The organism is Thermodesulfovibrionales bacterium, assembly GCA_035686305.1.
In the GTDB taxonomy this organism is placed as follows: Bacteria; Nitrospirota; Thermodesulfovibrionia; order Thermodesulfovibrionales; family UBA9159; genus DASRZP01.
This window is the reverse complement of sequence record DASRZP010000052.1, coordinates 1-57,671: the sequence shown is the minus strand read 5'-3', so window position 1 is coordinate 57,671 and position 57,671 is coordinate 1. Positions and strand designations below refer to the sequence as shown.

Genomic DNA, 57,671 nt, shown 5'->3' with positions numbered 1-57,671 from the left:
CACCAAAGCGCTGGGTTATGGTCTCTGTCTGGAGGGCGCTGAGGATTATGTGGTCGCTGTCGGTGACGATGATCGAGCGCGTCCGTCTCCCTTCTGTCGCGTCGATTAGCTTGCCCCTCTTCTTCGCTTCATCCCGTAAGCGTTTCATTGGGGACGAGCCGGGGGTCACGATCGCGATTACCCTTGATGAAGATACAACGTTGCCGAAGCCGATATTCACGAGTACGGGGCTTAAGTCTCTTTTCATGGCAGGGTCCTTTCGTTTATTGCATTTCCTACTGTATATTTTGCGCCTGTTCCCTCATCTTTTCGAGTTCCGCCTTCATCTCCACCGATATCTTTGAGATGCGGTAGTCGCCTGCCTTGGAGGCTATGGTATTCGCCTCCCTGTTCAACTCCTGAAGGAGGAACTCTATCTTTCTTCCGACTGAATCGCCGCCCGAGAGGACCGTCTTCAGCTGTGACAGATGGGAATTGAACCGTGTGATCTCCTCACTGATGTCGGTCTTCTCGGCCATAATCGCCGCTTCCTGCAGGACCCGGTTCTCATCGTACGTCACCGCTCCAAAAAGCCCATGGAGACGTTCCGCAAACCTCTTCCTGGAATCCTCTACGGCATCGGGGCAGAGGAGCGCAACCTCTTCGTTCATCTTGCTGATCAGATCGAGGCGTGAGATCATGTCACGGCCGATCGCCTCTCCTTCCCTGAACCTCATCTCTTCAAGTCTTCCCAAGGCCTCCTGAAAGGCCTCATAGAGGGGTTCTGCATCAAAATCGATCTCCTCAGACAATATGAGGTCCCGGAATTCTGCGACCGTATCAATATCAATCGTGCCGGAAAGGGAGAGGTCTCTCTTAAGGGAAAAAAGGGCGTCATAAATCTCCCTGGCAAGGTCCTGGTTGACCTTCACCCTGACGTTCCCAGCGCGCTCCACGGCTAGGAGCACATCAAACCGTCCCCTCGAGAACCTCTCCTTTACGAGGTTCCTCAGAGGTATCTCGTGACGGCCCAGATTCTGGGGGATCTTCATGGAGATATCGATAAACCGGTGGTTCACGGAACGGATCTCGACCTTGAATGGCCCTCTCTCCGATGAACCGAAGCCGGTCATGCTCTGCATCATCATGAAGAAATCTCCCTTTATGCACAATTCCTGAAGAGCGTGCCTATTTTAGCACGGAGAGAACCTGTTTTTCATTATGCAAGAGAGCAACAAGTTTAAAGGTGAGACATTCCCAGAAGTTCATGACTAAGGCCACATTAGCATTCGTTTCTGTCACTCCGGCTTGCCCGGAGTCTTTCTTCAAAAAGATTCCCGACAAGCGGGAATGACGATTTGCGTGGTTCTCCGATGAACTCCTTACAAAAAAGGGCGGGTTTTTCGCCCGCCCCTTTTCAGACATTTTCAGACATTCGTCTTTAAGGATTGGAAACCGTCACTTTCGCCGTAGTAATATCAGGCGAGGGTGAAGCGTTATCCTCTACCGCGATACTTACATCTAAACTGTTCCCACTGGCGAGTCCAGCCGCCGTACAACCACCAGCATCAGGTACTGTAGCTGTAAACTGACCTGAGGTGACAGCGGATACTGTTACGATAGATGGATTAAGCGAGGTTGCCTTGTAGCCGGCCCCTGTGCCACCCGTCACAATGAACGTGACAGGTCCACCTCCACAAACTGCGCTTTGCGCTGCCGGCGTAACAGTCAGTGCGGGCGGGGCTACAACCGGCGCCTTTATTGTCACCGATGTTGAAGCCGATTTCCCCCCGACAGAAGCCGTTATCGTTGCAGCAGTATCAAACGTGACTGTCGGCGCCGTGAACGTTGCCTTGGCTGTACCTGAAATCTTGTTGTTCGGTGTCTGGGCAAAGGGATCGATGCTGCCGGCCGTCGTTGTAAAGTTTATGGTAGTCCCGTCAGGCACCGGTGTACCCGCCGTTGTCGTTGCGTTGGCGATATAATCACCTGTACCAGCGGAATCCACGGTTGTTGGCCCGGAAACAGTAATGGTATTGACCGTCACAGGCTGTAAGAAGAGGCTGACCATGTTGAATGCTCCGGTATCCGACTGTGCGGTGATGTTCAGGGTTGTTTGAATGGAGGTAAGACTCGTCGGAACCACCTGGACCGTTGTCTCAGCCTGCCCATTGCCGTCAGTCGTCTTGACGTTTCCGTTCGGGAAGATGACATCGCATACCGCGCTTTCATCACTGCACTTTGCAGCAGGGTCTGTCCCGACCTTATACGGCCTGTCTGATGCAAAGGTCACTGACGTCCCCGAAATAAGAAACGCGCCGTTCGAGACCGTTGCTCTTATCTCGCGCGTATTGTCGTTTGTCGTCTTGAACAGGATGAAATCACCTGTCTCATTGAAGACGCCGTCTCCATCGTCAACGTCGAGGGTCAGAGTCGGCGTCAGTTGAGCCACGCTGAAGGATGAGAAGACGACTGTCTTTTGGTCTCTCACGTTGCCCGAACCTGTGTTCACCTCAGCCTGGACAGTCGCAAAGCCCCCAGTCGTGGAATAGAGAGTAACCGTAGCGACACCGAAACTGTCGGTTGTTGCGCGGGTCGAGCTCAAAACACCGACGATGGAAAGGTTCGTATATGTGACTGGTATATTCGGCACGGCCCTTCCATCGCCATCAAGGACCATCGTCTGAAGAGTTATGGTTGAGTTTGTCTGAGCGACGAAATGGAGAGGGAGGAGTTTGACGACACTCGGCACCCCCGGATTATTCCCTGGCGGCGTGGCAAGACCGCCGGCCTCATTCCCTCCGCAGCCGAAAAGGGCCAGGGATATAGCGAGCAGTGTCAGCAAAAGTATACGTTTTTTCATCCTAATCCTCCGACGTTTACCATTATTTACAATTATTGAAATTACCTATCTGAAAATCAGCCTGCGCTTGAATGGTAAAACTTTGTCCAAAAGAGTTCTCGCCCTGGAACGTGTAAGTGGCGGTATAGTTGTTTAAGATCCTCGAAGTATATATGCCGCTTGTCACATTCACATCTTTCGCGTACTGATCTTTCCTCGTCAGATCGAGGAATTCTGCAGTGAATGTTGTCGTTATTGGGGCTAAACCACCAAAGGGCGGATTGATCGTAACAGTTACGAACCTTGTATCCGACTGTATCGGCGGCGCACCGATAGAATCCTTTGACGCCCGGTAGTCAATGGTATATTTCTGTATCGTGAGAACCCCGGCTGGGATCGGAGGATTCGGATTTATGAGCGTTGCATTTATCGCCACTGTTGCACTGTGGTCTGCAAAAAACTCGACGACAACTGGTGGCCCCGGGTCGCAGATGTCCTGGAATGCATCAACAGAGTTTGTATTTGCGCCGTTGTATGTTGGCGTTATAGTTGCGTCAAGGGTAACACCGGTGTCCTCGCTCCCCGAAGAACCCGGAGAACCCGAACCACTTCCGCAGCCGTTCATCAAGAAAAAGGCAAACGCTATACACAGAGTTATGAGGAGAAAGAAGTATTTTTTCATCGTACCTCCAAATATTTTTCGTATATCATATCATCGTACCTCTTATAGCTTCCCTACGATCCTGGGAGTAATGAATATCAGAAGTTCGGCGGTATCTTCTGAAGTAAGGTCAGTCCTGAAAAGACTCCCGATGATGGGGAGCTTCATCAACCCAGGAACCCCTGAGCTTGACTCCTTCGTCGTCTTCTTGTAGACCCCTCCGATAACGAGGGTCTCTCCGTTCTGTACGAGGACCTTCGTATTCCCCTCGATCTTGGAAGTCCTCGGCACGTCGGAACCTGCGATTTTGACGGTACCGAGAATATCTTCCTTCTTCACAAGGACAGACATGCTCACGGAGCCGCCAGGCGTTATATGGGGAGTCACCTCGGTACTGAGCACCACATCCTTAAAGGCGGTGCTTATGGTGCCCTCAGGAGTCAACTGTGGGTAAGGTTCGCTCGTACCCTGCATAATGGTGGCCTTTTCATTATCGATCGTAACTACCTTAGGATTCGAAATGATCTTTGTCCTGCCGGTGCTTTCGAGGGCCGAGAGCTGCAGGTCAAGCCCCAGGGTCTTTGAAGGGTTGAGGAGCCCGAAGGTAAAACCCGAGCCTGATCCGGCAGAAACACTGCCCGCAGGCAGGTCAACGACCAAGGGATTTCCGGTGAATGATCCTTTGTTCAGGCTTGACAACCCCGTGAGGGATGATAGGGTGTTGGACGCATTCAGCGTTAATCCCCATTGTATACCCAAATCACGTAAATCATTGATGCTCACCTCGACGATCCTTGCCTCAATCATCACCTGCGGTGTGGCCTGGTCAAGGGTCAAGAGGATATTTTCAATCTGACGCATGACCGAAGGAACGTCCTTGACGACAATGGAACTCGTTCGCTTGTCAGTGCTGATGCTCCCCCTCGCCGAAAGCACCTTTGAATCCTTAAGGTTCTTCTCGACCACGGTGAGATCAGCGAAGCTTATCAGAAAGATCTTCGTCTCGAGGGGCTCTGCCTTGACTTCAGCCTCTTTTGCCCTCGCCTTGTCTTCGCTCTCCTTCGCCAGAACAGAAAGCGGTGCTATCCTGATGATATTCCCTTCGACAGACTTGCCCAGGGAGAATGTCTTGAGGATAAGGTCCAGGGCCTGGTCCCAAGGCACATTGATCAGTTTCATCGTGAGTTTACCCTTCACCTCAGGGCTGACAACAATGTTGTATCCGCTGATGTCGGAAAGGAGCCTGAATATCGGCACGATATCGGCATCCTGAAAGTCGAGGGATATTTTTTTGCCGCTGTATTTTCCTTCGACGATGACCTCTGCCTCCTTTATCTCTGCAACCTCTCCAACAGTAGCGGCAGAAGGGACCCTTTGTTCGTCTTCCTTCTTCTCTTCAACTCCAGTCCGCTGGGGCCCATGGGAAGGGGCCTCTCTTTTAGCGGCAACGATGCCGGCTTCGGCCCCCTGAATTGCAATGATTACGGTGTCTTTTACCGACGAAACATCGAAGTTCTTCATCTCTCTGAGGTCTATAACAAGCCTCGTCTTTTCCCCGTGCTTACCCGCTCGTATCCCCTTGACGGGTGCGATGACGGCAGAGGGAAGCTTCGCCCTTAGGTTCACATTCGGGATATCAACAACAATCCGGCTCCTGAGAGTAAATACCGTAGGGGTCATCGACCCGTCACCCCTGATAATACAGTTCACGGTACCATCTGTCTGCTCCAAGCGTATCTCCCTTATTTCCGAGGCCTTCGACAGAAGAGCGGTCTCTTCCACCATCGGGGCCGTTTCACCCGCCGTTGTGACTGAGATGCTCTCCCCTTTCGTCTCCTTATCCTCTTCCTTCACCTCAGCAGCCGTTTTCTCCATTGACATCACCGCTGGTACAGGGAGTTCCCCGGTCGTCATCGGTTTTGCTTCTCCAGGTTCCTTGACCGTCACCGTCAGCACATTGTCATGGTACGAGGGTTCGACATGAGAGGGGCTTTGGAGGAGGACTTCGATCTTCGCTGTGGGCTTCTGAGAATCTGCCTGAGTAGGTATGACTTCAGTAATGCCTGCACTTCTCGACACGATCTTGTCTTTGTATGCCCCGGTACTAACGCCGGGCATCTCAAGGACAACTCGAAAAGGGTCCGACGGCTTATAGACGGTATATGCAAAAGGACCATTCGCTTTGATCTCGAGTTTATTGTCGGATATGATGATATCGGTTATGACGGCCTCCTCTTGCATCGGCTCCTGCCTGACCTTGCCGCTTGTGGCACAACCCCCGATAAAAGCCAGTATGGTCATGAACAAAATCATAGAAATCATTCTCTGTTCTTTCATTCTCCCTCCTCTTTCCGGAGCTTCAAGATTGTGTCCTTCGGCAGGGTCTCGCCTTTATAGTTCTTTATAAGCTCTCTCACCACGATGCTTTCCGGGGTGATTTTGACCACCTTGCCGCCATAGGCCCCAAGGGTCATCCCCTCTTTGACTGTGTAATACTTATTATCGGGGAACAGTACCATGGCATAACTATTCTTCCTGTCGGAGGCGATGGCGATGATCTTTATTTCGCTCACGTCAAAGGCCTCTGAAGGTCTCAGGCCTTTTTTCCTCTTCTCTGTGTCTCTCTCCTTCTTCGCCGATTCTATAATCGACAGGAAGGGGTCTCTCCTTCCCTTGGGATCATAGACATAGGTCTCGGTCTCTACCTTCCCTTCCTCGGGTTTCGCCTCAGGCGTCGCCTCTTTGGCCGCTGCTGCCTTCTGGGCCTGGACCTGTGGCTTCACCTCCTGCGCAGGCTTCTGAGCCTCCTTCCTGCAGGCAACAAGGAAAGCCACGATGACCATGATCGTTGCAAGAATTTTCGTCATCTCCGAGCCCCCGTCATTTCTTCTTGCTCTCCGGCGCCTTTGCAGAGATTTCGCTTTCGGGAATCGCCGAGAAGGTCGTTGCCTTAAACGTTATCTTATCTGTTGCCTCGTTGACCTGGGACTTGGGATCGCTTATCTTGATATCAGCGATATTCACGATCCTGCTCAGTTTCGTCAGGCTGCTGAAGAAGATGCCGAGATTGTGATAGGTCCCTGAGAGCTCAACGGAGACGGGGATCTCGTAAATGATCCCGCTCAGGTGATCCCTTTTCTGCTCGGGCTTCCACGAGACGATCTTGAGGCCCGACTTTATTCCGAGGTCCGACACCTGCTTCAGGAGGCCCGAGACCTCGCGCTCCTCGGGAAGCTGGAGCTTCAGTTCTTCCAGCCTCCTTTTCAGCTTCTCGTTCTCCAGCTTGAGCGTCGAGAGTTTTGCTGACTTTGCCTGATCCTTTGCGATCTCGTTCTCCTGTTGTGTGATCTCGCCCCTGAGCCGCTGGATCTCCTTGTATTTCGGCAGTATGAGGAAGACGGCGACCAGGACGGCGATAATGACGAAAAGCGCCGCTATGAGGCCGACCTTTACCCCGGCAGGCATCGTCTTCAGATCAATGTTCTTCAGATCCATCTAAGCAACTACCTTCAGCGTGAGTTTATAAGAATATACGGCAATCTTCTCTATTTCTGTTTGCTTTGTCTCCTGGAGGAAGATATCGGTAAACTTCTTGGTGTTTTTCAGATTCTCGACGTACGCGACGACATCGGAGTTTGAGAAGGCATATCCTTCGAGCGTTACCGCGTCACCCTGGACCGCCATGGAATTCAGCCAGACACCGTTCGGAAGGGCCTTACTTATGTCGTCGAGCATCCTTGCAGGGATGTTCTGATTCTTTCTGAGATGCTCAATGATCTTATTCCTCTCATCAAAGGTCTTGTTCAGGTTTTCATAGTCATCAACTTCTTTGATCCTTTTCTTCAACTCGGCGATCTTCCCCTTGTTCGTCTCGAACTGTGCCTCCGCCGATTTCATGTTGGAATCGAAATAGAAGTACAGATAGAGGAGCACGGCGGCCAGGAAGAGTCCGATGAAGGTGACCCCTATAACAAAGGTAGGGAGGGGCTTCGCCTTCTTCTTTCTCTTAACGGGCAGGAGGTTTATCCGTATCATCTGTCCTCGGGCCTCCTGATGGCAAGACCGATGGCAACGGCAGCAATCGGAGCAATCTCCTCAAGATAGGATCGGTCGAATTTCTTCGGGATCTGTATGTTCCTGAAAGGTTCCGCAATGACAACGTCCATGCCTATCCTCTCGGAAAGGAGTCTTGGAAAATCGCGTATGAGCGCGCACCCTCCGCTCAGTATCACCTCCCGGATCTCCGGCTGGTGTGTTGAGCTTCTGAAGTAGTCCAGGGAGCGCGCCACTTCTGTAACGATATCACCCGATGCGCTCACCATCATCGTATAGGCCTCTTCCCCTTTCACCTTCTCAAAGGGTTCCCCACGCTTCAAACGTTCCGCCTCTTCGTATGTCAGATTGAACTCCTTCTGGAGCGCTTCAGTAAGGATGTTGCCTCCCAAAGAACTGTCCCTTGTGAAGACCGAGACCCCGCCCCTGAGAATATTCATGTTCATGGTGCTTGCTCCGATATTGACAAGGGCGACGTTCGTTCCGGGTTCTATTTCATAATTTATTCCATACATGTTTTCGAGGGCAAAGGAGTCGACATCCACGATAACGGGATTGAGACCGGCATCTCTCACGGCCGAGACATAGTCGTTGACAACATCTTTCTTGACTGCGACCAGGATGACGTCCATCTGCCCGGCTTCCTCTCTTGGCCCGAGTATCTGGAAATCAAGGTTCACATCTTCGATATCAAAGGGAATGTACTGCTCTGCCTCGAACTTGATCGATTCGCTCAGTTCCTCTTCCGTCATCTCGGGCAAGGATATACGCTTGATAATGACCGAAGAATGGCCGGATATGGCGATGACGACGTTCTTGCTCTGTATCTTCGCTTTTCGCACGAGTTCCTTCAGCGATTCCGTCAGTCTGATGGCATCGATAATGGACCCTTCGACGATGAGTTCCGGCGAGATCGGAAACATGTCAAAGAATTCCAGTTCATAGCCTGAGCGGCTTTCCCTAAGCTGAACAGCTTTAATGTAGCTTGACCCGATATCGAGACCGACTATGCCTTTCTTCCCAAATAACATAGCTAATAAATAACAGAAAAAAACTTTCTTGTCAAGTATTTTTTATTAAAAATCATGAGGTTTACTTTAAACCTTCAAATAATGCTTTAATTTCAACCGCTAACATGCAGAATCCTTTCTATCTTTATCAAGTGACCAACTGTTTTCCCTATGGCAAAAAGGTTGCCAGAGGGATCTCTCATCCTTAAGAACCTCTCTCTGCCATTTTCGGGGATAGGAGAGATGAACGGCGCCCCGTTCCTGGCCTTGGCAAACTGCTCATCGGTCAATATGATTTCGCCGAGATGAGCCAGGGCAGCGTCGATACTTGCTATCGACACCAACACCCTCGCCTTCATGCCGGTCTTCAGGTCTTCCATTTCATGTGCAGGCAACTTCAAGCCATGCATCAAATCCCTCAACTCGCCAGGGGTCGCGGAATCCTCAACGCGAAAGTTGCCTATCCTCGTTCTTCTCAAAGCCGTGACATGAGCACCTACTCCGAGCGCATCTCCAAGATCATCGCACAACGTTCTGATATATGTTCCCTTGGAGCACAAAACCCTTATCTCGAGCCAGGGCAGGTCGAACCTCGTTATCTCTATCCTGCTGATCTCGACCGTCCGCTCAGGCCTCTCCAACTCCATGCCTTTTCGCGCAAAAGTGTAAAGGCGTTTGCCTCCAACCTTGATTGCCGAGTACATCGGCGGGATCTGAGCAACTCTCCCCACAAACCTCTCAATGGTCTTTTCCAGATCTTCCCTTTCGAGGCGAATGTTGTCGGTTCTTTTGACTATAACCCCCTCTGAGTCCAGGGTATCCGTCTTTTCACCGAGTTTCATAAGAGCGATGTACTCTTTATCGAGGTCTGCGAGGAATCGTGTGACTTTTGTGGCTTCGCCGGTACATACCAGCAAAACGCCAGTGGCGAGGGGATCGAGGGTCCCGGCGTGGCCAGCCTTCCTCGTTCCGACGATCTTCTTTACGGTGGTGACGGCTTGTTGTGAAGAAAGGTCTCCGGGTTTGTCTATGTTAATGACTGCGTCCATGCAAAATTCACCGAAAGCAGTTTTCGTGCCAGTGCCTCATTTCCCCCAAATGGCTGTTCTTAAACAATAAACAGGACTCTCCCCTTTTCTGTCCTCAAACGTATCAGTATTTTTGACAGTCCTCTGTTCTTAAAAATGACAGGGCTCTTGGGATTTTGTGAGATAGTGAATTCCGCGCCGAGGGTCAGTGAGTAGGTATTCGCGCCGTCATAGGGCCTTTGTTGCAAAGGTCTCATCCCTGAGCTTGCCAATCAGTATTTCATGTGCGGTCTTAAGGTCACCTTTTGTCCTGTAGCCTGCCGCGTTCTTGTGTCCGCCTCCTCTGAACTGTTCCGCTATCCTCGCAACATCGGCATCTCCCCTTGACCGGAGACTCACCTTCCATCCATCATCAGTCTGCCTGAAGAATGCCGATACCCGTATATCCTTCATCATCCTGGGGAAACTCGAGAAATGCTCAGTGTCCTCGGGGGAAGTACCCGTCTGGGAGAACATCTCCTTTGTTACGTACGTCATGGCGATATCGCCCACGACCTCAAGAGTGTTGAGGACACTGAGGAGAAGCCTGAATCTTCCGTAGGACCATGCCTCATAAAGCGCGGAGGAAATCGAACCAGGGTCGGCGCCGGAGTCGACCAGCTCAGCGCAGACCCTCAGGACCTCAGACGTCGTATTGCCGTATCTCATCGTCCCCGTGTCAACGGCAATCGCAGCGTAAAGATTGGTTGCCACATCTCCCGTTATCCGTACCCCTAACTCCTTCAGCAGGTAATAGACCATCATCCCTGTGGAGGCAGCATGGGGTTCGATCCATCTGATATCCCCGAAGTCCCTCACCGTCTCATGATGGTCTATCACTATGGAATAAGGAAACGACGCGTCGCCAAGCCCGGCCCTTTCGGGTTCATTACAATCAAGGAGGACAAGAAGACCCTTGTCGCGGGGCAGCAAACTGGCAACCCTCTCACGACCGGGAAGGAAACGATAGATTTCAGGGACCCCGTCACGGTTAAAGACCGCGGTAATCTTGCCCAATGACTCAAGGGCGGAAGAAAGCGCAAGACTCGAACCGAGTGCATCACCATCAGGACTTGTATGGGTTGCAAGGATAAAGTCTCTGTTCTTCCTGATGAGGGCTATAAGTTCTTCGGGGACTCTCAAAGCTTTTCCCTGATCTCCTTCAAGAGCTTGTCTATCCTTCCTCCGTATTCGACCGACTCGTCGATCCTGAACTCGAGGGACGGTATGGACTTCATTCTTACCCTCTTTGCAAGCTCGGAACGGACAAAACTCCTGGCAGAGTTCAGGATAGACAGGGCAGTCTCCCGCTCTTCTTCCTTGAGGATGCTCACAAAGACCTTTGCAATCTTCAGGTCATCGGTAATGTCCACGCCGGTCACCGTCACAAAACCGAGGCGCGGGTCCTTCACCTTCTTCATGATGATCTCGGCTATCTCCTCCCTGAGGAGGTCGCCGACTCTCTGCGAGCGCTTATAGGGTTGCATTTCAGCAGTTCGTAGCTACTTATGTATTTATGTATAAAGATGCCCCTTTCCCCAGTCCTCAAGAGCAAGGAATGGGGGAAGGATAATGCATCGTTGCCCTATCTCTGAAGTTAGAGTTTTCCCGCTATCTTTTCGATGACGTAATTTTCAAGGATGTCGCCTACCTTGAGGTCGTTATAGTTTTCGATCATGATCCCGCATTCGTATCCCGTCTGAACATCCCGTACGTCCTCTTTGAATCTCTTGAGGGATGAAATCTTTCCCCCATAGATGACGATATTGTCACGAATGATCCTTATGCCGTCACTGGCACGGCTTATGGTTCCGTCAAGGACATAGCACCCTGCGATTGTTCCGAGCCTCGAGACCTGAAAGGTCTCCCTGACTTCGGCCCTACCGAGTATCTTCTCTTTGAGCGTCGGCTCCAGGAGCCCTTCAAGGGCCTTTTTCACATCCTCAATCGCCACATAGATGATGTTATAGTGGCGCATGTCGACGCCCTCCCTTTCGGCGAGCTGATAGGCCTTCGGTTCAGGTCTCACATTAAAGCCCATGATGATGGCGTTTGATGCGGCGGCGAGCATAACATCCGATTCATTGATTGCGCCAACGGACGCGTGAATGACCCTCACCTTGACCTCGGCATGGACAATGTGCTCGAAGGCGTCCTTCAGCGCCTCAATAGAACCCTGCACGTCACCCTTGATGATGATGTTGAGGTCCTTGATCTCCCCTTCCTTGATCTTTGAATAGAGATCATCGAGGGTCAGTTTCTTTTGCTTCGCTATCTCAGCGAGCCTCTGTTTCTGGTGTCTCACCATCGCTATCTGTCTTGCCTTCTTCTCATCTTCCACGGCAAAGAACGTGTCCCCAGCAGTCGGAACATCAGAGAACCCGATCACTTCGACAGGGGTTGACGGATGCGCCTCGTGGATACGTTTTCCTGTATCGTCAATAAGAGCCCTAACCTTCCCAACGTTCGTCCCCGCCAGAAAGGCCTCGCCCACCTGCAGTGTGCCTGTCTGCACCAGGACTGTCGCAACGGGACCCCTTCCTCTGTCGAGGCGTGCCTCGATGATGGTACCCTTGGCCATCCGTTCAGGGTTCGCCTTAAGCTCCATGATCTCTGCCTGGAGGAGTATCATCTCGAGGAGATGTTCGATCCCTATGCGTTTCTTTGCAGAGACCTCGACAAAGATGTTCTGTCCCCCCCAGGCCTCGGAGACGATGCCGTGCTCAGCGAGTTCATTCCTGACGCGCTCAAGGTTCGCCTCGGGCTTGTCGATCTTGTTGATCGCGACGACGATCGGCACATTTGCGGCCTTCGCATGATCGATGGCCTCGACGGTCTGAGGCTTGACGCCGTCATCGGCAGCGACAACAAGGACAACGACATCGGTAACCTTGGCCCCCCTTGCCCTCAACGCCGTGAAAGCTTCATGGCCCGGCGTATCGAGGAAAACGATCTCCTTCCCTTTCAGCGTCACCTTATAAGCGCCGATATGCTGTGTGATCCCTCCCGCCTCTGTCTCGGTCACCTTCGTCTGCCGGATCGCATCGAGCAACGAGGTCTTACCATGGTCGACATGTCCCATGATTGTCACGACAGGCGGCCGGGGCCTGAGTAAAGCCTCGTCCTCGACCTCTTCTTCAAGGGGGACCTCTTCTGCCATACTCGCCACTTCGAGTTTGACGCCGAAACCCTCGGCCACGAGGAGCGCGGCATCGATGTCTACGGGCTGGTTTATCGTGGGCATGTATCCTAATTCCATAAACTTCTTGATGACTTCAGCGAGTTTCACGCTGATGAGCTCGGCGAACTCTTTTACCGTAGTTCCTTCCTGGATCTTTAACTGCTTCTTCCGGGGGGCCGTAATCTGAGGCTGAAATTTTTCCTGTACCTTGACCGGTCCCCTCTCCTTTCCCGTCTTCCTGAATCCCTTTACTTCATGCCACTTCTTAGGCTCTATCTTTCTGACCGTCTGAAATGCCCGCTGCATAGCAGGTTTCGCCTTGAACTTCTCCACCTTCTCGGTCTCTATCTCTTTCTTAAACCTGTCAGGGACCTCAATCTCCGTCTCTTCAACGACCGCCGCGGACTCTTTCCCCCCGGCCTCCTTTTCAGGAAAAGGCACCTGCTCTGTCTCAGGGGCCGGCGAAGGTTCTTCAGCGGGTTCTTCAGAAGGTTCCTCCGGCGAGACTTCTTTCCTCACTCCTTCAGACGGGACAGCCTTGGCCTCAGCCTCGAGAGGCGCTGCGGCAGGCTCCTCTGTCCCCTTGCAGATACGCGTAACTTTCCCGGCTGTCTCATCATCTATACTGGAAGAATGGGTCTTCCCCGTAATACCGAGTTGAGAGAGAGCGGTGATAACGTCCTTGTTATTGACGCCTAACTTCTTAGCGAGCTCGTAGATTCTTACCTTTGACATCTATAGAAGACCTCCATTCCAAAACCGCCGGAAAATAGAACGAGGAACGTTCTACTTGTAACCTCTGAACTAAAATGTTATCATAAACGCGTTCTTTAATGCAATTTGCGTCATCGACGACAGATCAGCGAGCACCATCCGGCGGCTAGCCATGACGGTCGGTCCGAGTGAGAGAATCGGACGAAGGATAAAGAGGAAGAGGAGGTTACTCAAATGGCAAAGTGTTTTGCCTGCGGCAAAGGGAAAATCGTGGGGAACAATGTGAGTCATGCAAACAACAGGACAAAGCGGGAGATATCTCCCAATCTCCAGAGGACCCGCATCGAGACCAATCACGGCACAAGACGTGAGTATGTGTGCACGAGGTGTCTCAGGTCAGGACTTGTCAAGAAAGCGGTGTGAAGAGAGTCGGCGCCGTCCTCTCCCCTTTTGTCAAGAGTCTCGGGATAGAAGGAGCGCTCAAGCTTGAAGAGTTGAAGAGAGCCTGGCCGACGCTCTTTGGAGAGCCTCTCTCCCTCCACATGTCTCCGTCGTCCCTCAAGGAAGGCGAACTTCTCATAACCGTGGACTCGCCGGTGTGGCTCCAGCAGATCAGTTTTTACAAACCTGATATCCTGAAAAAACTCGGTCCCTTTGATGTAAGGGATATCCGTTTCAGGCTTGGCACGATACGGATCGAGAAGAATATCAGGTCCCGGCCTCGGAAGGCGAAAAGAGAGAAGTCCCTAGACAGTGATACGCTCTCCTTTATTGAAGAGACCGTCTCGGAACTCGAAGACCCTGGGTTAAAGGAAAGCATCAGAAAGGCGATGGGGAAGGCCTTTTCTTCGAGGGTAAGCGATAAAGAAAGATCTCGCCCCTATGACATATAATCCGCAAAATTCGGGGCCGACGTCCGATTCGCAGGCAAGAAGTCCGGGTTGTTTGCCTGTCCGCTCATGCGGACCATAAGCGCCGCTGCAGGACAGATCGTCATTAGGATTATATGGTCGGAACAATCACAAAGAGCTATTCTCTTGACGAGAAGCGGATGCCGGCCCCGAAGAGAAGACGGATGAACGGTCGGAGCCATAATCCATAAAATTCCGGTCCCGGCCAGATAACCAATCAACAAGAATGGTCTGTCTTATGCCGATTCAGCCTGCTTCTCATAGACGAGGATAGGCCGTTCCTTCTTCTCGATCGTCTCTTCATTCACCAGGCATTCCTTGATGCCCATCTGCGAAGGCACCTCATACATCACATCGAGCATGACCTCTTCGAGGATTGCGCGCAGTCCCCTCGCGCCGGTCTTCCTCGTTATCGCCTTCTTCGCAATAGCCGCAAGGGCGCCCTCCGTGAACCTCAGCCTCACATTATCAAAGGAGAGAAGCTTCTGATACTGTTTGATAAGGGAATTCTTGGGCTCCGTGAGGATCTTGACGAGAGCGGCCTCATCGAGTTCTTCGAGCAGGGCCACAACAGGCATCCGTCCGACAAACTCAGGGATCAAGCCGTACTTGATGAGGTCCTCGGGTTCAATATGGCTGAGGACATTCCCGATCTTCTTCTCCTTTTTCCCGACAACCTCGGCGCCGAAACCGAGGGTCTTCTTTCCGATCCGCTGTCCCACGATGTCATCGAGCCCCACAAAGGCTCCGCCACAGATAAAGAGGATATTCGAGGTATCGACCTGGATAAACTCCTGCTGGGGATGCTTCCTCCCCCCCTGCGGCGGGATGCTCGCCGTCGTTCCCTCGATGATCTTCAGGAGCGCCTGCTGCACACCTTCGCCTGAGACGTCCCTCGTTATGGAGGGGTTCTCTGATTTTCTGCTGATCTTGTCTATTTCGTCGATGTAGACAATGCCCCTCTGCGCCCTCTCCACATCGAAATCGGATGCCTGGAGGAGCTTGAGAATGATGTTCTCGACATCTTCTCCCACATAACCCGCCTCGGTGAGGGTAGTTGCATCGGCTATGGTGAAGGGCACATCAAGAAGCCGCGCTAGGGTCTGGGCAAGGAGCGTCTTTCCCGTACCCGTCGGTCCTATGAGGAGGATGTTGCTCTTCTGGAGTTCGATATCGGAGGTATCAGGACAATAGATCCTCTTATAGTGGTTGTGAACGGCAACAGAGAGGATCTTCTTTGCACGGTCCTGTCCGATGACGTAATCGTTCAGGAACTGATGGATCTCCTTCGGCGTCGGGAGCTTCGGCAGAGCATGTGCGGCGGTCTCGGTGTAAAGTTCCTCGGCAATGATATCGTTGCAGAGCTCGACACATTCGTCACATATGTAAACGGTCGGGCCCGCAATGAGTTTCTTGACCTCATCCTGTCCCTTACCGCAGAATGAACACTTGAGTTTCGCGTCGTCTTTCTCTTTCTTGGCCATCATGCTCCTCCGTGAGATAAATTGGTAGCGCCAAGGAAGCAGCCGGAAAAGAGCCACCTCCTCCCTGACCGCTTGTCGCTCATCACTCCTGCCTACTTCCCTTTTTTCGTAACACTGCGGATCACCTCATCCACGATCCCGTATTCCTTCGCCTCTTGTCCTGACATGAAAAAATCGCGGTCGGTGTCAGCCTGTATCTTCTCGATAGGCTGCTCAGTGTGGGACGCAAGGATATTGTTCAATGTCTCCTTTATTCTCAATATCTCTCGCGCATGTATTTCGATGTCCGTCGCCTGGCCCTGAAAGCCCCCCATGGGCTGGTGGATCATGATCCTGGCATTCGGCAGTGCAAAGCGCTTTCCCTTCGTTCCCGCGGCAAGCAACAATGCTCCCATGCTCGCAGCCTGCCCGATACAATAGGTCGCAATGTCGGACTTCACATACTGCATGGTGTCGTAGATCGCCAGGCCTGAGGTCACGATTCCTCCCGGAGAATTAATGTAGAGGTGGATATCCTTGTCAGGGTCCTCCGTCTGGAGAAAGAGCAACTGCGCAATGACCGTGTTCGCCACGTTGTCGTCAATTGCCGTGCCCATAAAGATTATTCTGTCCTTTAAGAGCCTCGAATAGATATCATAGGCCCTTTCAGTGCGTCCTGTCTGCTCTATCACAATCGGAATCAAACTCACCTTATTCTCCTTTCTCCAGAGCCGCTTTCGAGAGGATCAGGTCGAGGACCTTGTCCTCGAAGAGGGAATTCTTCAGGCCTTCAAGGGAACCGTCCCTCGAAATATAGAACTTCATCAGACTTTCAGGAGGGACACCGAACCTCCTCGACATCGAGAGGATGGCGCTCTTCAGATCCTCATCACTCACCGACACCTTCTCCTTCTTCCCAATCGCCGCGAGAAGCAGTGAACCTCTCACATTCCTGAGGGCATCCGGTCTCAACTTCTCTTTTATCTCCTCATCGTCATCAGACTCCTGCTCCTTCTTCATGTGCCTGCTCGACGCGAGAAGATCGAGTTCGCTTTCGAGCAGGGATTCGGGGACATCAAACTCATGGGCCTCGAGGAGTTTCCTTATGATCTCAGCCTTCTGTATCTTCGCCACTTCGTTCTTCTTGGCCTTCAGTATCTCCTCTCGGACGTGGTCCTTCAGGGCTCCGAGATTGTCGAAACCCATATCCTTTGCGAATTCATCATCCATATCAGGAAGACGCACTTTCTTGACGTCATTGATAACGACCTCCAGGGTCACGTGCTTGCCGGCGAGCTTCTCGGACAGATGGTCATCGGGGAATGTCGTCTCTATCGTCAGGGTATCACCCTTCTTGTTTCCCAAGAGTTTCTGAAAGAAGTCCTCGGGGAAAAGACTGCCGCCCACCTTGTAGATCTGGTCCTTGACGTCAACCTCTCCGTCAAGGGTTGCGTAATCAAGAGAGAGAAGGTCATTCATGTCTATCGGCCCTTCCGAGGGATCGTAGGTAGCCTTCTCATCCTGAGATCTCTTGAGTACGCCATCGATATCACCGTTATCCACTGAGACCGGAATATCCTTTACGCTCATCTTCTCGTAGGCAAGGTCCCCGATCTTCGGCATAACATCCACGGTAAAGGTCATGGTGAGGGGCTGGTTCCTCTTGAAATCTATCCCTTCCTCCAGCACAGGGTCGGTGACCGGTGTAATGTCGGCCTCTTTCAAGGCATCCACATAGACCTTGGGGATCACCCTGTCGAGCACCTCTCCTTCAACCTTCTTGCCGAACCTTTTCTCGATGAGCGTCATCGGCGCCTTGCCGGTTCTGAAGCCCGGAAGAGTCGTTGTCTTCTTTACCTCTTCAAGGGAACCCTTGATCTCGCTTTCGAGGGCGTCGGCCGGAATCTCTATCTTCAGGCGTTTTCTCGTTGTGCTGATATCTTCGACGGCCTTGAGCATGGAACCTCCGGGAATTTTTATTTAATCTACCACAAACAGGTAAAACTTTGCCAAAGCGCGGGATACGCGACCGGCAGGAGCCAGCAGCCTTAAGGTTCACTCCTTCTCGTATTCTTCCATGAGATATCCGACGAGGAGCTCAACCCTTTGCTTTGCGCCGCAATCTTTCTGTTATCATAATGAAATGGTCGGCTACCTGAAGATATCCGCCGAAGAACTGAACGAGAAAATTCTTGATGCAGAAGAACTCCTGAAAGAATGTGTGCTCTGTCCGAGGAGATGCCATGTTGACAGGACCGCGGGTGAGAATGGTTTCTGCAGGGTCCTTAATAAACCTTTCGTAGCAAGCTGGGGCCCGCACTTCGGGGAAGAGAGACCCCTCGTCGGAAGATTCGGCTCGGGTACCATTTTTTTCAGTTTCTGTAACCTCGGCTGCATCTTTTGCCAGAACTGGACCATCAGCCATGAGGGGGAAGGTGCCGAGGTCTCCTTCGAAAGACTCGCTGCGATCATGGTCGGTCTTCAGGACATGGGATGTCACAACATCAATCTCGTGACGCCTACCCATCAGATGCCGATGATCCTCAGGTCTCTTGCGCTCGCCCGGGACCAGGGATTATCGCTGCCGGTCGTCTACAACTGCGGCGGGTATGAATCCCCGGAGGCGCTCTCAATCCTTGACGGCGTCATTGACATCTACATGCCTGATATCAAATATGCCGACGCAGCCACGGCGCTGAGGTATTCAAAGGCAAGGGATTATCCGGAAGCAGCGAAGGCGGCAATCAGAGAGATGCACAGGCAGGTGGGGGATCTGATCATCGATGAGAGGGGGATCGCGAAGAGAGGGCTCCTCGTCAGGCATCTCGTCCTGCCGGAGAACGGTGCCGGAACGGAAGAGATCGTGCGCTTCCTTTCAGAAGAGATCTCACGGAATACTTACCTTAATATTATGGACCAGTATCATCCCTGTTATAAGGCATATGAGAACCCTCCCCTCGACAGGAGGATAACGAACAAGGAGTATAAGGCCGCTATCGACCTGGCTCTCAAGGCCGGCATGAAGAGAATTGACGGGGTAACGGTATGAAGATAACTTTTCTCGGAGGGTGATCTCCGAGCCTCGAAAAGTGGTTAAACACAGAGACACAAAGATAAAGAGTTTGAAAATAGGGCCCCGTCAGAGATCCCTGTAGGCAAGTCCCTCTCTTTTGTCATTCCGGCTTGTCCGGAATCCCTCCTAAAATGTCTTCATACAAGTCCCTCATCGTGGGGTTCGCCTGTCTGATAAGCTCAATCTTGTCTTGTCGAGTCATATTCTTTATCTGCTTCTCTCTTATAATGGCATTCCGGATATCGCCGCAGAACTCATAGTAAACGAGCTTATGCAGATGATACTTGGCTGTAAAGCATCCCGGATCGAGATTGTGTTTATGCTCATAGACTCTTCGAATGAGGTCATTTGTCGCCCCTGTATACAAAGTCGGCCTTGCGTTAGCCATAATATAAGCAGCAAATATATTCTCCATCATTTAGCCGTTTAGCCGTTATATCAGAAAGATGCCGGACAAGCCGGCATGACAAACGAGAACGTATGTGTATGTTATGTTTTGCGTATATCTATTGGTGACGGCTTACCTGACATTTTAGGAATCTCCTCCCTCCTGGTACAACGAGACCTGAAGATGTCGCACATGTCATTTTCGTGTCACTTTGTTGGGACAATCTTGACAGTTTTTGTCAGGAGATATGATGCCTGAGCTTGGGACTCACCCGTTTTTTGCTCAATAATCAGGGTCTTCAGAAGTCATTTCCCTGGCATGGAACCTGCTTTTAGATGAAACGGATTGGCGGAAATCAGAGGAAAAGGAGGTGACAGAGAAGCACAGGGAAGCAGGCATCACCTGCAAAGGGATCAAGAACAGCAGGCCTCGGCCTGCGAAAAAGAATTAAGAAATAAGGAGGAGTAGAAAATGTTTAGGACAGTATCAAAAATGAAGAAAGGCGACGAGAGAGGTTTCACCCTCATTGAATTGCTCATCGTTGTTGCGATCATCGGAATTCTCGCAGCGATCGCAATTCCGGGCTATATCGGCATGCAGGAGAGGTCTAAGAAGGGTGCCGTGATCAGGGCGGCCTCGGCGGCGGAACCGGAACTCCAGGCATGGCTTAACTCAGCATTAAAGTCAGGAATGGGAGCCAACCTCACCGAAAACGACACAGACGGAGACGGGACAATAACAGTCGGTGCTGATCTGACAAACGTGGCATTAGCGGCCGCAGGTGTCTGCACAACGTATATCGCAGCACAAAACGGTGCCGCCCCTGCACACAACCTTAAATCACCGTGGAATCCCGCAAACGGCCTCTGGGCTGCCGCTCCTGCTCCAGGCCAGATTTCCTGTGTACAGAATCCAGCGTTGACGGGCGCTATCACGCTGACGGCAGAGGACAACAGTGGAGTTGTCATCCACACAAAGATAATAACCTCCGACTAGTGGAGATATTCATGAAAGCCGGGGATGATGACGAAATCTCTCCGGCTTTCATTCTCAACACTTCTCTCAATACAAAAGAGAAAAGAAAGATATCATGAATAGACTGAACCTGAATAAGACCGAAGGCTTCACCCTGATCGAACTTCTGATCGTTGTGGCGATCATCGGCATCCTGGCGGCGATCGCAATTCCAGGCTATATAGGCATGCAGGAGAGGTCGAAGAAGGGTTCAATCATAAGAGCCGCTTCCTCTGCCGAGCCGGAACTCCAGGCGTGGCTCCATTCGTCCCTGAAGTCAGGCGTTGCCGTAAGCTGGAGGGAGACCGATACAAATGGAGACACCGTAATAGATGTGAATGACATGATGAATTCCCAATTGGCGACGGCTGGAGTTTGCGCAACCTATGTCGCGGCACAGACTGGTCCGCCTCCTGCAAGGAATCTTAAGTCACCATGGAACCCAGCAATTGGCCTATGGTCTGTTGCCGCCGGAAATGGCCAGATAGCTTGCGTACAGGCAAACCCAACCGGCTCTATCACGCTCACGGTTCAGGACAATAGCGGGCTGGTGATACATCAAAAGGTCATAACTTCCGACTGAAGAGAGGATTGCATATGCGGCATACTAAGTACATCATGAGAATCATGGCTGGGGGGCATATGGACGAAAGAGGGTTTACACTGGTCGAGCTTATCATTGTTATAGCAATCATTGGTATTTTGGCCGTCATTGCTATTCCCGCTTACATAGGCCAGCAAAAGAGCGCTTCAAGAAACGAGGCATACGCGAATCTTCAGAACCTCAGACTTCTCGAAGAACAGTTTTTTGCCGAAAATGGAAATTATACCGCCTCCCAGGGAACCTGCGCCAAGGATAACACTGCCGCCAATAACACACTGATCCAGGCGGTGCTGCCGCGCTTTTTGCCGGGCAGCGGACAGATTTACAGCTACTGCATAGAACAGAACAAGGACGTCAACGGTAATGCGCAAACACCCTGCTTCAGGGCCTCGGCCTTCGGCAATTCGAGCACAAGAGTGAACAATGACGTATTCAGGATAGACTGCAATAACAACAGGACCTTCTGATCTCCTTTCTTCTCATCCCTCTCCCTCCCATGCCACAAAGCATTTAAAGACTTTGTGGCCTCTCTTTGAATTCAAAAACGCAAAAACCCCAAAGAGCCATCTCTCTGCCGGCGGATGATCCTCCTGACATAGAATGCTATAGATATTGCTACCCTTTCAGGCGCAATGAGCAGCTCATGTCCGTCATCTTCCTATATCCCCCAGGCTTTCATCGTAGTGCACGGCGGAACCGCCGGATATGGTAATGGAGCCACCGATTATGGAGCCGTAAATGCTGCTGCCTCCCGATATCGAGGTATTGGCCTTCGGTGTGTAGATTACGCCATAAAAGGCGCTGCCTCCCGAATAACTTGCGCTTGTGCAGGTCGAAGTCCCATAAATGGTAAGGGTGTGGGGGTTAAGATTCTTGTTCACTATCCCTCCGCCACTTACACTTATGCTGCCGCTGACATAAAGGGTCAACGAACTGCCCTGTGGAATTACTATCTGCGCACTTCCTGAAACCGTCATGTTGCCCGTCACGTACAGCGTCACATTGCCGTTAATGGCGCCCATGCCACTTCCGCTGAGATTGATCGCGCTCACCCGGTATGTTCCTGACGTCAGCGTTGCACCGTTTGTAAAACTCGTTGATGTTCCTCCTCCAGGGTCCGTCACCGGCGTCATACTCTTGGCAGAGTTCAGGGCGCCTTTGGAACCATAGATTATAGAGCCGCCGCTTGTGACTATGGCTTTCGTTTGATTCCCTCCTGGACCGACGAGCACATCTCCATAGACCAATGCCCCACCACTCAGATTGATCGCACCATTTGCGACCGAATTCGTCCCGACGGATCCGTTCAATCCGTGCACTCCGCTATAGGAGCCCTTCGAGGAATCATAACTGTCCACATATCCTGCGGAAATATTCACACCCGTGACGCCAAAAACACCAAAGTTCCTCGCAAAGGTTGCACTGATCGTATGGTTTGCCGTAACATTCGTGAATGTGTAGGAAGAGAGAGGTCCCTGTGAGACACCATCCACAGACACACTCACAACATGATAACCCGCATTCGCCGTAACTATGAATGATACAGTCTCATTGTAACTTACTGTTTGGGGAGTCCATGGGCTTATGGCTCCTCCGGTACCTGCTGACGGAGTGATAGTGAATGTGAGCATTGTCCCTGTAAAGTTCCGCCCCGTTACGTTTCCGCCGCTCATGTTCAGCGAACTGCTTGTCGGGGTGAAGGTATAATCCGTCTTGCTTGGCGTCACGGTGTAGCTGCCATTTACCAATCCGGTAAACGCATAATTGCCCGACAAGTCGGTGGTTGTTGTTGCAGATGTCCCTCCACTCAGGGTCATCGTCACTCCTGATAGCGGACTTCCTCCGGATGTGACACTACCTGAAATCGAAGCGGTAGCCGTCCCGCTCAGTGTCACAGAGACACTTGGCGTGGCGGGATCACCCGAAGGTATGGAGAGTGTCGCACTCTTCGATCCTGTCGATGTCGGTGAGAATACAACCTGAAGCGTGCAGGTTTTGGAAGGGATCAGGGTATGTCCCGAGCAGGAGTCCTTCTGTCTGATAAACTCAGAGGCATCCGTCCCCGAAATGGTGATTGCACCTATGGCAAGATCCTCCATCCCCCTATTCGAAATGGAGAGTGTCTGCGCCTGCGACGATCCTCCAACAGCCAACCCGCCGAAGTTCGCAGCATTGGGGCTGACTGATACATGTGGCGCATTGGTCGATGGTACCCAGAGCTCCTGCAATGCGTAGTAGAGAACCCTCGTTTCCGTGGTGTCCTGACCTGAAGAGCCCGCTTTGGTCCGCATGATCCCCCACCATTCCTCATTGTCATACCCGTCGGGGCTGGGGCTCATGGCATAGCCGCAAGAACTCTGGAGCGCAGAGTTATTATCAGGGCATCCGGGGTCGGTGGAATGCTTCCCTTTCCACCACTCATCAGAGTATTCCATGATCGAGCCGCCGATACAAACATCAGAATTTGCCTTTATCTCATTCCACAAGGCCTCAGCATACGTCGCCTGATAGGGAGTGCCGATATTTTCATACTCGTCACCGTTGGTATTATCAAAGGCATCTATCCCGTATTCGAGAATCGCCAGCGGTTTTGAGCTCGAAGCCTTGAAGTCTTTGAAGAGCGTGCCGAAAGTATTCCCCCGGTACACGTTTGCGCCCCACACGTCAATTGACGGAAGGGCAGCGTCATAAGCGGAAATGGTGGAAATGAGACTGCGGTCTGCGAGCGCTACGGTCACGGGATGGAACATACTTCCTTCCTCAGCATGCGCCTCCGCTGCCATCTCGTTGATAAGGCTGAAGAGGTTACTCAATTTTCCTCCATACATCAAGGCGGCATTCAGGTCGTTTCCTATTGCCCACATGAGAATGGCCGGGTGGTACTTATGTGCCGCCACCATTGCTCTGAAATTCGCCTTAAGCTGCTGTCTGACATTATTCGGTGATTGAGGGTCGATATCAAACCCGGGGTTAATCCAGTAACCGGCGATTATATAAATGGGAGTTACGCCACCGTTATATGCACTGTCCAGAAACTCATGGTGGTCGGCCGTTCGGTCCCATGTCCAGAGGCGCAGTGTATTGGCTCCCATCTGTCTCAGAAGCGGAAGATCTCTCGAATAGATGCTTTTCTTCGTGGACGTGAAATAATCTCCATAAGGCGGCGCCGCTTCAGGGTCATCTCCTATAGGCACTGGTGAGTAGACTACGCCTTTTATAGTAAATGGATCCCCATTGACCAGCAACTGTCTGCCGCTTGTCGCAACGCTTGTCGGCTCTCTCTTGTAAACCATGACCGTGATCCCCGTTCCTGGCACTTCCACGTTGCCCGCGCTATCGGTGGCCCGTGACATGATAGTGTAGATGCCGTCCGCAGGGACGGCCCATCCGTAACTCCATGCGGTTGCGCCTGTTGCGATGTTCCATGTCGCCCCGCCGTCTGTCGACACCTCCACTTTCTGGACCGAGATCCCTGCGTCGAAAGCGGTGCCCGTAACCGTGATCATTGCCCCCATCATTGTCGGTCCGCCTGATGGCGTTGTAATGGAAGAAGCGGGAGGCGTGGTATCAATCGTCCATGCATAGTTTGCAGGCGTCACTTCCTGATTGCCCGCTGCGTCCGTAGCCTTTACCGAGAAGGTGTGTGGACCATCAGTCAAACTCACGTAGTTCATCTGACTTGCGCAGGCTGAGTCGCTCCCGCCATCGAGCTGACACTGGAAAGTCGAGGCCGCCTCATTTGACGTGAAACTGAAGCTTGCCGAAGTATTGTCTGTCGGATTATTCGGCTTGCCGGTTATTGTCGTGACTGGAGGTGAAGTGTCAACAACTATGCATGCCGGTATATTACTGGAAGTGTTACCCGCGGCATCGGAAGCAGTGACTGTTATATTGTTGTCTCCTTCCGCCATATTCGCCACTGTAACAGACCACGCAGTCGGCGTAGGATAGTTAACCGCGCCGACACTTGCTGTTTGACACGCGACGTTCACGGTTGCCCCAGCCTCCACGGTCCCTGTCAATGTCTGGCTGGTCTTGTCTATCGGGCTCGTTACGGGATCGATCGTGACACTAGGTGGTCTAATATCATATATCACGTTCCTTTGCACTATGGTCTCATTGCCGGCTTCATCAACCCCTCTGACGTATATCTGGTAAGTCTTTTCCGTCGGGAAGGTGACGAACTCCTGGAATTGGCCGCTTGTTACGTCAGGCTTGTAAACATTTCCGTCCGTCGTTATGGTAACGGCAACTGTCGTGAGATCCGAAGTTTGTCCCTTTATCATGATCGTTGCTCTGTTCGTCACAATGTCCTGAGGGGGCTCCGTGACGGAAAGCGAGGGATTCTGGTCGTCAAAGGTGACTGTCCTCTTTTCCGTAGATCTGTTATCCGCTCGGTCCTTCGCCGTCACCTCGATTGTGTTGATGCCGTATGTCAGGGGTACGGAAAGAGTGAAGGCAATGCTGTCCATGACTGCCGGAACCGGATCTGAACCGTTTATGCTTACGACAACCGTTGACTGTTCATCCACAGCTCCGGTGATATCGACAGACGGTTGTTTTGTCTTCAGGTTGTCGGGAGGGGTCGCGATGATGATCATAGGCGCCGTGCGATCGAGATTGATCGTCCTCGTATCCTTTGTTTGGTTCCCTGCCAGGTCTGTGGCCGTCACGACGACTGTATTCAGCACATCCTGAAGGGTCAACGCATAGCTGAAGGTCCCGTCGGTGTCTATCGTTACAACTGTTCCATTGACGGTGAGTTGCTGAATGCCGTTGTCATCCGTTGCTTTGCCCGATACATTCAATAGCTGGTTCCTCGTCCAGCTGCCGTCTGCCAGGGTCGACACGGTCAATACGGGCGAAGTTGCATCGAGGATTATGGAGGCGCTGTGTGGCGTCGTGTTGGAAGCTCCTAAGCTGTCTTCATACCAGACATAGACTGTCTTATTGCCGTCTCCCGATGACAGCGTCCAGGCCTTTATCGGTGCATAATCCTCCCACGCCGTGCACGCACTCGTGTTGCTCAGGCACATCTTCGCCACCCCGCCGCCGGTGCCTGTGGCATTAAGGGAAAGCGTCACAGCCGTCGTTGTGGTGTAAGCAGCCCCATTATTTATGGTTACGCTCCCTGTGGGAGGAGCATTGTTCACGTCTATTGTTATCGTTATGGAGAATGGCTGACTGGTATTACCCGCCTCATCGGTCGCCCTGAAACCGATACTATGGGTTCCGTTATCTGCAGAGGTCGGCGCCCATGTCGTTTTGTATCTCCCTCCGGATGGATTTGACACAGGCAGGACACTCCATGCACCTTTGTCGATCTGGTATTCAACCCTGTCTACGCCGGATGCATCGTCCGTGGCGGTAACGGATATGTCGAACTTTGCATTGTAAGAGTTGCCCGCCCGAGGAGAGTTGATGCTCACGAGAGGCGGTGTTCCGTCTTTGACAGCAAAGGAAGTGGTTGCTACGGTCTTTGTGGTGCCCTGATGAATATACTGAAGCACAGCGCCATAAGTCTTCAGTGCATAGCCCTGTGTCGGGAATGTAGCCTTTCCGCTCTTCGCGCCATTCTTCAGGAGGTCAAAACTCTCGTGGTGAGACGCGAGGATCGTCTGCGTTTCAAGGTCTGTAATGAGAAGATTGATAGACATACCGCTGACATCGGCATTGCCGATATTCTGAACCGCATAATCGGCCTCGGCGGTATTGCCATAAATGACGACAGCGGGCGTGACCGCCACACTGCCGGTAATGACTGACGAGCCGCTTATCTTGAAGGATCCAGACGTGCTCAGGATTCGTTTGTCAGAAATATAAATATCTACAGAGGCGCTGTAATCGCCGGGCAGACTGAGACCGGTGTTCCAGGTGGAACTCAAGGTCGCTAAGGCCCCGGGCAGAAGATTGGCAATGCTCTTATCCTCAGCGAATAAGACATTGCCTGAGGCGTCGGAAACTTTCATTGTTGCCTTAAGGTCAGGGATAACATAATTCTTCCCGTTGTTCTTGATACTGACGCCTATCAAGACGTCCTCTTTTGAACCATATACCGTCTTGTTCGTTACAAGAGAGGAGTCGAGGTTTATGTCAGGAAGTATCGTAAAGGGAACGATGTTTTCGGCTATGACAGATGTTCCGTCCGTCAGGGACGTATGGACCCTATAGGGGCCTGCATAGGTCGGACCGCTGTTCCAGAGAAGGCTGTAAACCTGGGATGAAGCATAGGGCAGACGTAAGGTCCTCTTATCGAACAGTGTTACCTGATGCCCGCCTGCATCCTCGATCAATGTTGTAATGGTAGCGTCTTTATCAATGCCGCTGTTCTTGATGTCAACAAGGATCTTCACGTCCCGGCTGCTCGTGTACTGGTCGGAATCGAGGGTCGTACTCATGGCTATCCCCTCTTTTTCCGCAACGGAGAACTTCTTGATGGCCACGTTGTTCGTCTTGTCGCGCTCGATGATTGCATTTGTGGGGTCGGCTGCAACAACGATCTTGATCTCACCCGATCTGCCCGCCGTATCAAGGTTAAAACTTATAGATCGGGACGAGCCAGCAGGGATGGATGAGATGATATCCGACTTCAACAGGCTCACATTGCCCTGGGAGTCCCAGAGATAGCCGTTCACGGTGACATTGCTCCCGTCGCCCGTGGCCGCGTTTCTCACCGTCGCCGTTACAAGCCCTGTCTGTCCCACTACGGGGTACGGCGGATATATCGTAATGTCCTCCTCTGTTACCACAAGGTCGGGCAACAGACTTGTGTCATAAACCACGGACACAGCGTCGGAGGTCGGGCCTTGATTGCCCGACCGGTCTGTTGCCGAAGCAGTGAAGCTGTTTTCCCCGGGTTCGAGTTTCACTGAATCAAAGCTGAAATGGCCCCTGAGATAAGCCACGGTGACTGCCCCCTGATCCCCGATATAGGATATCGCCCCTTCCCTTGCCCAAGCCGGATTATCAAGCCTCAGCAGGCCCTGCTTGAGCAGCATTGCGTCGCCTGAGCTGTCAGCGGCGATGATCCAAAGGGATAGGCTGCCGTTTGTCTCATACCTTGTAAAGAGGATCAGAGCTCCGTCCGGTGACCAGAGAGGGGTAAGTTCGTCAACTGCCAGGCTTGTGAGTCGCGTCACTTTTTTGGTTTCCCTACCGACGAGGGCAACATCTGAATTGCCGTTTCCGGTCGTTACATACGCAAGCCTTTTGCTGTCCGGTGACCAGTCGAGGGAATATCCATCTGTCTGGCTATCGACAAGGACGGACTGTCCGGTCACACTATCAAAGAGGGAGAGCCCGCGGGAATCGAAGTATGCCACGCTCAAGCCGTCCCGGGAGATCTTCTGATTGCCGTAGGAGTCGCCAGCCGCCACTTCGATGATGCTGCCCAGAGCGAGGTCCTTGATCCTTACCGCTTGGGAGTTTGCGTCGCCCGTGATAAAGGAGATCATCGACCCGTCTTGAGACCATGACTGAGCGTATTCATACAGGCTTGCATCGCCCGTGAGCGGCGAGGACACGGCCGTATTGACATCATACAGGCGGATGTGGCTGCCGGAAGCGTCGTATCCTATGTAAGCAATCGTCTTTCCGTCTGGAGACCACACGGGGTTGTAGCCCTGACTGTCTATCTGAACGGGGCTGCCCGCTGCAAGGTTCTTTGTCCATACCGAGCTGTTCTGACAGTAGACGAGGGATTTCCCATCTGGAGAGAGGGAGACATCCGAGATATCGCCGCCCGGGAATTCCTGGAAGGCGTCGTTTTCGAGAGCGACTGCTTGTGCAACGGCAATGCCGTTTCTGAAAAGCTCCACAGTTGACGCGGGCTCAGAGCTCCCCGAAATCTCCGTGCTGCCGCCGGCAAGAGTGGCAGGGACTCCCTGCAAAGCCGGGAAAGAAAGGACGGGCTTTGACGGCGCATTTGTGTCGACGGGTGTCCCCCTTGCCTCTGAAGAATACGCACTTTCGTTGCCCACGCCGTCAACTGCGGTCGCGACAAACCAATAGGTGACGCCGTTCTTCAGACCTGTATCAAGATACGATGTGCTGCCCGAGGAAGAGGCGCCGACCTTTGCGTAGGGGCCTCCTTGCGTTGTGCCGCGGTAGACATTGAAGGACGAGGCGAGGCCTCCCGGGTACACCCATGACAGGCTGAGAGAGGCGCCTGCCGGCACTGTGCTCACCTTGAGATTCTGAGGAGGCTGAGGTGGGGCCATCTCCACCTGAGCCGATGCCTCATGAGAGGGCAGGCTCTCGTTGCCCGTCTTATCCTCCGCTGTCACCTGGTATGTGTAGGTGCCGTTGGTCAGGTTTGAGTCGGTGTACGTGGCGCTCAACAGCAGGGAAGAATTCATCTTCGTCCATCCCCGGGAAGTCATCCTGTAGACGTAATAGCCGGCGAGATCCTTCTCGGTGTTTGGGCTCCAGATAAGGCCGACACTCGAAGCAGTCGCTTTCGCGATCAAATTCTGCGGAGTTGCAGGAGGCGTCACATCCCCCACTGCTGCCTGGGCCGCGCTCGGCGGACTTTCGAAACCGTAGTAATCGACGGCGGTAAGAGTGTAATTGTAATTCCCATCGTGGAGATTCGTATCCTGGTACTGTGTCTCGGTTATCGGGTTTTCCTTGAGAATGCTAATCTCCGAGAGCCAGACCTGTTTCGAATAATAGGCGTCCGTTGTGTCGGAAATGGCAATCCTTATCTTATCAGTCCTGTAAGAAGGACCGAAGTCAAAACTATTGTCCTTCTCCGCGTTACCCTTCACGCTGCCTTGGGTGATCCACGCATAGCCGGACCAGACCTGTACCTCAAAGTCTCTGCCCGCATAAAGATTCCCTGCCTGATCCCACGGGGGTCCCCAGTGAAGATCGATATGCGTAATGAGTTCGGGAGACGGCAGGTCGACCTCGAAGCAGAGCGGCTCAAAGACGCCGTTTCCGAAGGGTGAGGACCAGTATGTTCCTGGATCCCCGTCAATGGCATGTGACGGAGGATTGTACGGATCGGAAGAAGACGCGGTCATGTTCGACGGAACGATAGCCGAGTCCGCATTTACCTTTGTCCCGTTCCTGTAAAGGTTGTAACCCGAAAGGTTCGACTCAGTGTTTGCGCTCCAAGCAAAGCCTACATCGAATGCGTTGACAGACGCGGTGAAGCCCGTCGGCGCGGCCGGCGGGTCATCGGAGACGACTACGACAGGGTCCGAGGCCCTGCTGCGGTTGCCCGCACTGTCTGTCGCCTTAACCGTGATCCTGTTTTCTCCCAGGGTCAGGCTTGCGGCCGCAAAAGTGAAGTTTCCCTGCGCATCCGCATTCACCATCCCGCCCGATGCGGAGCCCTGCGATGTCTCATTGAAGACCTCAACCACGGAGGACGCAGGCGCATCACTTCCCTGCACCTTCAGGGTCTTTTCCTTGGTCGGCGTGTAAGGCTGCCCGAGGACCGGTGCATAGACATGAGCATCCGCTTTGTTGGAAGGTTTGCTCTCAAAGCTCGAAGTGTTGGTCGCGGTGATGATATATGCATAAAATCCGTCCGCAAGGCCCCTGTCCTGATAGGTCACGGAAGGGGCGTCCACCGTCCCTGCCTTCGCGGTTGTCGCCCCTGATGTCCTGTAGACGGTATACCCTTTGAGGTCATTCTCGGTGTTCGCGGTCCAGGTAAGCGTAACCGTGCTCCCATCCGCATGCGCCGTGAGGCCCTTCGGCCCATCGGGAGGCGTCAAGACGGCATAGGTAAGCGTGATCGCCGTGGGCGAAGGATCGGTTTTTCCTCCCAGGTCGGTTGCAATGGCCCTTACATTGTAGTTTCCATAGGCGAGACCGAGGGCTGCAGGGTCGAGATAGACGGAATAAGGAGCCTTGCCGAGAACTGCGCCGAAGTTTGTCCATGCGGAATCAAGGGCCTTCTTGTACTGGAACTGTACAGCCGCGATGTCCAGGTCGGCTGTGTTGGCAATGATGAGTATCTTGTTCTGAAACTTCGTCCCGTCCGGAGGATCGCCGATGATCATGTGAGGAGGATGGGTGTCGATATTCACCTCGATGACATTGGACTGGCCGCTCATGTTGCCCGCCTGGTCCATGGCCGTGAGATGGTACCGGAATTTCCCATCGGGCACCCCTTTGTCCAGATATGCGGCGACGTTCAAGAGATAGGGTTTCAGATCTCCCACCACAATGCCTTTTGCATTAGCGATCTGCCCATTCCGGTAAAGGAGATACCCTACGAGGTCAGACTCGCCGTCGGCCTTCCACGTAACAGTTACATCAGACCCGTTTGCGATTGCTGAGATGAGAACAGGGGGTGCAGGGGACGTATTATCGACCGTGACAGAGACCAACTGGGTGTTGACGTTTCCGGCAAGGTTCTCCGCCTCAAGCTTAAGAGAATAGACGCCCTCGGAAAGACCGAGCGTGCTCCACTGGGCGAGAAGACCGTATGAGATCGGTACAGGGGAAGTCCTTAAAACGTTCCATGACGACGGGGCAGCTCCCTGTCCCACGGAAACCCGGTATTGCTTGAAATCAGTTGAACTGTACGCGGTGCCTTTGATGTCCACGAGTCCGCTCACCCTTGACCCGTCCTGTGGTGAGCTCATCTTCGCGTCAGGGGGTGTGAGGCCGATTCTGAGTTTCACATCGTTTGAGGGTTTGCTTTCGTCGCCCGCCAGATCGACGGCGGTAACGGTATAGACATAAAGACCGTCCTTGAGCCCTGCATCTAAATAAGAGAGATCCTTTATCACTGCCGTGTTCAGCTTCCCGCCGTCGCGGTAAAGGTTATACCCGGAAAGATCCGGCTCGGTATTCTTCGTCCAGGTGAGTCTCGATCCCGATCCGCTCTCCACGGTTCCGGAAAGGACCGGAGGCGCCGGGGGATGGGTGTCGACCCTGACCGTGACCTTAGTATCCGACTTATTGCCTGCCTTGTCGGTCGCGGTCAGCCTGATGCAGTAATCGCCATCAGGGGGAAGGAATTGCCAGGAAGCTAAAACCTCGTCTTTCACCGCCGCTGTCGAGGTCTTCAGTGAGCCCCACTTAAATGCGCTTGCGCACCGAGCCTCAGAGAATTCGACGGTGTATCCGTCAAGGTTCGGATCGAACGCGGTCCCCCTGATATCGACAGGTTTTGTGACATATCCACCATCAGGAGGGAAGGTTATCGAGACGTCAGGGGGATTATTGTCGACGATGACCTTGACCCTGGCCTCACCAGTCAGCTCCACCTTGTCTTTCGCAAAAAGCGAAATGGTGTAGAACCCATCGGGAATGCCGTCGCTTTTGCCGACCTTCCAGGTGAAGAGCGGAGAACTAGCCGGCAAAGTGTTCCCTCCTAGAAGTTCGGTCCACTGCTGCGGGTTGTCTCCAAGGCCGTACCGCAGGCTGAATGAGTCAAGGTTCCTCTCGACGATCGAGCCGGCAACGGTGATGACATTCTTGTTTGTGCCGTAAAGCTCTCCGGCTGAAGGCGCGGCAATCATGACCTTTGGAGCAGTCCTGTCTATGGTGAAGGATATGTTCTTCTCAGCCTTGTTTCCGGCGAGGTCGGTTGCTGTCACTCCAAGAGTGTAGTTCCCCTCATTCAGGCCGCTCATAACGCCGAAGGCGTAGTTCTCCCTGTTTTGGTTCCCATGATCGAAGACAGCCATGCCGCCGTCACCGGTCAGATTTACAGAGTATTCGAGAAGGTTCGCGTCCGTGATGGTCCCATTAACCGGCACATCGTCTCTGAAATAGGAATTCATAAGCGGCTGCGCCACCGCTGTCGCGGGCGGAGAAGTATCGACAATCACCGTTATACTCTCGTCCTCGACAACTGCAGGATTTGATGACAGGGCCGCATGCAGCTTGACCGTATAGACCCCTTCCGGCACCGTCGTTCCCGTGCTGTCCTTGCCGTCCCACGAAAGAGCGTTTGCGCCAGATAAAGGCGTAGCGAACGCATAGATTTTTCTCGGAGAACCTGCGGCGTCGAGCATATCGATCTCAACAAGGCAGGAATCGGTGAGACTGTAGCCGACTGCGGCGGTGTCGAGCACGCCGTCGTTGTTAGGAGAGAAGAACCTCGGGGTCGCGCTAAGGTCCTTGACCAGGGTCTTCCTCTGAGTGAGGTCGACCGTAACCATAACGACATTCTTATTTTCAATACTGTCGGTTGCGGTAAGCCTCAATGTCCATCTTCCGTTAAGGCCGAAGGTGTTCCAGGAGCCGAGAACATTGTCACGAACAGGAACAATGTTTGATGAAACGGTAATCCACGTATCAGGGTTGTCTCCCTGTCCGGCTTCTAGGATGTAGCCTTTGAAATGAGGATCATCGGCTGTGCCTCTGACATCGATGATGTTCCCGGAAGGACCTCCGAAGTTCGGATAGGAAATGACAGCTGTCGGCGAAGTATTGTCGACCTCAACCCGAATCCATTTCTGCGTCGTATTGCCGCAGGAATCGTTCGCTACCACCATGAGGGCATAAGGCCCGTCAGGCACGACACCGCTTGAATCGTCCTTTCCGTCCCACGACATGGAATTGCTGCCGCCAGCGGACCGCAGAGACGAGGCGATAGTCCTGATGGGCGTGGGGCCCAAAGTGTATGAGCCGTCTCTTTCTTGAGTCAGCCCAAATACCATCACATCAATGTTTGCGGCTTTGCTCAGACCCCAGCTCACGATTACATCATCAAAGTACCCGTCCCCGTTCGGAGAAAATACCGCCTTGTCCTCGCCCAGGACAGCCTCAACAGGCCGATCGATCGAGAAGCTCTGAAACGCACAACCCATATTACCGGCTTCATCCACGACCTTCAGTCGTATCGAGAACTCACCGTCAGCAGAAAGTCCGGAGTTGACACTTTCCGTCACATCCCATACCCCGAGCCGGCCCTGTCTGGAACCGTAGCCTATCATCAGATCTCCAACCTTCCCACGTCTGGTCGACGCGGGCGTCCATACTATAGGAGAAGTCCCAGCCCCGTAAAATAGTTGATATTTGTTTACCGAGATATTATCGCTGATTGCTCCCTCGATAGGGATGCCGAGCCAGCTGCCGGATAAATCGGATATCTTAATGGCGCAGATTGAGGCTGAAGGGGCCGGATAGGTTATCTTCGCGGACGGAAGCGCGCGGTCCACCGTAATGCTATTCTGGGCCGACACTTCCTTTACGGTGTTGTCATCCGAATCAAGGTAGGACAGAACAGCCCTTACAGGATAGTTCCCCTCCGGCATCGCTGCTGTGTCGACTGTTACCGCGCCATAAGTTTCAGAGGTGAGGTCAAATTGCCCGAGAAGCCTCACGGACCCATCCTGTCCGTCCATGTAATACTTTAACGTCTTGAGAGACGCGTTCGAAATTGCACCGTTAATCGTGGCGCCGAGCGACGCCTTGCGTGACACGTTGCCGCAGTCGGCTTCGGGGTAACCGACTGAAAGGTCGATTCCCCATTCCTGTACACAGGGATATCCTCCTTGCGCCGCATATGAAGTCTCGCTGGTTCCGACACCTATCATTTTTATGAGGTAATGAAAACCCGCTTGAATGTAAGGAAGAGGAAGAGGGAAGTTCCCCCTCGGCACCCTGTCTCTTTTGGCCGTATCAAAAGAGGCATATTTCGTCCAATCGGCATATCGACTGTCCCATGCGGAATACTGCGGACTCCGATCGCTCTTCACCTGGAATTCCAGAGACGTCAGGTCTTCGAAGAGACTGTTTGTTCCATAGGCATTGCCGTTCTTGTCGCAGTTGATCCCAAAGGACTCTGTGAAAGTAACAACATTTGAATAATGCTCCTGGCCGAGAACGTCGACGGCTCTTATCCTCATTCCCCCTATCTTAGTCATGTGGAGACCCGAGTCGTTCCACGTCAGACTTATCTCCCCGGGCTGCGGGTTATCCACAGCGGGCGTGTCGATCCATTGTCCCCCGTATGAATACTGAACGTTCATACTCGTGATCGGCAGCCTTATTGTGTTCAGGACTCCTATGCCATGGGTCCCGCTGCTTTTCAATGTAACAGCGTTCAGCGCTCCTCCTGGGCAGGCATCAAAGAGAAAGACAGGCTCTACATCTACGTGGAGTATGTACAGTGTCTCCTCAGGGAACCTCGAAGTCACGGTCTTCCTGTTGCCCGCGAGGTCTTCACCCTTGATCCTCAGTGTTTTTCCGACGAGCATCCCGATTGAGTCATCATTAAATGTCGTGATCACTGCGTCCTGTGCGGGGTTCAGAATGGGCTTGCCGTCTGCGTCGCTTGCAACGACCTGATTTGAGCCGCTTTGCAGCGAATACCACTGCTGAGGGTTGTCCCCCTCACCGTATTCGATGACCCAGTTCTTCAGGTTCTTATCAAAAACATGGCCCATGACATTGACAGACATTTCAGAAGAGCCCTGGTCACAGTGAAGCAGTTGCCTGATATTCCTTATAGCCACACTCGCATCAGGCGGCGTGGTGTCGACTTCGACGAAGAACTCGTAACTGAATACCTTGATCTTGTACTTGCCGTCTGCTACGATCTTGCCTGATTCGTCTTTCCCATCCCAGGTCATCGAATCGAGTGTGTAAGCCGAATAGTCCTTATGGATCTTCCGGACGAGATTGTCAGAGCCGTCATAAATGGTAAACTCCAGGTGCACAGGCTCAACGACTGTGTAGCTCAGGTTGACACTGTCCTTTAATCCGTCTCCGTTGGGGGAGAAGATGTCTGCAGATTTGTAGAGGTTCGTTATGCTTGTCGAAAGGCCCCAGGAGACCCTCTTGATGTTCTCCTTGACATTGCCCGCCTTATCCGAAACGGTCAGCTTTACAAGGAAGGTGCCTTCATGTGGTGGGACCCACATGGTGAAGGTATCGTCAAGGACGGGGACGCTTGAAGGTGGGGAGATGAGATTCCAGAGGGTCGGACTATTCGCATCGGCATAATCTATTCTGAAACTTTCGAAGTTCAAGTCAGCAGCAGTACCGCTAAGGACCACGGCCGATTTGTCCTTGGTTGCCCTGAGGTCAGCGGTCAGGTTCATGAGCGAACTGATCGCCCACAGGTCAGCAGAAGCCCTGCCGTAACAGGCACTCGAGGGGTCCACAGGCTCTTCATACGTTATTTCGTCTCCCAAAGGTGAAACTGAGGCAAGCAAGCTGCCTGAACCTTGTGGACTACCATATATCTGCGCCACTTCCGCCGTCTCGGAGTTAACGACGAAGATCTTATCATTACTGTCTCCCAGCACAATATGTACTCCGTCAGGCAACCAGTCCATGGAGTCCGGATGCTGCAGCGCAATAGAGACCTCCTTCAAGGAAGCCAGATCGACTACCATGAGCAACGGCACTGCCTGCCGGGCGTCACCGCATCCTCCCTTCTCGATATAAGCCACCTTCTTTCCGTCACGAGACCATGTGATCTGATCTATTGCACTATAGCAGTATCCGGATGTGAAATCATGGCTGTAATAAACATTGGCGGCCGTATCTGCGACAGTGAGACGGGCGGTTCGGGATTGACGATAAGGCTCAGCATACGCCACAAGGTTTCTGCCGGGCGACAAGGAAAAGGTGTTCAGGCTGGCTGTCAGTCTCTTGGGATTGCCACCCTCTGTAGTGTCGATGAGCCAGAGATTACTATCCCCTGTATTCGAGTCATAGGCGGAAAGCACGACTTTTTGATTGGTCATCCAATCTGCCGACCCTATATCACCACGAATCAGAGGCGATAAGGAGATGTCCCGTCTGTTACCGGAGGGATCGGAGGCCCTCATTCTGGGGACATAGTTCCCTTTTGCATCAAGGTCATAATATGCATAAACCATATTCCTGCCGTTGTCCGGCCAAGACAGCCATTGCAGGTCGATCCAGGCAAGACCTGAGTCAATCTTTATCTTCCCTGCGCCGTCTTTATTGACCAGCCAGAGATCAGTACGGTATGTGTCCTGACTGTAGAAGGAATAAACAAGCCTCTGGCTGTCGGGCGCCCATTTCAGATCAGCGCCATAACTGCTTCTACCGGAGTCAATCTGGATCAGATCTTGCGTGTCTCTGTCAACCGTCCATAACTGGGTCCCCTCGGTCGAGCCCCACTGCCTGTTAACCTTATTCAGTAGAAGAGCGATCTTTGCCCCGTCAGGCGAAAGCGCATAGTTTTCGTAATAGTAATCGTATGTCGGGTCCAGCCCCTGGGTCCATTCCTTGGGGACAAGTCTCGTTATATCTCCCCCGTCGGGCGCCATTGTGTAGAAGCCGGTGGGATACTCCGGCGCATTTGAACTGGGCCATTCTACAAGAAATACGCTTCCGCTCTCATCGGGCAGCCACTGCCAACAACCAAGGTCGGGAAGCATGCAGGTGAGGTTGTTGTTCCGCAGGTACTTCGTGCCTATCGCATCCGAAAGAGGAGACCTGTTGTTGTCCACGGTGACATTGAGGCTCCCGAGGGAAGCGCCATTGCCGTTAACTACCGTGATCTGGTACTGGCCGTCATCGACGACCATGCCGTCATCATTGAGGCCATCCCAGGTCACACTACTGGCTGCGGTGTTCTGCAGATCGTTGCCGGAGAAAGTCCTCACGATTTCGCCTTTCTTATTCACCACGATAACCTTGACCGTCTGGGCCGCATTGAGCCTGAAGAAGAACTGCATGTTGTCTTTGACCCCGTCGCCGTTGGGCGAGATGTACTGTTCCGTCAGCCACAGGTCCGCGTTTTGCACGCCGAAGCTCCTCGATGCGCTGTTGTTGTCCTTGCTCTGCTCGGTGATTGTATTGTTGGGGTCCACGACCACCGTTATCTGGTGGGGGCCGCTCTTCAGGCTGGTGTCATAGCTGAACGTTGCAGTTGCAGCCGAATCACCCGCTATGGAGGCAGTTGTTTGAGAACCGATAACCGATGTTCCTTCATAGGCGGTAAGAAGCACGTTGGAGGCGCCCTGCTCGCCAATGTTCCTGATTGTCGCGGTGATGGAGACGATGTCACCGTCCTTCGGGGCGGGCGGACTAAAGACGATGGAACCCGATGTGATCGTAAGGTCGGGAAGGCTGAGGACCTTAAGCGTCGTAAAGGCGCTGTTGTCGTCCTTCTTGATCTCCTTTATTACGTTATCAAGGTCCACCTGAACGTAAACGATCTTCGTCCCTGCTCCGCTTATGCTCGTCCAGTCGGTGACAACCGTGGCGCTGTCCCCCGCCTTCAGGGCCGGGATGGTCTGGCTCCCGATGAGCACGCCGTCGACCCCGGGGGTGCCGTTGTAAAAATTCACCTTGATGTTCGAGGCAGAGGAGAAGCCGTTATTGGCAACGATGGCGGAGATGTGCGCGTTTCCGCCGTCATTCGCAGGATTAGGGGTAATCGTTATGTCCTTATAGGATACTGTGAGGTTTGGGTCCATCGAACTCCTGACGGTCAAGGGAATGACAGCCTTGTTATTCTCTTTCGATACCTCGGTGAAGGTGTTCAGGGGATCCACGAGGATCGTCAACGGCATGTTGTCCCCTGCTTTGTTCGCCATCCATGTTACTTGATTCGTCACTGACGCGCCCGCCGGGATGTCGATGGTTGTCGTCCCGATATCGATGGGGCTCTGGGGATCGTCGATGTAGTATTTGACCTGGACGTTGTAGGCGTTCAAAGTACCCTTGTTCCTTATCTTCTCGCTTATCGTTACATCGCTGAATATGTCGGCGGGGTTTTGGGACAGCGAGATACCCGAGGACAGGACCTCGAAGTCATATGTTCCCTGGAGGTTCAGAATAACCATGGCCACATTGTTGGCCTTGTTCCATTCCTTGATAATATTGCCCGGGTCTGTGACTACGTGAAATGTATGCTGGTTACCGTCGCTTATCGTCAACGGAAATGTGACCGTCACAGAAGACTGCGCGGGGAATGCGGCGGTTTGCACCCCTATCTTGTTTGCATCCGCTACTGCGCCGTCGTAAAGAGCGACCGTTGCCTGAGGGATATCGGTCATGCCGAGATTGTGCACGACGGCGTTCACCACGATATTCGCCGGGAGGCTGGTTATCGTGGCGGGAACGAAAGTTATGTCTGCAGTCTTTATGGACAGATCCGGATCCACCAGCACCTTCCCGGCAACATCGATCGCAAGGGCGGTCTGGTAAGGGCTCTTGTTCCAGCTTCCATCGCCCGACTGGCTATTGAGAAGATACGTAATGCCGTTATTGAGGCTGTCTTGAGATGCATTAAGTCCTTTAAGCGCCATCACTGCCAGTGCGGTGTCATAGACCGTGCTTGGGCTGTTTCCGAAACCGCCGTCTGGGTTTTGCCTCTGTGTAAGCAAGGTAACACCCTTTGTTATCAGGTCCTCTATTTGATTATTTTGACGGTACTTGCTGAATGCAGTGAGGACATCAGCCGTTGCCTCCACCGTGCTTACTCCGTCCTCTCCTCCCCATCCGCCGTCTCCATTTTGAACGGCTCTTACATATGTTATAGCCTTTGATACGACGGTCGTGTCCGAATAACCGGCAAGCGCAATCGCCTTTAAGGCAAGAGCTGTATCCAGCGGATTACTTAGATAATCTCTGTTGCTACCCCACCCGCCATCGGCATTTTGGCGGGAGAGGATTTCATTCATGAGTGCAGAAGCGTCTTGTCCTCTATTTACTAAGGTCTCTAACTTCCGGGAGAGATAATCAACGTTTTCTGACTCATCGCGGCTGAGCCATTGAAACCCCAGGGAATAGTTCTGCTGCGCGATAGCAAAGTCCTTTATAGCAAAGACCGCTTCAGCCGTATCCCTCTTAACAGTCTGGGCAAGCTCCATCCAACTGCCATCGGTCTTCTGATTCGTCATCAGCCATTTCACGCCGTCTTCAATGTTCAGGGGCAGGGGACGAGGAGTTACCGTTGGCGGGATTATCCCGGGATTTGTCGGGATGCTGTTCTGGAGGGTCGAAGCAACCTCCATTATGCCCTTGCCGTCAGTGAGCACAGAAAATCGAGTTATCCAACCGTTCCGTATATTTTCGATTCCGTATACCTCGTCACCAGTGAAAGTGCCGGGTGATGTTATAAAGATAAAGGCTGTCTTGAACGTCTTTTGAGATTCTAAAGAAGAAGGGATTCTATCTCCCTCGGCAGCTATGATGTCATCGATCGTGATATATCGGAGTCTTCCGCTGATCGTGGCGCCGACTTCGGGCATTCTCGCAGGATCGATTGCGGAGTTGTCGATGAGGAACATGGGGGGAACCTGCGACTTGTCGATAAAACCCATGAGGTAAAGATCAAGGGGACTGTAATACTTCGTCACTGCAATTGACGTGAAGGTGCCGTCTCCATTGTCCTTCCACTGGTTACCGTAAAGGAGCGAGGCGTAGGTGTTCAGAAGAAAGTTCCAGTGCTCCCCATTTTTCCCCAGGAGTGATGTGCTGACAGCGCCTGCGGTGTCTCTGAATTTTACGCGGGCCGCCCAACGGTGTAGGACTTCGTGGGAAAGGGTTGAAAGAGTGTTCTCATACTTCGAGTCACGGGGGTCCGTCACCAGGTTCGAGATATTCCCCATGTCTATCATCCCCTGGAGTTTGCCTTTGCTGCCGAAAAAGGCGGTATTATCGAAGAGCTGTGCGCCGATTCCATGTGTGTCATTCTTGACGCCCAAGTAGAATGCCTTTGCCTCAGCTTCAGGCATCTTGAAATCGAAGTTAGAGAAAATGACCAGGAAGTCGTATTCGTCCTGGTGGGTATGGAAGAATTCCTTTGCAATTGCTGCCCGCGGATTATGGTTTGTCGAGCCATCGGGGTTGTCGGAATCGTAATTCCCCATAACCTCCATAACTGTCACATTGCCGTAGTCACCGATGGTCTTTGCAGTGAAATCCTGAGCGGAAGAGGCGGATAAGATAAATGGAGAAAGAACGAGAGCCGATAGGATATATGCATAGATATTCCTTATGAGCTTAGCACGGTATTGGGTCATTTTATCCTCGCTCCACCATTTCCAATATCGATCCCAAAAGTAGCCTGTCCCCTTTCTTCCTGACCTTCATCAATCTTTCAAGAGAAGCCCGGGGCACGTAGAGCCGGGAGGATAGGAATTATCTATATATATAATCGATCCGCCCCACCAGCTCTCCCAGTTCCTGTAAGTATAGTAGGTCGGATATTCTGTGACGTAACAGGGTGGAGCGCTGCTGCAGAGAGCAGGATCGCTCACGTAATCCTTCTGGTTCTTGAGTGCAATGCCCCGATGGAGACTCTCAGTTGGCCCCTCCGCCCATGGGTCGTTCTCGCTTTTTTTGTGCCAGGTCTGATAAAAACTATATCTGTAGTCATGGTCGGTGAGGATGTAAAGCGCTCTCATGGATTGACCGGGGCCTATGCTCGGTACATGAAATTGATATGCATCAGCCGAGGCATGCTGAGGATTCAGAGGCGAAGAGAACCTCATGAAAATGTCTCGTATCTCATGAGGATAGACATCCCATTCATCGGCTATTTTATTGCCGTTTGCGTCAACTTGAGCAATTGCTTCGGGACTTCCGGCAGTGTACCAGGCGCCGTTGATACACGCCAAATCCGTATTGTTAAAGAGATCGACCGGCGTTGGTTCGCTGATGTCTTTCAATCCAACAGCAACTGCATTGTCGTCGTTCCCAACTTTGCCTTTGAAGATCACCTGGAGATAAAGGTCCGTAATATCGATGGGTATGGGGTCATTGCTGAAATCGAATAGGAGCTCTGTCGCACTCGTGGCACTTAAGGAGACTACTGATATCGGAGCTGACACCGAATAGATAAAATCGGCGTCATCCGTATCAGCCTTATACTTCGCTACTGCTTGAATCATTCCATTCTGTACGGCCTCAGAAGGGTTTGTGTTTCTCACTTTTGCTTTAATGCTTGAAAAGTAAGGGTCGGACGGATCTGCATCCGCCATGGCATAAACGAATTGGTCAGGCGGGGTGATCTCAAGGGTCCTGCTGAACACATACCCTGCTACTGCACCGTCCTCATTGCCCATCTTGCCCTTGAAGACAAGGATATATTTGCCCGGCTCTCTTGCGTCACTGGGAGGGATAAAGTCAAAGGTGTTTGCCTTATCACCCGTCTTAGCCTCAAGGAGACCATCTCCAACCCAGATCGGATTTCTGGTTTCGGCGCTATTGTCGTAATAAAGCATAAATCTGCCTTCCATCTTTTCTCCGCTGTAGTTCGTAATGACATAGCCGGGCGTTACACCCGTCTCATAACTCAGCCTGATATCGCCGCGGAAAAAGTAGTTAAGAAGACCAGCTGAGTAGCCAACAGCGCGGGGGATAAGCTTCTGGGCATAGTCATAATGGGTCGTCTCGTCAAGTTTTAATGCCAGGAGTTGGACAGTTGTACTGTCGCTCAAATGTTTATATAAAGGACTTACGGCAACAAAATGGACGATTGTTTCATCGCTGCACTGTTTGCCGAAATATACTCTCGGTTTCTTAGTTCGAGGATAAATTTCCTCGAACCGTAAGTAACACTGAGAGCTGTACTTGGGGTAGGGGAAATAGTGCTTGTCATCTTTGCTCAGGTTATCGGTAAATATGGTATCAGTGCTGACGAAATTGGCGTTGGTGTATTCCGACAATCCCCAGGCTAGACTGGTACTTGGCGTTGTGCCTTCCTTATATTGATCGGTGTCATAGAACTGAGTGATTGGAACAAAACCGCCAGAATTCTTAGTCAGGTCAACTTGCGGGAAATTCGGCGATGCAGCGAAAAGGTTAATTTTATCTGCATTCTTCTTTGCCCAGGTCTCAAAGTAGAGATCGCCTCCAGAATCCCTCCCTACGAGAGCATCCTCCGGATGCGCGTCATTCCGCACATGCGCAGGCACCGACATATCTTGAATCAGATGAATCTGATGCCCAAGTCCTTTGAACGTCCTCGCGAAGTATTCTTGACGTTCTGCGTCAGTCTTTCTCGTCAAAGCATTGTAGTAATAGAGTCGTATTGTTTGCCATGTTTGATCGCCCGCAAGACCTTCACTCTCCGAATACCTTTGCTGATTCGCGTTGTCCTGCGCCCATAACAGTGCTGATTCACCATTCTGCACATCGTGCAAGCCTGCGGCCTCCCATGGCTTCAAGGGATTATGGAAATGGTTGTTAAATCGGGCCGTACCCTTCATAGCATCCCAATTGCTGCCTGCATCTTCAAGAAAAGCACCTTCTTGAAACCAGTCGCTTACAGTTCTAGTGACGTCATTCAATCGAAACTGTTCAAGCAATTCTTTCCGAAAGCCAAGTCGTATTAGGTAATCGCCCTTGGTCTTGCTTAGAATAGATTGTGATGCTGCAATTTTTGAAAGATCCTTATGAGTCTTCTCATTATCCCATGGCGATGCAGTGCTAGTGATAAAGAGGCTAAGACCAGCAAACAAGCTTATAGCATGAAGGCATTTTTTATACAAGGCGAGCTCCGTATTCAAATTCCTATTCCAGGCCACGGTCTTTTCTTTCTTTGTGAAGTTCTTCCATCATCAATCTAATCTTTTCTCTAGGCGCTTGAGCAGGTGGAGATGAAGGAAACGTTTCTGATTCTTTCCTCTCCTCCATAGTCAACTTTCTCAGAGGAATAATCGCCCTATCTCCTTCCCATGCAGCCTTCTTCTTCATTAGTCCCCCATCGATACTGAGGGATTCCCACATTCCCATACCGATATACTGATACCCTGCCTTGAATATCAGCACATGCATGGGGCCTATGTTACTCAGAATCCTCAGTCCCTTACCCTGAATTTCGAAATCACCATTCTTGTCCGTCGCCGTCTCATCGGCATCGTAATATGAGCCTACGCCCCCGGCGGGAGTTGCAATCTCTTTATACCAAACCCCCAACACCACCACTCCCTCAATCGGCTTGCCCGTCTCTGCATCTATTACCCTTCCTTTATATGGCCCGTCATATCGGATGGGGTAACATCCGGCAAATAAAAGAATCAGACTCAGAATGATTAATTTTTTCTCAAGCACCACAGCCTCCCGTCAAAAGTCGTTAAACTTCCAAATCCCATCGCCACCCCTGATAAATACGCCGGGATAAGAGTAGAGTATTCCATCTTCATTTGCCACGATCTCATATTCGGCGATGATCTCATACACGTCGATGATGTTGAACTCTATAAATGTCTGCAAGATCATCGGCAACTGATCCTTGAGTGCATTGAAGATAGTTCTATATTTGTCCTTGGCTCTTTCTTTGAACAGAACTAATGCTCCCTCGATGTCTCCGCTTGCTAACGCCGCTTTTAGCTTGAGCCATTTTCCTTTAAGCAGCGCATCGATTTCCGCCTTATTCAACACGGTTATAGCAATCGAATCCGTATAGGTATTCCCTTGAGCATCCACCACCGTCACGGTTGGATAATATACGCCTTCAGTCGTATAGGTGTGGCTGATATTTTCGAAATTGTCACCGGTGTAATCAATCACCCCAGCTCCCTCAAAGTCAATCTGATACGACGTTATTACGTTGGGTATGGAGGTCGCGACGGAAAAGTATGCCATAAGTGCCGGTATGCCGCTCGTGATGCTGGCGCTAAGAGTAACATAGGGCTTCGAGGTGTCTCCCCTTACCGTGACCTCTGCCCTTGCAACTGCTCCATTACTATCCAGTGCATTAGCGATGATCACATTGTCCCCGTCTACGAGTGATACATTGTTGATCACAAACTGATTGCCATAAATATCTGCTGCTATTCCGTTTACCTTGATCGATATCTCTTTCGCATCTGTCGTGACAGTTCCCCTCACCACGGTTGTCCGCCTATTGATCGAAGCGCCTGCAGTCGGATACGTTATCGATAGCATCATGGGTGATATCTGGGACGGTTGATAATTGACGCTTATGGTCTGCGAATCAGTCTTACCGAGCAGTGATGTTGCAACGGCTGTTATCCGGTTTGTTCCTGTTGATAACGACACTCCCTTTGCAGCAAACCGGCCATTGTTCGAAACCGATGCCCTAACGCCATTGACATTCACTGTCGCGGCAGGATCGCTTACGATTCCTTCAACGTCTATCAGTGAACCAGACAGGGCGGCTCCGTCATAAGGGAAGATGATGGCTACCATCAGTGGACGGATGGCGAAATTTGTAGAGTACGGTCTGTTCAAGGTGCTCTTAAGATCGCCCGACAGCCATTTATTCGGTGATACCGCCGTCATTCCGCCTGCTATCATGCCGGTAAGCATATAGCCGGCTTCACCTGTCAAAGGATTTTCTTTGAGATAACCGACTCCTGTCCAATCGGCGTAACTCATTTCGGTCTGAGGCATGCGGACGGTGAGATTTTGGTTCACAGCATTTGCTATGTCCTGTTTGATGGCCTCATCGAATGACAATGCGGGAAACAGTGAGGATATGTTAGCTTTGTCAATGGACAGGACCGGCGTATGACTTGCGTTTGCGACTTCAAAGAGCTTTGCCGTTGATATGGAATCGACCCGGAAATCATCCTCGAAGATTCTGTTTTCGAGTATCGAGCCCTGGAGGGCGGATAATTGCATGAATGTCGCTTGTCGCTTTCCTTCCGCATCTCGGCGCAGGGATGACTGCGGCGAGATTATTTCAACCGCCCTTACCGGCGCGTCAATGAACGTTCCCTTCCATTCAAAGCCGTGCGGTATGTCGAGAAGACAGGTGACATCTATCACTCCTCCGACAATTACCACCGTCGGCATCGGTCTTGACAATGTCAACTGCATGATTGAGGCGAGTTCTTCCTCAGCTTTGTTCCACCGGTCGATATAGGTTACTGTCTCTCTGAAGAGCAATGCCTCCGCATCACTGCCTATATCCGCAGTTGACTGTTGGACGGCTTTCTGGGAGACTATTCCTATGGCGACCACATTCCCGGTTATCTGCGTATTCGTGCCCGTTTCCGTTCCATTGGGCGAGATGAGCTCTATTTGCAGTGTATGTTCTTCTCCCATCGGCAAGGCGTCCTTACCGACAACCATTCTCTGCCCATTCACCTTTAGCACCGGCCTCAATCTCACCAGATATGCTGGTGTGTTATCCAAGCCTCCATAGGAGTCGATGATCTGCTGGTCCTCCACCGTCTCCGGTTCATAGCTTATCGTTATCTTCTGGTTGGAGAGTTTGAGGGTATCGAGTATCAGCGAGAAGAGTTCAGCGCTGTTTGTGTCTGCTGTGATGAATCTGACTTTGTGCTTCAGTTCGTCAGGTATCTCGGTATACTCATGGGTGATCTTGATCTGATTGAACTGCATGCTCGCAGGGAGGATATTCATTACCTCCGGGATTATAGTCCTTGTCCTCATGAGGGCAGAAAGTTGATAACTGCTGGCTGAAAGTTTTCCTTCCAGATACTCAAGAGGAGTTTCTGTATGCATCGCGCCCAAGTATTGGTCCATCAAGGCTGATAGTTGCGCGCTCATTCCCGATTGCTGATAGACGTCTATCGGATTGTTGTATGTATATCCCTTCACTTTTATGGACGTATCAAGGCCGAGCCACATCTTTCCCTGCTCGTCGATAATCGCTCCCCGGTAGTTGGCATAGGGTATCTGGCTCTCTACCCATATGTGCTCAATCTGGAAGTTGGTTATTGTTCCCCCTGATAGTGTTGTTTTATAGGGAACTCCTGCCTTCTGGAAATACTCAGCTATCTTCCACGGGTCATCTATGCCGGTGAGATTCTTCACCTTCTCTATCGGAGATCCGTCTCGTCCCCCTGCAAAAAATTCCATCGTCCCCCTTACATACCTTGAGGGGAACCCCGACGCTCTGAAAAGTGCGACGAGGAGTGTCGCCTGATCGCAGTCATTGCCCGCTTTCTGCCGTAAGGTCTCCTCCGCCCCTTTCATGCAACCCCAGTACCACTCTGTCTCGATGGTGTTCTTCACATATTCGTACATCGATATGGGATTCCAGTTCAACGATTGTGCAAGGTTAGCTATTGTATCTGAAATTGGCGCTTCGGCAGTATTTTTCAGATCATCAGTGGAGACGGTCCTGTTCCCGCCCTTGTAAGCGGGTTTAATGGGCGGGTCTGCGCTTGGTTCTCTTGAGGGATAGTAGAGGTTCCTGTAAGGAAGGCTTCCGAAGATTGGCTTCTTCTTTTTCTTGAGGGTTCTGTCAAGAAGGTCTCTGAGGTTTTCCAGAACTGCTTCAGCGTTTTGCCCTTCAGGGGGGAGGCTGTCAATAAGACTGAGATATTCAGCAAGGGCCTTGCGGTAACCATCCGCCATCACTCCCTGTCTCACGCGGGCAGTTGGCCCTTTTGACTTTATTTCTTCATCCATCAACCTGAAACGCTCCTGAAGCAGGAGGTCCACTGTCCTAACGTCCTCAGCCGTGGCCTTCAGTTGCGCTGTCTCATCAAATATGGAACTCCCCCCTTTGAGTTTTTCTATTGCCTTCGAGATTATGCGCTTACTCTTTTCAAGGCGCTTCTGGAGATCTTTTTCGAGAGCCGTATCAGATGCTTCGGTAAAAGACGGCGAAAGGAAGACAAAAAGAGACAACAATAAGAGGCGTACAGAGCTTCTCGTCAAACGATTCCCTCCCCATGCTGCACAATATCAGCTGAAAGACTGCCTCGGAAACGCCAGGCTTTCAGTGCGTCTTCTTACCATGTCGGCAACTTTTTTTACTCCCTTTTGTCAGAGCAGATCGCTTCGACTTATCCGACTTGCTCTGCGGGTTCCCTCCCGATGAAGCAGGGCAATATTTTTCATAATTTCTTTCATAAGGGCAAATAAAAAAAACTTATATGCTGATAATGATAGTTAATAAATTCAATTCACCGGTGGCACCGTTTTCTTGACAATTTTCGGCGACATAGCTATAAATAGCTAACCGTGCAGGTGAGCCTTGGAGAGGTAGTCTATGTTGGTGGTAATCAGCGATCTCCATTTTCAGGATACTCACAACGACAACATCACTGATGCCGAGGGGAACATTGTCGGCATAGACCGGAATGTATCGCCCAGGGCATTTGAGGAAACCTTTACGGAGATTCTCTCGCTCGCTGAAAGCAACTACGCACAGGAGCTCATCATTGTCTTGGCCGGAGATATCTTTGATCTCAACCGAAGCCAGACGTGGTTCAGAGGGGATAACGACCGTATGAGACCCTATGGGGAAGATGCACCGGAGACGTGGGGTCCAATCGCTGAAAAGATTATCACCGATATCTGCGCAAGCAACGAGGAGACCTTCGCTCTTTTCAAAGGACAGACGGAAGTGACCCTGAAGAACGGGGAAAGGGTACGTTTTGATTACATCCCCGGCAATCATGACCGCATCATTAACCTATACGAGCCCCTCAGGGGAAGAGTGAAGGATTTATTCGGCCTCGGCGGCGGTAACGTGCCGTTGAAGCATGAGATACCCGCAGAGGAATATGGAGTCCACATACGGCACGGCCATGAGTATGATCCTTTCAACTTCGCCGGGAAGCTCCCGGAGCAGGGTCCCTTTGCCTTCAATGAAGATGATTACGATCTGGCCCCCCTGGGCGACTATGTGACAATTGATTTTGCCTCACGTCTCGCATGGACATACAGGAGCCGTTATGAAAGGAATATCAAGGCCGGACCGGATGCGGATCTGCACCGGCATATTTACAGGAAGCTCCTTGAATTTGATGATTTACGTCCGCAGTCGGAGATCGTGTCCTTTCTTCAAACCGAAACGGCCGATGAGGACAAGGTAAAGCAGACGCTTTCCCCGGTGTTGAAGGACGGTCTTCAAAAGGCCCTCGAAAGCAGATTCGTGCGGGACAAGCTCGGCCTTTTCAGGATTTCGATGGCCAAGATAGCGAAGGCTATTTCGACCGAACTTCTTTTTGATCTCTTAATGTCAAATCAGTCCAGGGGACCCAAGCCGTGGGAGTGGGCCGGGCGTGAAGCGGTCCTGCAGGGTCCGCAGTCGAAATATCGGTATGTCGTTTCCGGTCATACACATAATGCAGACGTGGAATTCCTCAGCCGCCGGCCGGACGGGAAGGAGGTGTTCTTCTTCGATACGGGGACCTGGCGGCAGCAGATCAGGAAATGCCGTGACAACCGGACCTTCGCGAGAGCGAAGGTGCTGACGTACGTGGCGTTTTACCGACCCGATGAAGATCCTCCCCGCACCGGTAAGAAGGAATACAGCTTCGATTACTGGAATGGCTTTACGAAGAAGGAAATAGTTTAAGGGTATTTATCGGAAAAATCCTGGAACGGATCTTCGATCCGCGCGAGAAGGAGGCGTCGATCTCCTGGAATTGATATGTGTTTCGGGAGGATAGAGTATGACAGATCTCAATGCGGGGCTCATTGATTTTTTCTCATCGAACTACAAGCCGGGGCTTATAGCGCTCATCGGGAGTAACGACCCCATAGGCATGGCTATACGAGAGGCACAGGCACTTGTCACGAAGGATCATCAACCTTCTCTCTGGTCCCATTGCTTTCTCCTCGGCGATCTGAGACTCGACCGGCGGGGACCGGGCAACACGATCACGAAAAGTCCCTATATCTTTGAGAGCGACCTTAAGGTCAAGCTCTTTAAGCCGCAGGTGAGGAACGGCGCGCAGGAGAACTGGATCGGGAAATGGTGCGGCACGAACGTTGAACATGCCGCACTCATCGATTTCGGGTTATCCGGGAATGAGAGGGACGCCGTTCTCGCGACGGCACTGCAGCTTGTCGATGAGCAGGTACTCTATCCGATCCAGGAGCTCCTCGGCACGTGGTGGGCAATCATAACCGGCAAACAGTGGCTGCCCAATCCTCTGAACGACCCCCATGCGATGTATTGCAGTGCCTTCGTAAGGTACTGTTACAAAGAAGCAGGCAGGGACTTCCTTGGCAGTGACATTGATGTTTCGAACACAACGCCCGAAGATATCGCACGGGCCGGGGCACAGGCGATCAATATCTTTGGCAGTGACTGAAGGATATGGAACGCGAGCTAAGTCGGCACTATATTGAAAAGTTAATCATCAAACTCCTTGAAGAGTGTCGTCTCTGCGTGGTTGCAACTTGTTCTGACAACATCCCTCGGGCATCCACCGTGGAGTTCTTCCCCATGGGCACAACCCTTTACATTCTTACTGAAGGGGGAATGAAAATCGATAACATTAAACGCAATCCTCGTGTCTCTATAGCGCTCCATGCTGAGTTCGCAGGGTGGTCAGACGTTAAGGGTTTGCAGATAACCGGGGTCGCTGAAATAGGCGAAAAAGGGTCGCGTATCTTTGACGAAGGCAGCGAAGCGTATAAGAGACGCAGGGGTTCACAGAGCACGGCCTTATCCTTGCCTGATGTCATGAAGGTCATCAGGGTGAAACCTGCCAAACTCGAATATTTGGATGCCACACTGGCCGAAGCGGGCCATGACGTGAGGCACACATTACTCTTATGAAGCCGTGAAGGATTACCTGCCCCGCCAAAAAAATGGAGAGGGCACGGGACGAAGAGAACAGGAAGAGAGAGAACGTCAAAAAATGGGAAAATTATTTCTTTTTTATATCGCCTACTTGCTCACCGGGAGTCCAATTACGGCCCTCCTCGTTCTTCTCCTTGTATTCTTTGCGGTGGACAGAGCATATCTCGGCCTTGTCCCAGATCCGCTGAAGACACTGAAAACCTCCGCGAGGATTAGAGAGCTCAAGCAGGCTGTCTCAATAAATCCTCATGACGGCAGGTCGCTGAAAGAACTCGGGATATGCATGATCGACAGAGGGGACTATCAAAACGCCCTGCGATATTTTGCGATGGCAGAGACAAAAATGTCCGATGACCCTGAGTTCAACTATTATCATGGGATAGCGGCCGCCCGTACCGGGAACATCGATAAGGGAAGGGTACTCTTTGAAGAGGCTGTGAACGCCTCACCTACCTTGAAATATGGTGAGCCCTATCTCATGATGGCAGAAGTTTACATTGATAACGGTGATTATACAAGTGCCGTGCGGCTTCTCGAAAAGTTTGAAAAGATTCATTCTTCGAGTTCGAGGGGATTTTACCGGATGGGTCTTGTCAAGCTGAAACTCGGTGCAAAGGACGAAGGGAGAGAATATTTGGAAAAAGCGATCCGAGTGTTCAAGGAGTCGCCTTTTTTTAAGCGCAAGATAGACAGAAAGTGGGCCTGGAAAGCGAGAATGCTACTAAGAGCCTCCGGATAAGAATTATCTTTGTGAGTGTCATGCTGCAAGAAGACAGGTTTCGACCGACATACGATTCAACCCGAGACGGTTCCTGCCGCGTACTCTATCAAGAAATGATGTGTCAGAAGCGTTAGATACGTTTCCCTGCTTCTTCCTTTACTCAACGCGAGTTACGATTGACTGAAACTGTTGAATACGCCCCGAAGTTTCTGCGTCACGTGAGCTATGGCCCATGTCGTCGAGGTCCTTCAGGTCGAGGAATATCCTTCGGCCGCGGGGAATGATTTGACGTACTGAATTTTGGAATCTCGCTGCGTATAAGTTCATTTAATTTATGCATAAATAGAACCTATTTGTTATCGTTCGATATTTCCTATAACATACTGACACGAGGGTTGGGGGGGGCCAACTGCAAATCTTAGATGGATGCAGGATATTCCGGTCGGTAACTGGAGACGCCAGCAACTGCACACGGCTAATAGGGGACCGTGCGCTTTTAAGTAAATTCAAGATCGTCGCAGTCTTTTCTCTACGGGGGCGGTGAAGAGAGGCGCAGCACATTTAAGGATCGGGCGGTTATCGATCTTTCTAAGAGGCGTAATCTTGTATTCCGTCCTGATCACTTCTATTCATCACCATGAAGACCTCACCTCTCGGAAAGACTGCGCGATCTGTAAAGCAGCCAAGGACTTTCAATCAGCGGACAAAGGTTTCCACCCCCTGACTGTGATTTTTAATCTCCCTCTATCATTGGCATCAGGCGGTTTTGTCTACGTGACCAGAGCACTCACCGCCGACCAAATCAATCGCGCACCTCCTGTTTATCTCCCTTCGCAACTCGTGGCTCTTTATGATTCGGCGCGCCCGATGCTTCAGGGCTCATTAAAGAGGAGGAGATAATGAAAATACGTAATAAAGATACGGCCGGCCTTGCCAAAATTAAAGGAAGGCGACTAAATATTTTTCTTTTATCACTTGGGGCAGTTATTTCCCTCGGTCTTTTGTCGTTCTTTTCCCCCGCATCCGCAATGCCCGTACCGACCAGCGGGCAGTACGTTCTTAGTTATAACGCTACGGCGTCACCGATCACAATATCGGATCCCTCTCTTGCACGGCCTCTTGCATTGGGTTCTGTTAGCACGGCAGGAGATAAGTTAAGCATCCAGGTCGGCCTTGAACAATTTGATGCACCTGTGGATATTTACTTCGCCATTTATGCTCCCAAAATCGATCCAAACAATGTATATCTTTTGACAGCGGGCAATTCTATACAGGCAGTGTCCGTACAGGCAGTAGCCCAAGGAATCATTCCTTGGAAGGTGAGTGTCAATGGTCCGGTATCGGAAGCGGCTTTTCCAGATATCCCTGTATCTGCCCTTCCACCCGGGCCATATTATTTCGGCATCGTGGTGACGCCGCCCGGCAGCTTTAACACCTATGATTTGTGGGTAACGCAAATTAACCTTCCTTCGCTCACTGTAGACTCACATGGTCAAGGCTCCGTAATGAGCAAGGACGGGATAATAAACTGCGGAAGCTCATGCACAGGGACCTATGCTCCAGGGGCGTCGGTGACGCTCACAGCCTCCGACGGACTTCTCAAGTGGTCGTCAGCATGCGATGTCGTTGATGGAAATACCTGTATTGTCGCCATGAATAAAAACAAGACAGTCAGCCCAACGTTCGGGATGCCTCTACAAATAAAGCCAAATGTGAAGGTTATAAACGAAAATATCGCTCAGTGCATGACAGTGTTGGATGGCACTTATAGCTTCACGCTTTCAAATTGTCCTGATGCGGCTACCTTTTTGAGCAATATATCTCCGGGTGACGTCCTGGATGTCACTGTGGCTCCCACCTCAATCGCGAATGTTACCTCTGTAAACAAGTCAGGCGGGGTTATCACGGCTCAAACTACGGCCGGGACCCTTGCCGACATGTTGCCCAGTGGCACCAAAATCGCCTATTCCACCAAATTAAACCCATCCGGCTCGACAAGTAGCGCCGCTGCATTAGCGATGCGCGATCAATCGAGGAGTGCTCAAGCAACAACCTGTAGCGGCGATTTCTGCTTTTATCTCGACGGCCCAAATTCGGGCGCCCAAGTTCAGGGCACGAACAAAACGGGCTATCAAATAGAGGGTGGACTTACATTTTCTCCCTCGAATTCCAACGGAGATCTTTCCATCATCGTGAAAGATACAAACATATTTGATTTGGATCTTGACGGGGATGTTTCAACGGCCTGGTGTCTTCCTTTTTTTGTAGACGACTTATGGGCCAGTTTGTCTGCATTTGAATACAACCAGCTGACGGTTGATGGGCACGGAAAATATAAATCTCCCGGCAATCAAGAGGTGGACCTTGGGAAAATCCCCTTTCCGACTTTTTCCGTAGGACCGGTGGTCATTTCCTCCGGTCTCGCTTTTAAGGCAGGCATAAATGCAGACATCAATGGGCAGTTCCATGCGGGGGTGAGTGGCTTGGTAAGCCTCGATAATATCGGATTTAGGTGTAATCCTTGCGATTTCAGCTGCCATACCACTGGCAGTGGTCAGGCAGAAAAACGGACGGATCCCACAACATTTAGTGGCAGTACCGATATTACGGGATACTTAAAACCCACATTCCAAATGGATGTCTATGGGTTAGTGGGCGGAGATGCCTCCCTTTACCCAGATGTGGAGTTAAAAGCAGCGGTCAATAGCACAAATGACACGGCAGATTTCTCGGTCTGGCTCGGACTAAATGCCGGGGCAGGGGTACATATTCTTGCTGATACATGGAAAAAAGAATGGACCTGGAATCTGGATAACTGGTGTCTCATCGGCACAAAGAGCCAGGACAATTGTTTTGAACAGATAAATAATGGGAATCCTGTTACTCTGGGGCCGACAGCATCTATAACTACAAATGCGGATGGTGTTGGGGGATCTTTCACTACCACGAGCACGCCGGTTATTGCTTACGGTTCGGCAAGTGATGCCAACGGAGTAATCACCGACTGCACATGGGATTTCGGAGATGGTACAGGTCCCATTTCAGCCACTTACAATCCGGCCGACAGCCAATGTCCCGAGGGTGGGCAACCACACACTTATACGGCAGATGGACCTTATACGATTACATTTACTGTTACCGACAACCTCGGCAAGACAGCATCCGCTACTAAACAGATGACTGTCAATTCACAACCGGTGCCTCCGCCTACCAGCGTAAAGGTTACACGGGGCACTTCGCCTTCCTCTGTAGTAGTTTCATGGACTCCCCCTGATGTGTGTGCCTTAAGTAGTAATGTTCCAAAATGCTATGGGCAGTATAAGCACGGTCCTCCTCTTGCGGAGCCTCCGGATGTATATTTCAACATACGGAGAACGTCATGGGAACCAGGAAATGGGCAGGGGGATCAGTCGGATATTTTTTGGCCCGCGATTGATGCAACTGGCTATGTGACAGACTCTTCAAATTCAATGACCGACAGGTTTCATGGCGACGAAGGAGTTGTTTGTTATCAGGTTGCTGTATCCCGGGGATCCACCATCTGGTCCTCTTTTTACCCGACCAAAGACAGCCCAAGCGACCCCGCCAATAGTGCGTGTATCGTCAGTACATCACCGCCAGTAACAGCTACTCCCTCTTTTATTTCGCAAGCAACGTCTATTATTGTGTCATGGGATGAGATAGGGGATAAGCATATGAGCTATCAAGTTTTCCGTGACGGAAAGCTCGTTAAAACGCTTCTCTCTCCACCTTTCTATGACACCGGTCTTGTGCCGGGCAAGACCTATAACTACAAGGTCGGCGTTCTCAGAAGTGGAGCGCCCACGCCCATCCATACGAGCACCGAAGTAAGTATGACAACATCCTCGGATACAACACCGCCCACGACCCCGAGCGGAGTCGCTGCTTCGGTGAAGTCAGATAGCGAAATAGACCTGCAATGGAGCCCTTCAACCGACAACGTAGGTGTTGCCGGATACAGGGTTTATACTAGCAGTGCGACCGGACTAAGCTATCTTACATCCGTTCCCGGCACTACCTTACAGATTCCAGGATTGTCTGCAGGGCAGACCTACTGCTATCGGGTATCGGCAGTTGATGCTGCTGGTAATGAATCCGCAAAGAGCACTCAGGCGTGTGCAACGACGCAAGGCGGTTCAGATACTCAGCCCCCGACGGTTCCTACTGGCCTGACTGCAACTGCTGTCTCTTCGTCGCAGATCAATCTCACATGGAACGCCTCAACTGACAACGTTGGAGTGACCGGGTACAACATTTACGGGAATGGTTCGAGCACGGCACTGAAAACCTTATCGGGTACTTCCACTTCCGAGATAGGCCTCAACGCCTCCACTCAGTACTGTTATCAGGTCTCGGCAGTTGATGCTGCTGGTAATGAATCTGCAAAGAGCACTCAGGCGTGTGCAACGACGCAGAACGTTCCTACATACAGCATCTCGGGACAGGTGACATATTATTTAACTGATGCTGGACAGGCAGGAATCACTATTACCTTGAGTCACCCATTTTGGATACCGCGAACAATCGTCACGGATTCAAACGGTAATTACACATTCACCGGGCTGCCCAGTGGAACCTATACAATAAGTCCCACAACAAGCGGATATACCTTTAGCCCGCCGAGCAGTACCATAGCAATTAACGGCGCGGATGTTAAAGGGATAAATTTTGTGGCAACACCAATTATATATTAACATCAGGTCATGTGAGCGACGCCCTGGGTTTCTAAGTAGTGAAGTAGTGTTAGGGAGGCACCCGGCAATTGGTTCAGGTCGCCATTGCCGGGGACGCCCTGTAAGAAAATCTTTTCAGGGTGTAGAACATCAAGAACAGGCTTCAGCACAGTGCATGGAACAATCACAATCGGGAGCGGCGAGGTTACTGTTGATGGGGGGGTGATAATAGGGCAATAGGGAATAGAACCTCCGACGGGGGGACAGCTCAAAGAAAAAGGCAAGATCCTTCAGGATAAGAAGGGAAAGGGGTAGGAGATCGCGATGAAAAAAGCACTCTTGGCAGTTATAATCGTCTTGATATTTTCGCAGACGAGCTTTGCAGGGACAGTCTATAACTTCGAGTTTATAGGAGGTGGGCCGGCGTGGGGTGACCCGAGCTATGGAAAATCCGGCTATACTGACGGAACATTGATTTATAAGAACGGAAGCACATCCGTTGAAATGGGCCACGCTTTCATGACCTACTTCCAAATCGAATCGGGCAACCAAACCATTAATCATTGCGTCATAGACGTAACCCTTGGTGACGCAAAGTTTCGATTTCAGACTTACTCCGCAGGCTTGTTCGCGTTCTCGGGAAATTTACCGAGTCAGCTTCTTCTATTCGGTGATCTCACTTGCGATCCTGGGGGAACCCCTCTTCCAGGTGGCGGGGGTGTCACGCCGTCCAGCTTTAGTTTTGAATTACGTTAACAAGGAGATATATCGAGTGCGGTCAATTTTAATGTAGAGGGTAATGCAGAAAGAGCGAGGGATAAGAAGAATCCCTCCACCGCCCCTTAACTCCCCGTATCTCTTTATTTCATTGCGACCGTGTTTGCCGAGGTTTCAAGGGATGCCAGACGCCGCTCCATCTTCGCCAGCTCTTCTTCAAGCCGTTCGATACGAGCGTCCCTCTCCTTGATCTGCTTTTGCTGTTCCTTAATTGCCTCTACGAGCACCGGGGTGACTTTGTCATAGGAGAGCGTCTTGTACCCCTCGTCATCTGTCTGCACTAGTTCCGGAAGCACCTTCTCTACCTCCTGGGCTATCAGTCCGATCTGCCTGCCGCTCCTGTAACCTGCCCCATAGACCTTTTCCCTATCCCATTCAAAGCTCACCCCTTGCATGCGGAGAACCTTGTCGAGGGACGATTCAAGGGGATGGATCTCTTTCTTATAGCGCCTGTCAGACGGCGTAGCCACCGTCACCATGGTCAGAGTCCCATCGATCTTCACAGAACGGGCTTGAAAATCACCTTTAATAAGAGGTTGAGCGCAATAACCACCGGAACTGCCGGTATAACAGTTGTCGATATAGAGCTTATTTGATCCAGTCTCGCTACAGCCCGCCTGATAACCCAGAAACACATTGCCGGAGCCGGTGGTGTTCGGGTCCACGCAACTTCCAGCGCCCCAGCCTAAAAAAGTGTTGTTGTCGCCTGAGGTGTGATTAAGGGCAGTTCCACTACCGATATAGGTGTTCTGAGAGCCTGTCTTGTTATCTTCACCAGCACCGGCACCGAAGAAACTGTTCCCTTCTCCTTGAGTGTTGGAATTACCGGCGTTAGAGCCGATGAAGCTATTGCCTTCGCCTGTGGTGGTAGAGTGTCCAGCACCGTTACCTACAAAGGTCTCGAACCAGCCAATGTTCCCAGCACCCTGACCAAAGTAAGTGCTGCCAGAGGAGCCTCCTGCCATGGACGTGATAGTTCCTGTAACAGTAAGTGCGCCGTCGATACTGACGGTACGAGGATTGTCGAATGTCCCCTTAATGAGAGGCTGAGTGCAATTGCCGGAGCCATCCATTATATTGCAGTTATCTATGTAGAGCATGTTCGAGCCGGTTTCAGAAGA

General features: G+C 51.6%; 33 protein-coding genes (1 of these 33 running past the window's edge). 12 read left to right on the top strand and 21 right to left on the bottom strand.

Annotation, left to right across the window (positions count from 1 at the left end):
• From VFG09_06220 to infB, 13 genes are all read right to left on the bottom strand, one after another.
• Positions 1 to 247 carry the 5' portion of a DUF370 domain-containing protein gene (locus tag VFG09_06220; protein HET6514740.1) on the bottom strand. The gene continues 86 nt to the left of window position 1, outside the view, so the window shows 247 of its 333 coding nt (coding positions 1-247); the start codon lies at positions 245 to 247; its stop codon lies off the left edge, out of view.
• 28 nt (positions 248 to 275) lie between these two features.
• On the bottom strand, positions 276 to 1,127 hold the full coding sequence (locus VFG09_06215) for a YicC/YloC family endoribonuclease (protein ID HET6514739.1): 852 nt from the start codon (positions 1,125 to 1,127) through the stop codon (positions 276 to 278).
• A gap of 293 nt (positions 1,128 to 1,420) precedes the next feature.
• The gene (locus VFG09_06210; GenBank protein ID HET6514738.1) at positions 1,421 to 2,842 is read right to left on the bottom strand and encodes an Ig-like domain-containing protein; all 1,422 of its coding nucleotides are present in this window, start codon (positions 2,840 to 2,842) and stop codon (positions 1,421 to 1,423) included.
• A gap of 22 nt (positions 2,843 to 2,864) precedes the next feature.
• A complete protein-coding gene (locus VFG09_06205; protein ID HET6514737.1) occupies positions 2,865 to 3,503 on the bottom strand; it encodes a hypothetical protein in 639 nt (212 codons plus the stop codon).
• Between the two features lie 42 nt (positions 3,504 to 3,545).
• Positions 3,546 to 5,819, bottom strand: a complete 2,274-nt coding sequence (gene pilQ / locus VFG09_06200; protein ID HET6514736.1) for a type IV pilus secretin PilQ — start codon at positions 5,817 to 5,819, stop codon at positions 3,546 to 3,548.
• Positions 5,816 to 6,349: a pilus assembly protein PilP gene (locus VFG09_06195; protein ID HET6514735.1), complete on the bottom strand. Its 534-nt coding sequence runs from the start codon at positions 6,347 to 6,349 to the stop codon at positions 5,816 to 5,818. The genes pilQ and VFG09_06195 overlap by 4 nt, the downstream gene beginning before the upstream one ends.
• Before the next feature lie 13 nt (positions 6,350 to 6,362).
• Positions 6,363 to 6,977, bottom strand: a complete 615-nt coding sequence (gene pilO, locus VFG09_06190; protein HET6514734.1) for a type 4a pilus biogenesis protein PilO — start codon at positions 6,975 to 6,977, stop codon at positions 6,363 to 6,365.
• Complete coding sequence (locus tag VFG09_06185) at positions 6,978 to 7,517, bottom strand: PilN domain-containing protein (GenBank protein ID HET6514733.1); 540 nt, start codon at positions 7,515 to 7,517, stop codon at positions 6,978 to 6,980.
• Positions 7,514 to 8,566 carry a type IV pilus assembly protein PilM gene (gene pilM / locus VFG09_06180; GenBank protein HET6514732.1) on the bottom strand — a complete coding sequence of 351 codons (1,053 nt, stop codon included), beginning with the start codon at positions 8,564 to 8,566 and terminating at the stop codon, positions 7,514 to 7,516. Before pilM ends, VFG09_06185 begins: the two co-directional genes overlap by 4 nt.
• Positions 8,567 to 8,658: 92 nt before the next feature.
• Entirely contained in the window at positions 8,659 to 9,594 is a 936-nt protein-coding gene (truB, locus tag VFG09_06175) for a tRNA pseudouridine(55) synthase TruB (protein ID HET6514731.1), read from the bottom strand.
• Between the two features lie 207 nt (positions 9,595 to 9,801).
• Positions 9,802 to 10,755, bottom strand: a complete 954-nt coding sequence (locus VFG09_06170) for a bifunctional oligoribonuclease/PAP phosphatase NrnA (protein ID HET6514730.1) — start codon at positions 10,753 to 10,755, stop codon at positions 9,802 to 9,804.
• Positions 10,752 to 11,099: a 30S ribosome-binding factor RbfA gene (gene rbfA, locus VFG09_06165; protein HET6514729.1), complete on the bottom strand. Its 348-nt coding sequence runs from the start codon at positions 11,097 to 11,099 to the stop codon at positions 10,752 to 10,754. The genes VFG09_06170 and rbfA overlap by 4 nt, the downstream gene beginning before the upstream one ends.
• A gap of 110 nt (positions 11,100 to 11,209) precedes the next feature.
• The gene (gene infB, locus VFG09_06160) at positions 11,210 to 13,528 is read right to left on the bottom strand and encodes a translation initiation factor IF-2 (protein HET6514728.1); all 2,319 of its coding nucleotides are present in this window, start codon (positions 13,526 to 13,528) and stop codon (positions 11,210 to 11,212) included.
• Positions 13,529 to 13,741: 213 nt separating this feature from the next.
• Here infB and rpmB point away from each other — a divergent pair, with 213 nt between their 5' ends.
• The gene (gene rpmB, locus VFG09_06155; GenBank protein ID HET6514727.1) at positions 13,742 to 13,930 is read left to right on the top strand and encodes a 50S ribosomal protein L28; all 189 of its coding nucleotides are present in this window, start codon (positions 13,742 to 13,744) and stop codon (positions 13,928 to 13,930) included.
• Positions 13,927 to 14,400, top strand: a complete 474-nt coding sequence (locus tag VFG09_06150; GenBank protein HET6514726.1) for a DUF721 domain-containing protein — start codon at positions 13,927 to 13,929, stop codon at positions 14,398 to 14,400. The genes rpmB and VFG09_06150 overlap by 4 nt, the downstream gene beginning before the upstream one ends.
• 254 nt (positions 14,401 to 14,654) lie before the next feature.
• On the opposite strand, the gene clpX is transcribed toward VFG09_06150, so the two are convergent.
• From clpX to tig, 3 genes are all read right to left on the bottom strand, one after another.
• A complete protein-coding gene (gene clpX / locus VFG09_06145) occupies positions 14,655 to 15,905 on the bottom strand; it encodes an ATP-dependent Clp protease ATP-binding subunit ClpX (protein ID HET6514725.1) in 1,251 nt (416 codons plus the stop codon).
• Positions 15,906 to 15,994: 89 nt separating this feature from the next.
• Positions 15,995 to 16,591, bottom strand: a complete 597-nt coding sequence (clpP, locus tag VFG09_06140) for an ATP-dependent Clp endopeptidase proteolytic subunit ClpP (GenBank protein HET6514724.1) — start codon at positions 16,589 to 16,591, stop codon at positions 15,995 to 15,997.
• Between the two features lies 1 nt (position 16,592).
• Positions 16,593 to 17,840, bottom strand: a complete 1,248-nt coding sequence (tig, locus tag VFG09_06135; protein ID HET6514723.1) for a trigger factor — start codon at positions 17,838 to 17,840, stop codon at positions 16,593 to 16,595.
• A 184-nt stretch (positions 17,841 to 18,024) separates the two neighbouring features.
• On the opposite strand from tig, the gene VFG09_06130 reads away from it, so the two are divergent.
• From VFG09_06130 to VFG09_06115, 4 genes are all read left to right on the top strand, one after another.
• Positions 18,025 to 18,930 carry a radical SAM protein gene (locus VFG09_06130; protein ID HET6514722.1) on the top strand — a complete coding sequence of 302 codons (906 nt, stop codon included), beginning with the start codon at positions 18,025 to 18,027 and terminating at the stop codon, positions 18,928 to 18,930.
• A gap of 883 nt (positions 18,931 to 19,813) precedes the next feature.
• Positions 19,814 to 20,338: a prepilin-type N-terminal cleavage/methylation domain-containing protein gene (locus VFG09_06125; GenBank protein HET6514721.1), complete on the top strand. Its 525-nt coding sequence runs from the start codon at positions 19,814 to 19,816 to the stop codon at positions 20,336 to 20,338.
• Between the two features lie 94 nt (positions 20,339 to 20,432).
• Entirely contained in the window at positions 20,433 to 20,939 is a 507-nt protein-coding gene (locus VFG09_06120; protein ID HET6514720.1) for a type II secretion system protein, read from the top strand.
• 14 nt (positions 20,940 to 20,953) lie between these two features.
• Positions 20,954 to 21,427 carry a prepilin-type N-terminal cleavage/methylation domain-containing protein gene (locus VFG09_06115; protein HET6514719.1) on the top strand — a complete coding sequence of 158 codons (474 nt, stop codon included), beginning with the start codon at positions 20,954 to 20,956 and terminating at the stop codon, positions 21,425 to 21,427.
• A gap of 183 nt (positions 21,428 to 21,610) precedes the next feature.
• Here the strand turns inward: VFG09_06115 and VFG09_06110 are convergent, their stop codons facing one another.
• From VFG09_06110 to VFG09_06095, 4 genes are all read right to left on the bottom strand, one after another.
• Complete coding sequence (locus VFG09_06110) at positions 21,611 to 40,891, bottom strand: Ig-like domain-containing protein (protein HET6514718.1); 19,281 nt, start codon at positions 40,889 to 40,891, stop codon at positions 21,611 to 21,613.
• Between the two features lie 69 nt (positions 40,892 to 40,960).
• Positions 40,961 to 43,399 (bottom strand): hypothetical protein, encoded by a 2,439-nt coding sequence (locus VFG09_06105; protein HET6514717.1) that lies wholly within the window; start codon positions 43,397 to 43,399, stop codon positions 40,961 to 40,963.
• Positions 43,386 to 43,925 (bottom strand): hypothetical protein, encoded by a 540-nt coding sequence (locus tag VFG09_06100; GenBank protein ID HET6514716.1) that lies wholly within the window; start codon positions 43,923 to 43,925, stop codon positions 43,386 to 43,388. Before VFG09_06100 ends, VFG09_06105 begins: the two co-directional genes overlap by 14 nt.
• A 12-nt stretch (positions 43,926 to 43,937) precedes the next feature.
• Positions 43,938 to 47,474 (bottom strand): transglutaminase domain-containing protein, encoded by a 3,537-nt coding sequence (locus tag VFG09_06095; GenBank protein HET6514715.1) that lies wholly within the window; start codon positions 47,472 to 47,474, stop codon positions 43,938 to 43,940.
• A gap of 334 nt (positions 47,475 to 47,808) precedes the next feature.
• On the opposite strand from VFG09_06095, the gene VFG09_06090 reads away from it, so the two are divergent.
• The 6 genes from VFG09_06090 (at position 47,809) to VFG09_06065 (ending at position 56,529) form a co-directional block, all read left to right on the top strand.
• Positions 47,809 to 49,122, top strand: a complete 1,314-nt coding sequence (locus VFG09_06090; protein HET6514714.1) for a hypothetical protein — start codon at positions 47,809 to 47,811, stop codon at positions 49,120 to 49,122.
• A gap of 97 nt (positions 49,123 to 49,219) precedes the next feature.
• Positions 49,220 to 49,864 carry a hypothetical protein gene (locus tag VFG09_06085; GenBank protein ID HET6514713.1) on the top strand — a complete coding sequence of 215 codons (645 nt, stop codon included), beginning with the start codon at positions 49,220 to 49,222 and terminating at the stop codon, positions 49,862 to 49,864.
• 5 nt (positions 49,865 to 49,869) lie between these two features.
• Positions 49,870 to 50,334, top strand: coding sequence for a pyridoxamine 5'-phosphate oxidase family protein (locus tag VFG09_06080; protein ID HET6514712.1), 465 nt, complete (start codon positions 49,870 to 49,872; stop codon positions 50,332 to 50,334).
• A gap of 82 nt (positions 50,335 to 50,416) precedes the next feature.
• Complete coding sequence (locus VFG09_06075) at positions 50,417 to 51,097, top strand: tetratricopeptide repeat protein (GenBank protein ID HET6514711.1); 681 nt, start codon at positions 50,417 to 50,419, stop codon at positions 51,095 to 51,097.
• An 881-nt stretch (positions 51,098 to 51,978) separates the two neighbouring features.
• The gene (locus VFG09_06070) at positions 51,979 to 55,794 is read left to right on the top strand and encodes a fibronectin type III domain-containing protein (protein ID HET6514710.1); all 3,816 of its coding nucleotides are present in this window, start codon (positions 51,979 to 51,981) and stop codon (positions 55,792 to 55,794) included.
• Positions 55,795 to 56,097: 303 nt separating this feature from the next.
• Positions 56,098 to 56,529 carry a hypothetical protein gene (locus VFG09_06065; GenBank protein HET6514709.1) on the top strand — a complete coding sequence of 144 codons (432 nt, stop codon included), beginning with the start codon at positions 56,098 to 56,100 and terminating at the stop codon, positions 56,527 to 56,529.
• Positions 56,530 to 56,633: 104 nt separating this feature from the next.
• Here the strand turns inward: VFG09_06065 and VFG09_06060 are convergent.
• A partial coding sequence (locus VFG09_06060) for a tail fiber domain-containing protein (protein HET6514708.1) occupies positions 56,634 to 57,671 on the bottom strand: 1,038 nt, incomplete at its 5' end.

Coding starts and splice junctions, on each gene's coding strand:
- VFG09_06215 (HET6514739.1), bottom strand. CDS start 1,127: ATGATGATGCAGAGCATGACCGGCTTCGGTTCATCGGAGAGAGGGCCA.
- VFG09_06210 (HET6514738.1), bottom strand. CDS start 2,842: ATGAAAAAACGTATACTTTTGCTGACACTGCTCGCTATATCCCTGGCC.
- VFG09_06205 (HET6514737.1), bottom strand. CDS start 3,503: ATGAAAAAATACTTCTTTCTCCTCATAACTCTGTGTATAGCGTTTGCC.
- pilQ (HET6514736.1), bottom strand. CDS start 5,819: ATGAAAGAACAGAGAATGATTTCTATGATTTTGTTCATGACCATACTG.
- VFG09_06195 (HET6514735.1), bottom strand. CDS start 6,349: ATGACGAAAATTCTTGCAACGATCATGGTCATCGTGGCTTTCCTTGTT.
- pilO (HET6514734.1), bottom strand. CDS start 6,977: ATGGATCTGAAGAACATTGATCTGAAGACGATGCCTGCCGGGGTAAAG.
- VFG09_06185 (HET6514733.1), bottom strand. CDS start 7,517: ATGATACGGATAAACCTCCTGCCCGTTAAGAGAAAGAAGAAGGCGAAG.
- pilM (HET6514732.1), bottom strand. CDS start 8,566: ATGTTATTTGGGAAGAAAGGCATAGTCGGTCTCGATATCGGGTCAAGC.
- truB (HET6514731.1), bottom strand. CDS start 9,594: ATGGACGCAGTCATTAACATAGACAAACCCGGAGACCTTTCTTCACAA.
- rbfA (HET6514729.1), bottom strand. CDS start 11,099: ATGCAACCCTATAAGCGCTCGCAGAGAGTCGGCGACCTCCTCAGGGAG.
- infB (HET6514728.1), bottom strand. CDS start 13,528: ATGTCAAAGGTAAGAATCTACGAGCTCGCTAAGAAGTTAGGCGTCAAT.
- rpmB (HET6514727.1), top strand. CDS start 13,742: ATGGCAAAGTGTTTTGCCTGCGGCAAAGGGAAAATCGTGGGGAACAAT.
- clpX (HET6514725.1), bottom strand. CDS start 15,905: ATGATGGCCAAGAAAGAGAAAGACGACGCGAAACTCAAGTGTTCATTC.
- tig (HET6514723.1), bottom strand. CDS start 17,840: ATGCTCAAGGCCGTCGAAGATATCAGCACAACGAGAAAACGCCTGAAG.
- VFG09_06130 (HET6514722.1), top strand. CDS start 18,025: ATGGTCGGCTACCTGAAGATATCCGCCGAAGAACTGAACGAGAAAATT.
- VFG09_06125 (HET6514721.1), top strand. CDS start 19,814: ATGTTTAGGACAGTATCAAAAATGAAGAAAGGCGACGAGAGAGGTTTC.
- VFG09_06120 (HET6514720.1), top strand. CDS start 20,433: ATGAATAGACTGAACCTGAATAAGACCGAAGGCTTCACCCTGATCGAA.
- VFG09_06115 (HET6514719.1), top strand. CDS start 20,954: ATGCGGCATACTAAGTACATCATGAGAATCATGGCTGGGGGGCATATG.
- VFG09_06110 (HET6514718.1), bottom strand. CDS start 40,891: ATGACCCAATACCGTGCTAAGCTCATAAGGAATATCTATGCATATATC.
- VFG09_06090 (HET6514714.1), top strand. CDS start 47,809: ATGTTGGTGGTAATCAGCGATCTCCATTTTCAGGATACTCACAACGAC.
- VFG09_06085 (HET6514713.1), top strand. CDS start 49,220: ATGACAGATCTCAATGCGGGGCTCATTGATTTTTTCTCATCGAACTAC.
- VFG09_06080 (HET6514712.1), top strand. CDS start 49,870: ATGGAACGCGAGCTAAGTCGGCACTATATTGAAAAGTTAATCATCAAA.
- VFG09_06075 (HET6514711.1), top strand. CDS start 50,417: ATGGGAAAATTATTTCTTTTTTATATCGCCTACTTGCTCACCGGGAGT.
- VFG09_06070 (HET6514710.1), top strand. CDS start 51,979: ATGAAAATACGTAATAAAGATACGGCCGGCCTTGCCAAAATTAAAGGA.
- VFG09_06065 (HET6514709.1), top strand. CDS start 56,098: ATGAAAAAAGCACTCTTGGCAGTTATAATCGTCTTGATATTTTCGCAG.